Source organism: Pseudoalteromonas agarivorans, from assembly GCF_024518735.1.
In the GTDB taxonomy this organism is placed as follows: Bacteria; Pseudomonadota; Gammaproteobacteria; order Enterobacterales; family Alteromonadaceae; genus Pseudoalteromonas; species Pseudoalteromonas atlantica.
In genome coordinates, this window is the sequence record NZ_JANIGJ010000010.1 from 1 (window position 1) to 57,671 (window position 57,671).

At 42.1% G+C, this 57,671-nt stretch carries 40 protein-coding genes; 19 read left to right on the forward strand and 21 right to left on the reverse strand.

All coding sequences use genetic code 11. The features are described from left to right. Positions 1-289: 289 nt before the first annotated feature. Entirely contained in the window at positions 290-817 is a 528-nt protein-coding gene (locus NQT65_RS16260; protein WP_126008676.1) for a sugar O-acetyltransferase, read from the reverse strand. Positions 818-1,010: 193 nt separating this feature from the next. Between NQT65_RS16260 and NQT65_RS16265 the strand changes: the two genes are divergently transcribed. From NQT65_RS16265 to NQT65_RS16285, 5 genes are all read left to right on the forward strand, one after another. Continuing rightward, a complete protein-coding gene (locus NQT65_RS16265; RefSeq protein WP_256851554.1) occupies positions 1,011-4,451 on the forward strand; it encodes a PKD domain-containing protein in 3,441 nt (1,146 codons plus the stop codon). 184 nt (positions 4,452-4,635) lie between these two features. Then, positions 4,636-5,400 carry a DeoR/GlpR family DNA-binding transcription regulator gene (locus NQT65_RS16270; RefSeq protein ID WP_256851555.1) on the forward strand — a complete coding sequence of 255 codons (765 nt, stop codon included), beginning with the start codon at positions 4,636-4,638 and terminating at the stop codon, positions 5,398-5,400. A 46-nt stretch (positions 5,401-5,446) separates the two neighbouring features. Next, positions 5,447-7,267 carry a glutamine--fructose-6-phosphate transaminase (isomerizing) gene (gene glmS, locus NQT65_RS16275; RefSeq protein ID WP_256851556.1) on the forward strand — a complete coding sequence of 607 codons (1,821 nt, stop codon included), beginning with the start codon at positions 5,447-5,449 and terminating at the stop codon, positions 7,265-7,267. A gap of 112 nt (positions 7,268-7,379) precedes the next feature. After that, a complete protein-coding gene (locus tag NQT65_RS16280) occupies positions 7,380-8,567 on the forward strand; it encodes an alpha/beta hydrolase-fold protein (RefSeq protein WP_256851557.1) in 1,188 nt (395 codons plus the stop codon). A gap of 206 nt (positions 8,568-8,773) precedes the next feature. Further along, on the forward strand, positions 8,774-10,072 hold the full coding sequence (locus tag NQT65_RS16285; RefSeq protein WP_256851558.1) for a DEAD/DEAH box helicase: 1,299 nt from the start codon (positions 8,774-8,776) through the stop codon (positions 10,070-10,072). 100 nt (positions 10,073-10,172) lie between these two features. Here NQT65_RS16285 and NQT65_RS16290 read toward each other — a convergent pair whose 3' ends face one another. The 3 genes from NQT65_RS16290 to NQT65_RS16300 form a co-directional block, all read right to left on the reverse strand. Continuing rightward, positions 10,173-13,394 carry a S41 family peptidase gene (locus tag NQT65_RS16290; RefSeq protein WP_256851559.1) on the reverse strand — a complete coding sequence of 1,074 codons (3,222 nt, stop codon included), beginning with the start codon at positions 13,392-13,394 and terminating at the stop codon, positions 10,173-10,175. Between the two features lie 154 nt (positions 13,395-13,548). Beyond that, positions 13,549-14,949 (reverse strand): 5-methyltetrahydrofolate--homocysteine methyltransferase, encoded by a 1,401-nt coding sequence (locus NQT65_RS16295; protein WP_256851560.1) that lies wholly within the window; start codon positions 14,947-14,949, stop codon positions 13,549-13,551. Positions 14,950-14,981: 32 nt separating this feature from the next. After that, the gene (locus NQT65_RS16300; RefSeq protein ID WP_256851561.1) at positions 14,982-17,393 is read right to left on the reverse strand and encodes a TonB-dependent receptor; all 2,412 of its coding nucleotides are present in this window, start codon (positions 17,391-17,393) and stop codon (positions 14,982-14,984) included. A gap of 141 nt (positions 17,394-17,534) precedes the next feature. Between NQT65_RS16300 and NQT65_RS16305 the strand changes: the two genes are divergently transcribed. Together NQT65_RS16305 and NQT65_RS16310 are read left to right on the forward strand one after the other, a co-directional pair. Continuing rightward, a complete protein-coding gene (locus NQT65_RS16305) occupies positions 17,535-17,951 on the forward strand; it encodes a MerC domain-containing protein (protein WP_256851562.1) in 417 nt (138 codons plus the stop codon). A gap of 132 nt (positions 17,952-18,083) precedes the next feature. Then, the gene (locus NQT65_RS16310) at positions 18,084-18,920 is read left to right on the forward strand and encodes an alpha/beta hydrolase (RefSeq protein WP_256851563.1); all 837 of its coding nucleotides are present in this window, start codon (positions 18,084-18,086) and stop codon (positions 18,918-18,920) included. Positions 18,921-18,942: 22 nt separating this feature from the next. On the opposite strand, the gene NQT65_RS16315 is transcribed toward NQT65_RS16310, so the two are convergent. From NQT65_RS16315 to NQT65_RS16340, 6 genes are all read right to left on the reverse strand, one after another. Next, on the reverse strand, positions 18,943-19,845 hold the full coding sequence (locus NQT65_RS16315) for a homocysteine S-methyltransferase family protein (protein ID WP_256851564.1): 903 nt from the start codon (positions 19,843-19,845) through the stop codon (positions 18,943-18,945). 166 nt (positions 19,846-20,011) lie between these two features. Further along, positions 20,012-20,257 carry a DUF3297 family protein gene (locus NQT65_RS16320; protein ID WP_024034014.1) on the reverse strand — a complete coding sequence of 82 codons (246 nt, stop codon included), beginning with the start codon at positions 20,255-20,257 and terminating at the stop codon, positions 20,012-20,014. An 83-nt stretch (positions 20,258-20,340) separates the two neighbouring features. Beyond that, on the reverse strand, positions 20,341-21,345 hold the full coding sequence (locus NQT65_RS16325) for a YeiH family protein (RefSeq protein ID WP_024034013.1): 1,005 nt from the start codon (positions 21,343-21,345) through the stop codon (positions 20,341-20,343). Continuing rightward, entirely contained in the window at positions 21,345-22,340 is a 996-nt protein-coding gene (locus NQT65_RS16330; RefSeq protein WP_256851565.1) for a TauD/TfdA family dioxygenase, read from the reverse strand. Before NQT65_RS16330 ends, NQT65_RS16325 begins: the two co-directional genes overlap by 1 nt. 9 nt (positions 22,341-22,349) lie before the next feature. Next, positions 22,350-23,312, reverse strand: coding sequence for an aldo/keto reductase (locus NQT65_RS16335; RefSeq protein ID WP_256851566.1), 963 nt, complete (start codon positions 23,310-23,312; stop codon positions 22,350-22,352). 216 nt (positions 23,313-23,528) lie between these two features. Beyond that, entirely contained in the window at positions 23,529-24,278 is a 750-nt protein-coding gene (locus tag NQT65_RS16340) for a GntR family transcriptional regulator (protein ID WP_004586029.1), read from the reverse strand. Between the two features lie 170 nt (positions 24,279-24,448). Between NQT65_RS16340 and NQT65_RS16345 the strand changes: the two genes are divergently transcribed. The 8 genes from NQT65_RS16345 to NQT65_RS16380 all read left to right on the forward strand — a co-directional run bounded on the left by NQT65_RS16345 (position 24,449) and on the right by NQT65_RS16380 (position 37,718). Further along, positions 24,449-25,216: a sulfite exporter TauE/SafE family protein gene (locus tag NQT65_RS16345; RefSeq protein WP_256851567.1), complete on the forward strand. Its 768-nt coding sequence runs from the start codon at positions 24,449-24,451 to the stop codon at positions 25,214-25,216. 107 nt (positions 25,217-25,323) lie between these two features. Next, entirely contained in the window at positions 25,324-27,384 is a 2,061-nt protein-coding gene (locus NQT65_RS16350; protein WP_256851568.1) for a glycoside hydrolase family 31 protein, read from the forward strand. A 101-nt stretch (positions 27,385-27,485) separates the two neighbouring features. Beyond that, positions 27,486-29,240, forward strand: a complete 1,755-nt coding sequence (locus NQT65_RS16355) for a solute:sodium symporter family transporter (RefSeq protein WP_256851569.1) — start codon at positions 27,486-27,488, stop codon at positions 29,238-29,240. A 361-nt stretch (positions 29,241-29,601) separates the two neighbouring features. Then, on the forward strand, positions 29,602-32,028 hold the full coding sequence (locus NQT65_RS16360; RefSeq protein ID WP_256851570.1) for a TonB-dependent receptor: 2,427 nt from the start codon (positions 29,602-29,604) through the stop codon (positions 32,026-32,028). 210 nt (positions 32,029-32,238) lie between these two features. Further along, a complete protein-coding gene (locus tag NQT65_RS16365) occupies positions 32,239-33,822 on the forward strand; it encodes an alkaline phosphatase (protein ID WP_055255433.1) in 1,584 nt (527 codons plus the stop codon). A gap of 11 nt (positions 33,823-33,833) precedes the next feature. Then, positions 33,834-35,621 carry an alkaline phosphatase gene (locus tag NQT65_RS16370; RefSeq protein ID WP_024034005.1) on the forward strand — a complete coding sequence of 596 codons (1,788 nt, stop codon included), beginning with the start codon at positions 33,834-33,836 and terminating at the stop codon, positions 35,619-35,621. 161 nt (positions 35,622-35,782) lie between these two features. Then, the gene (locus NQT65_RS16375; protein ID WP_256851571.1) at positions 35,783-36,496 is read left to right on the forward strand and encodes a hypothetical protein; all 714 of its coding nucleotides are present in this window, start codon (positions 35,783-35,785) and stop codon (positions 36,494-36,496) included. A gap of 289 nt (positions 36,497-36,785) precedes the next feature. After that, a complete protein-coding gene (locus NQT65_RS16380; RefSeq protein ID WP_256851572.1) occupies positions 36,786-37,718 on the forward strand; it encodes an abortive infection family protein in 933 nt (310 codons plus the stop codon). A gap of 97 nt (positions 37,719-37,815) precedes the next feature. On the opposite strand, the gene NQT65_RS16385 is transcribed toward NQT65_RS16380, so the two are convergent. The 9 genes from NQT65_RS16385 to NQT65_RS16425 all read right to left on the reverse strand — a co-directional run bounded on the left by NQT65_RS16385 (position 37,816) and on the right by NQT65_RS16425 (position 48,600). Continuing rightward, positions 37,816-39,705, reverse strand: a complete 1,890-nt coding sequence (locus NQT65_RS16385; protein ID WP_256851573.1) for a monovalent cation:proton antiporter-2 (CPA2) family protein — start codon at positions 39,703-39,705, stop codon at positions 37,816-37,818. Between the two features lie 95 nt (positions 39,706-39,800). Next, the gene (locus NQT65_RS16390) at positions 39,801-40,694 is read right to left on the reverse strand and encodes a DUF4097 family beta strand repeat-containing protein (protein ID WP_256851574.1); all 894 of its coding nucleotides are present in this window, start codon (positions 40,692-40,694) and stop codon (positions 39,801-39,803) included. 206 nt (positions 40,695-40,900) lie between these two features. Further along, positions 40,901-43,429 (reverse strand): TonB-dependent receptor plug domain-containing protein, encoded by a 2,529-nt coding sequence (locus NQT65_RS16395; RefSeq protein ID WP_276537890.1) that lies wholly within the window; start codon positions 43,427-43,429, stop codon positions 40,901-40,903. Positions 43,430-44,024: 595 nt separating this feature from the next. After that, complete coding sequence (locus NQT65_RS16400) at positions 44,025-44,870, reverse strand: DUF4198 domain-containing protein (RefSeq protein ID WP_126008637.1); 846 nt, start codon at positions 44,868-44,870, stop codon at positions 44,025-44,027. Positions 44,871-44,904: 34 nt separating this feature from the next. Continuing rightward, positions 44,905-45,414 carry a DUF2271 domain-containing protein gene (locus NQT65_RS16405; RefSeq protein ID WP_256851575.1) on the reverse strand — a complete coding sequence of 170 codons (510 nt, stop codon included), beginning with the start codon at positions 45,412-45,414 and terminating at the stop codon, positions 44,905-44,907. After that, entirely contained in the window at positions 45,414-46,046 is a 633-nt protein-coding gene (locus tag NQT65_RS16410; RefSeq protein WP_138685066.1) for a PepSY-associated TM helix domain-containing protein, read from the reverse strand. The genes NQT65_RS16405 and NQT65_RS16410 overlap by 1 nt, the downstream gene beginning before the upstream one ends. 122 nt (positions 46,047-46,168) lie before the next feature. Then, complete coding sequence (locus tag NQT65_RS16415; protein ID WP_256846377.1) at positions 46,169-46,567, reverse strand: YbaN family protein; 399 nt, start codon at positions 46,565-46,567, stop codon at positions 46,169-46,171. Positions 46,568-46,695: 128 nt separating this feature from the next. Then, positions 46,696-48,015, reverse strand: coding sequence for a porin family protein (locus tag NQT65_RS16420; RefSeq protein ID WP_256851576.1), 1,320 nt, complete (start codon positions 48,013-48,015; stop codon positions 46,696-46,698). A gap of 102 nt (positions 48,016-48,117) precedes the next feature. Beyond that, positions 48,118-48,600 (reverse strand): MarR family winged helix-turn-helix transcriptional regulator, encoded by a 483-nt coding sequence (locus NQT65_RS16425; RefSeq protein ID WP_138685064.1) that lies wholly within the window; start codon positions 48,598-48,600, stop codon positions 48,118-48,120. Between the two features lie 532 nt (positions 48,601-49,132). On the opposite strand from NQT65_RS16425, the gene NQT65_RS16430 reads away from it, so the two are divergent. From NQT65_RS16430 to NQT65_RS16445, 4 genes are all read left to right on the forward strand, one after another. Next, entirely contained in the window at positions 49,133-49,993 is an 861-nt protein-coding gene (locus tag NQT65_RS16430; RefSeq protein WP_256851577.1) for a D-hexose-6-phosphate mutarotase, read from the forward strand. 21 nt (positions 49,994-50,014) lie between these two features. Then, positions 50,015-50,548, forward strand: coding sequence for a PH domain-containing protein (locus NQT65_RS16435; RefSeq protein ID WP_095206679.1), 534 nt, complete (start codon positions 50,015-50,017; stop codon positions 50,546-50,548). Continuing rightward, the gene (locus tag NQT65_RS16440; protein WP_256846376.1) at positions 50,541-52,085 is read left to right on the forward strand and encodes a PH domain-containing protein; all 1,545 of its coding nucleotides are present in this window, start codon (positions 50,541-50,543) and stop codon (positions 52,083-52,085) included. Before NQT65_RS16435 ends, NQT65_RS16440 begins: the two co-directional genes overlap by 8 nt. A 206-nt stretch (positions 52,086-52,291) precedes the next feature. Beyond that, positions 52,292-55,111, forward strand: a complete 2,820-nt coding sequence (locus NQT65_RS16445) for a hypothetical protein (protein WP_256851578.1) — start codon at positions 52,292-52,294, stop codon at positions 55,109-55,111. 84 nt (positions 55,112-55,195) lie between these two features. Here NQT65_RS16445 and NQT65_RS16450 read toward each other — a convergent pair whose 3' ends face one another. Beyond that, positions 55,196-56,341: a tetratricopeptide repeat protein gene (locus NQT65_RS16450; RefSeq protein WP_126008625.1), complete on the reverse strand. Its 1,146-nt coding sequence runs from the start codon at positions 56,339-56,341 to the stop codon at positions 55,196-55,198. Positions 56,342-56,389: 48 nt separating this feature from the next. Beyond that, positions 56,390-57,523, reverse strand: a complete 1,134-nt coding sequence (locus tag NQT65_RS16455; RefSeq protein WP_055255441.1) for a PepSY-associated TM helix domain-containing protein — start codon at positions 57,521-57,523, stop codon at positions 56,390-56,392. Positions 57,524-57,671 lie beyond the last annotated feature (148 nt).

Sequence of the window (57,671 nt, forward strand, 5' to 3'; positions counted from 1 at the left end):
GGGATTTAATAAATAGCCAGACCCATGGCTAACTCATCAGAGAAGTAAAACAGCTCGAAGGCGAGCCGGGGCAACGATAGTGTAGCATTTGCTATGTGACTCTCTACCGCTGTGGGCACTACGACATCGCCAGGCTCCAAATACAAGAAAGCCCGACTCGAAAGAGCCGGGCTTTTTTACGTCCACAGGAAAGTGAAAAAAGCACTCGTAATGAATTCACTTTTAAACCTATCACGTAGGTTGGGCGAGTAAAGCAGCGACTCCCGACGCAAAAAAACATCGATTAGAATTATAGGGTTCTTATCTCACGAGCTGGATTACCAGCAACAACAGTATCCGCCTCTACATTTTTAGTAACTACAGATCCCGCACCAATAACACTGTTATCCCCAATGCATACGCCCGCTAAAATAATTGCACCTGCGCCAATCCACACGTTGTTGTCTATTGTAATAGGAGCAGCAAAGTTTTCTTTATTCAGTCGCTGTGTAGGGTTAACAGCATGGGATACAGTCAATAGCTGAACATTAGGGCCAATTAAGCAGTCATCACCAATGCTGATAGCTCCTTCACTAATTGGGGCATCTAATACCGTACAGTTAATGTTTATGAAGCTACGATCACCAATAGCTATTTGATTACCATAATCGCAATGAAAACCAGATTCTATAATTACGCCTTCACCACATTGAGCGAATAGCTCTTTAATGCGTTTTAAATTACCTTTACTCGGGCTTTTATTGAAGAGTCGGCATATTTCGCCTGTTTGTTTACGTAGGGCTAAAAGCTCTTTGTTTAAGCTATTAAATGGCTGCATTAATTTCGCTCTTTATTGGGTGTCCAATTACTGTTCTAGGTATTATCGCATGGTTATATATGTTTACTGAGATGATGTTGTAACTTTTATACTAAGGCCGAGGTGAAGAAGCTCCATGATCAATACTAGATTTTATTTTAAAGCTTTTAAAAAAAAGATAATGATGTAAAATTAATGTAACAGGGAGCAAGTGATGAAAATTAATAAATCAATCCAAGTACTATGTTTAATAACTCTTTTAAGTGGTTGTGGGGGAGGGGGTGGTGATACGAGTAAACCAGTTAATAATGATTCTGGCTCTTCAGGAAAAGCTGAATTTGTTAAGCCTGACTATCAAAATACGCCTATTTATAACGGTGAAACATCTTTATTCGAAATAACAGCAAGTAATGTAACTCAACTAACTACTCAGTACTCATATTTACTAGATAGTCTTAATTCCATTGTATTTGGTGAGGATTATCAAAATCTATTTCTCCACGACCCAGTGCTAAGTAATCAATCTGATCATTTCGGTTGTGTTACAGGCTCTACTGTAATGAAAGAGGAAGAGGCTAATCAGCACTATATAATTACTTATAACAATTGCTCTGCTGCTGGGTGGGTTTTTAATGGGCAATCTGATATTTATATCGAAAGCTCTAACGCTGAATTTGTTCTTGAATATGGAATAGTACCCAATTTAACAATTAGTAACGAAGTGCTCGGTGTTGTCTACTCAACAGAAGGTTTTGCTATTGCTAGTAGCGAAGAGGAAAATAGTGACAGTAGCGCTATTGTAAATATCCTATTCAAAGGTTCAGACGAAAGCTCGCATGATATTCTATTTTCGGATGTAAGGCTTGATGCAGTTTTAGATGCAACTAATATTGGATATGGAATTGGTTTTAATGGTGATATTTATTTTAGTGATTTAGGAAAGTTAACAGTAAAAACGGACAAATTCTATCCCAATAATGATATAGCGTTGCCTCCGATTGTTGGTGCGCAATACAGCTTTGTATCACAAAATACTGCTTTAGCTGAGCTTAAGGGCAATGACATTTCGAGCATACGTTTAACTAATGAGTTTATACCACTAGAGTTTTATTTAGCAGATCTAGACGATGTTTATAACAATGAAGTCAACTCTGTTCCTAGGGCTGATATTTTAGCCCCTGACTCAATTAGAAGAAACTCTATAATTACACTTGATGCATCGCAGTCCAAAGACCCTGATTTAGAACCATTAGGTTATGAGTGGAAATTAACAGCTTTTCCTGAAAATGCTAGCTGGCAGATTAGCACAGGGAGTAAAATAGAATTTCTTGGAGATCTACCTGGTCTTTATCGTATTTCGTTAACAGTTGTAGACCCAAGTGGCGCAGAAAATACTGCAGAGCATGAGTTCAAATTAGAAAAACTCCCTGCAATTGTTTCTTATATTACTGCATATGATGAAATAGAATTAGGTGAACACTATACAGCCATTATTAATTTGTCTAATGATGAAGTCGATGGTCCTTTTGAGTACAAAATAGCTTATGGGCCTAGTAATATCTCGATTTCAGAGCAAGGAGAGGTTAATTGGTTAAGCAACGCGCCTGACTTTGGTAGTAATTTAAAGGTAAATTTTGCTGTTGATATATCAAACTCTGATACTCAAACAAGAGCTAAGCATCAAATCAACCTTCACTCACGTGGTGGCGTAGATAATCACTCAGTTGGTTATTTGAACAACTCAACATCCGGTGTAGCTTCAATTAAGCTTTCGAACAATAAAAGGGGTGTATTACGCAGTAATGATGATTATGTCTTAAATCTCAGTGAGACAGGGTTTCTAGAATACAATAAATGGATACCTCCCTTACCTTTAAATGCTGAGCATGTAGGTGCATTTCTTAATCAGTCAGGGACGCAACTAAATTGGCTCAGTATTACTTACAACCAAGAGGCAGCTAAACATCAAATATTTTTAAGTAATGAGGACTCGAGTAGTTTGCTCATAGATGATGTTTCGGCTGAGAATTATAACTCTATGGTATTTGATTACAACGGCGATGATATTGAAGATATCCTCCTTTCGGCGGGTCATTCATATGATAGTTATCTTATTAATGGGAATGATCTTTCTATCACTAAGCTTATTGTTGCGCCGGACCTTTCACTTAATTATTCAAATAGCTTGATTCAAGTTTGTGATTTGAATAATGACGGCTTTAAAGAGTTAATTGATAGGGGAAATATATTTGATGTCAAACAGAACAAATACCTGATAGAGCCATACTCTGAATATGAATTTAAGGCGTTTACCAGTGGTGGTAATTGTCGTGTAACTAGGTATAAAGCCTCCGATCACTATAGTGAACTAATTTGGTGGGAAGATGGTGAACTGCAGGTTAGTATTGAAAAGTTTGAGACTAATTTCCATGATGGAATTTCAATCGGCCTTGAGGTAGATAGTCCCTATAGTCATGTTTACTTTTCTAATTCAAAAGAGCTTCATTACTTTGATCAGCAGTGGCAACTGTTCTCTGTATCTATTGATGAAAACCCCTTTGGGAGAGTAATAGGAGCTGTTGATTTTGATAATGATGGAGTACAGTCTTTATTAGTAAGCAAAACAGATAGTTTAGAAGGAAGTTATTTATACGAAGAATATACGATGCAAAGCTTTAGCTATGAGAATGGGCGATGGCAGCTTGAATATTCATCAGTGCCTCAAGGTCAACTTCCTAATCTTCATATAGTTGGTGCTGTTAATGATACGGTTAGCGTTTCAGATTTTGGCCGTTCGGCTCAGATAACGCACAATAATGCACCTGTTACTTTCACTGGAGAGATGCTGTTAACGCAAGATAATGAAAATCAAATTGAGTATTCATTAACTCAAATCAATAACGAGACATTTATTGTTAAACGCAATATAGGTTCAACCAGTGTAATTTGGCAAACTAGCGTTTTAGAAGTGACTTTTTCTAATTCGTATGATTTTTCTTTTACAGAGTCCGAAACACACTTGAGTTTTAAAAGTGGTACTAGATATTTCACAATTGTAAAACAAACAGGTGAAGTCGTATCAAGAGTCTTCTTTCCTTACTTGCCGTCTGAAGAGATGTCAAAAATAATAATAGGTTATTACGATTTAGGTATAGCTTTTTACGAAAACCCTAGCTTATCACCCATTTCAATTGACAGTAGCAATTGGCCTGTTCCTTTAGATTTCTTACAAGAATCAACAAGCCATGTAGCGCATGTACACGCTATCCAGCTAGATTCAGATCCTCAACTAGAGCTAATAATTGATTATCGTACTTTTGGTAGTTTCGATGAGGAAGGTGGTTTAATAGTATTAGATACGAAAACGAAAGCATTAGAAATTTTGGATGGGCAACAAACTAAGGGCTTTACAATTTACCACAAAGAGAAAATCCTCGATGAGGCTATAGGTGGCGTTTATGGCCGTAACTATTTGGCGCAGTACTCTATAGAAAAAACAATTAGCCTAGTGGATAAGTTATCAAATCAAGTTATTTGGGAGAGTCCACAAATCTCGAATAATTACCACGATGTACTAATTCAAAAAGATGAGCGTGATTCTTGGAGTTTATATATTTTAGGTAGTGAGTTTTTAACATACCCATATTTGAACTAAAAAATAATAGCGTGCTCAGTAATCTAGTTTCTAGCTCATTGAGCAAGCTAGAATGTTTCACCACATCTACATACTGTTAAATTAAAAAGCGCACATTGCGCTTTTTTTACTCGTTCACTTGCCATTTAACTTGTTTCGTTTAAACTTGCACATCTTTCGAAACGAAACTTAATATACGAGCTTTATGACCAAACGAAACACCCAGCAACGCCGTCATTTAATACTCACTCAGGTAAATGAGCTTGGTGAAGTAGCTGTTGAAAAGCTTGCGGAGCAGTTTCAAACATCTGAAGTAACCATTCGTAAAGATTTAACCGCGCTTGAAAAAAGTGGCTTATTACTGCGCCGTTACGGTGGTGCTATTGCACTGCCTAAAGAAATTGTTAGCGACGAAATAGACTCTAAGCGCAAAGTAGCAATAGCAAAAGCGGCAGCCTCACTTATAAAAGATCATAACCGCATTATTATTGATAGCGGGCGCACTACGGCCGCCATGATTCCAGAGCTTGCAAATAAGCGCGGGTTAGTTGTAATGACCAACGCGATTAAAGTGGCGAGCCGTTTACTATCACTTGAAAACGAGCCAACACTTTTAATGACTGGCGGAACATGGGATCCGCATTCTGAGTCGTTTCAGGGGCAAGTTGCCGAAAACGTATTATGCTCTTATGACTTTGATCAGCTATTTATTGGTGCTGACGGCATAGATGTAAAACGCGGCACTACTACCTTTAATGAGTTAGTCGGTTTAAGCCAAGTTATGGCAAAGGCCGCCCGTGAAGTAATCGTTATGGTTGAATCAGATAAGATTGGCCGAAAAATACCAAATTTAGAATTACCGTGGAAAGTAGTAACCACATTAATAACCGATACTGGCTTAGCAGAGGATAAACGCAAAGCGATTGAGGCGTGTGGTGTAAAACTAATTTGTGCAGAGGTTATTGATTAGTAACTACAAAGTGAGTTACTAGAATTAAAAAATTAATGGAGACACTATGTGTGGAATAGTTGGGGCAGTTGCAGAACGTCCAGTAAACAGAATATTAGTTGAAGGTCTTAAACGTCTTGAATACCGTGGCTACGACTCTGCAGGTGTAGCGCTATTAGAAGGCTCTACGCTAAATACTGTAAAAGCAGTCGGTAAAGTAGTAAACGTAGAAGCCGCACTTGAGAAAGCCGGCGTTAGCGGTCATACAGGTATTGCACACACACGCTGGGCAACACACGGTAGCGTTACTGAAGAAAACGCTCACCCGCATGTATCAAATAACCAGCTAGCACTTGTGCATAACGGTATTATTGAAAACCACGCAAGCCTACGCGCATCGCTTAAAGAAGAAGGCTACGAGTTCTTATCTGAAACCGATACCGAAGTAATGGTGCACTTAATTCATAAGCTTCGTAAGCAACACACTACGTTACTTGCATCTGTTCAAGCAGCGGTTAAGCAATTTGAAGGTGCATTTGGTACAGTTGTATTTGATAAAGCAAACGACAACGAAATCATTGTAGCGCGCTCAGGTAGCCCACTTGTTATAGGTTTAGGCCTTGGCGAAAACTTTATTGCCTCTGATCAGTTAGCACTACTACCAGTTACCCGTAGCTTTATCTTTTTAGAAGAAGGCGACGTAGCCCGCATTACGCGTGATACAGTAGAAATTTTTGATGAAAATGGCGACGCTGTAGAGCGTGAAGTGATTGAATCAAACATTACGCAAGACGCATCAGGCAAAGGTGATTACCGCCACTACATGCTAAAAGAAATTTACGAGCAACCACTTGCTGTACGTAATACTCTTGAAGGGCGTTTAAACGACGACCGTGTAGCAATTGATGCCTTTGGCGACAGCGCTCAGCAAATATTTAAAGATGTAAAACACGTACAAATTATTGCCTGTGGTACGTCATACCATTCAGGTATGGTTGCACGTTACTGGCTTGAGCAATTTGCTGGCGTTAGCTGTAATGTTGAGATTGCCTCTGAGTTTAGATACCGCCAATCGTATGTACACGAAAACAGCCTACTTGTTACTATTTCACAATCGGGTGAAACTGCCGATACGCTAGCGGCATTACGCCTAGCTAAAGAGCAAGGTTACATGGCCTCAATGACCATTTGTAACGTACCCGGTTCATCGCTTGTGCGCGAATCAGATCTAGCCTTTATGACCAAAGCCGGTGCTGAAATTGGTGTAGCTTCTACTAAAGCATTTACAACACAATTAGTTGGTTTGTTAATGCTTACTGCGTCTATAGCGCAAGAAAAGCAGCTTGATCAAAGTGCTATTGTAGATGCTATAAAAGTACTACCTGCTAAGCTTGAAGAAACATTACTGCTTGCTGATGGTATTGCAGACCTTGCAGAAGAGTTTGCCGATAAACATCACTCACTATTTTTAGGTCGTGGCTCGCAATACCCAATCGCAATGGAAGGTGCGCTTAAACTTAAAGAGATTTCGTACATTCACGCAGAAGCCTACGCAGCGGGCGAACTAAAACATGGGCCACTTGCGCTTATAGATGCCGACATGCCAATTATTGTTGTAGCACCAAACAATGAGCTATTAGAAAAGCTTAAATCAAACGTAGAAGAAGTACGCGCACGTGGCGGCATTATTTACGTATTCGCAGATAAAGATTCACACTTTGAGTCAGACGACACAATGCGTGTAATCAACGTAAACCACACTGACGACATTATTGCGCCAATTGTTTACACATTGCCATTACAGTTACTGTCGTACTACGTAGCGGTAATTAAAGGCACTGACGTTGACCAACCACGTAACTTAGCTAAATCGGTTACTGTTGAGTAAAATCAAAAGGTTGGTAATTACCTGTTAAAGATAAAAAGGCGCTTAATGCGCCTTTTTTTGTACCTTAAAGCCTGTTAGATTAAATAACACACTATTTTCAAAAGGATTAGTCATGCGTATATTTACCGCTGTTTTTATATGTAGTTTATTTATATTTTATTCTAGTAGCACACTTGCAGAGCCTGATTTAAAACAGCAAACCATTAGCTATACGCAACAAACACATACTATTAATTCAGCCGTTTTAAACGAAGAGCGCACAGTTGTAGTCCAGCTTCCAAAGAGTTATCAAGCTAATCCAAACAAAGTTTATCCGGTCATTTATCGCCTTGATGGCGCGGGTAACATACCACTTATAAGTGCAGTGATGGAGCGTTTACAAAATGATAATCGTGCGCCTGAGGTTATTATTGTCGCTATTGAAAACACTAATCGACTCAGAGATTTTTACCCTACAGTGAATAAAGAACCACAAGGCCCGGTAGGTGAAGGCGGTGGTGCAGCAAAGTTTTTAGCATTTATTGAGCAAGAGCTTATGCCCTTGATTAATAAAAGTTATCGTACGCATAATTATAATGTGATCGCAGGGGCCTCTGCAGCAGGCGTGTTTGCACTTTATACAATGCAAGCTAACCCTGAGCTTTTCCAAGCACACATTGCTTACAGCCCTGCGGTTTGGTGGAACTATGGCGCACCGGTAAAAGCAACTAAGACCTTTATTAATAAATCAAAAAACCTAAATAACTATGTTTACATTAATATAGGCGAAGAAGCAGGCATAATGCGTGAGCGATACAATGAACTTCAGCAAGCTTTGCAATCTAATAGCTTGCCAAATTTACGCTTCTTAAGTGACGCGTTTGATAGTGTCTCGCATAACCTGACTTCGGTTGCTGGTTCATTTAATGCCTATCACAACTTATTTTTGCCTAAACAAATGCCTATGAGTGCTTTAAGCGATGATATAGAGTCTATTGATGTTTATTATAAAAAGTTATCTCAGCAATGGGGGGAGCAGATTGCGCCACCGGATCGCGCTGTTAGATCACTTGGTTATGACCTAACGGGCAGCAAGCAATTTTCCCGTGCTATTGAGGTGTTTAAGTACAATATAAAAAACCACCCAAAATCAGTCGATGCGTTTTCAGCCTTATCTTATGGCTATGAAATGCAAGGTGATACTCGTCAAGCGCTTGAACAGATGGAGTCTGCTTTAGCCATTACAAATGACTCATATCCTTATATAAATTATTTAAGAGAAACAAAAGCTAGGTTACAAGCAGAACTTAGCAAGAACTAATAATATTGCTAACTTAGTTGTTGGCTTTTTATGAAAGCCTCTTTAAGTTTGGAGTGCTCACGGTGACAGTCAAATTTCCTCGAAGCTTGTAGCTCGACGCTTGCAGCCATTACTTAAACCACATTTAAATCACTAAGTCCTACTTAATAAGCGCTAAATACGGTAAAATTACAGGCTACTTTTTTAGCAATGAGCCCGTAATATTCATGACCTCAGCAACAAGCCCTAGTGCCTTTAACGATCTTGGCCTTATTCCAGAGCTACAAGCTCGTTTAACCGATTTGGAATACAGCCAACCTACGCCAATTCAAGCTAAGGCGATTCCAAGTGTACTGGCTGGTAGCGATTTAATTGCAGGGGCAAATACTGGCTCAGGTAAAACAGCGACGTTTGCTTTACCAATGCTACAAAAGTTATTTTTAGAGCAAGGCGCTAAAAAAGCAGCGAGCAAAGGTAATTTTGTCACTGGGCTTATTTTGGTACCTACGCGCGAGCTTGCAACGCAGGTGGCCGATAGTGTTAAATCGTACTCTGCAAACTTTAATGGCGCCATTAAAACGGTGGCGGTATTTGGTGGTGTGTCGGTTAATACACAAATGCAGGCTCTACGCGGCGGCGCCGATATTATTGTAGCAACGCCAGGGCGCTTGCTCGATTTAATCTCAAGCAATGCTATTAAGCTCGATAAACTAAATACACTTGTGCTTGATGAAGCCGACCGCATGTTAAGCCTTGGCTTTACCGAAGAGCTTGCTGAGTTATTAGCGCTTATGCCTGCTAAAAAACAAACTATGTTGTTTTCAGCAACCTTCCCAGAGCAAGTCACACAATTAACGCAAGAGCTGTTAACCAACCCTGTTGAAATACAAGTTCAAAGTAAAGACGAAAGTACCTTAGTACAGCGCGTATTTACGGTTAATAAAGGCGAAAAAACCACGGTTTTAGCGCATTTAATTAAAGCGCATAAATGGCGCCAAGCGCTTATTTTTGTAAACGCTAAAAAAGACTGTGAGCACTTAGCAGGTAAGCTTGAAAAGCGTGGTATTAACGCACAGGTATTTCATGGTGATAAAGGCCAAAGTGAGCGTACTCGCGTAATAGAAAAATTTAAAGCGGGCGAAATAGAAGTACTTATAGCCACCGATATAGCAGCCCGAGGTTTAGATATTGCCAAACTGCCTGTTGTTATTAACTTTAACTTACCGCGCAGCCCCGCTGATTACATGCACCGTATTGGCCGAAGCGGGCGTGCCGGTGAAGTTGGCCTAGCGTTATCGTTAATTGATTATGAAGACTTTCATCACTTTAAAATAATCGAGAAAAAAAACAAACTTCGTTTAGAGCGTGAAGAAGTAACGGGTTTTGCGGTAAACCAAGCAAACCTTGATGCAGCACAAGCACTTAAAAACGAAAAGCCAATGGCAAAGCCTGAAGGCACAGGTAAGAAAAAGAAGAAAAAATCCAACCAAGAAGATGACGTATGGAGCGGCTGGAGAAAAAGATAAGCCTTAATACATATAAGTTATTAAACTCGAATTAATAAAAACCCTGCAAATTATGCAGGGTTTTTTTTATTGGTATTAGATTGTTTAGCTATGCAGCAAATTAAAACTTAGACGGTGCTGGTGGCACTACTAAAGGTTGCTTAGGGTTTTCTTTAAGCTCCTTTAATAACTCTTGTACAGCACGTTCTATTGATGGATCTTGGCCTTTATAAATAAGCTCTGGGCGATCAACCACTTTAATATCAGGTGCAACGCCTTCGTTTTCTATAATCCAGTTACCTTGAGTATCTAAAATACGGAATGTAGCAGCAATTACTTGCCCGCCATCTACAAGAGCAGGGTTGCCAGAAATACCAATTAAGCCACCCCATGTACGCGTACCAATTAGCTTACCTAAACCCGCTTGGCGGAAGTAGTATGGAATTGCGTCACCGCCTGAGCTTGAATAGCCGTTTATTAGCATTGCTTTAGGACCGTCGTGCGCAAACTGTGGCGTTTTGGTCGGCTCTGTGCCTCGGCGTTTCCAATAGTTAAGTGGTTTACGTGCAAGCCAGGTGATCATGTGCTCAGGAATATAGCCACCGCCATTGTAACGGTCATCAATAATCATGGCGTCTTTGGTTGTTTGCGGCATGTAATTTTTAAACATGGCGCGGTTACCTTCATACGCTGTATTTGGCAGGTGCACGTAGCCAATACGCCCGTTTGATAGCTTATTAACGTAGGCTGCACGCGAGTTAACCCAGTCTAAATAACGTAGGCCTTGCTCACTGGCTACCGGTTTTACAGTTACTTGCCACGCGCCTTTACTACGCGGTTTACTGTTTAGCACCAGCTCTACTTGCTCGCCTTGGGTGTTTTCAAGGAGTTCGTAAAAGTTAGCCACGTCTTTAACCGAGCGGCCATTTACCGCAATTATGTAATCGCCGTTATTTGCTTTTACGCCTGTGGTGCCCAGCGGTGAGCGGAAATCGTCATGCCAGTTTTCACCTTTAAAGATTTGCTCTATTTTTACATAACCCGATGGATCGCTTGCAAGCTTAGCGCCTAATAAACCGTGGTTTTTACGCTCGGCTTTTGGCATATCACCCGATTGCACGTAAATATGGCCTGAGTTAATTTCGCCAGCAATTTCACTCAGTATATAATCAAGGTCGCTACGATGGCTAATGGCATCAGCCATAGGCTGGTATTTAGCTAAAATAGCATCCCAATCTTGACCGTGATGGTTTTCGTCGTAGAACCAGTCACGCAGTGTGCGCCAGCCTTCTACGTACATTTGTTGCCACTCAGCTTGCGGGTTAATTTTAAGTGTCATTTTACTTAAATCGAGCTTGTTGGCGTCTAAGTCTTGCTTGGGTTTAGGCTCAATTAAGCTGTAACCGCCGCTTGTATGTACAAGCAGGTGCTCGCTATTGCTCGATATAGTGTAATGGCTAACGCCTTTAGCCACGGTTTCTAGCTCGCTATCGTGTTCGGTGCCTATAAGTTGTAATCCGCCATTGGCAAGTGTAAGCACGCCGTCTTTTACTGCGGTTAAGCCACGGTAATCGCCCGCAGGCGCGTTAAGTGCGGTAACACGCTGCATAAAGTCGCTGCTTTGCAGTGCGTTTTTAACTTTTTTGTCGTCTTCTTTTTCGTCTTCTTTATCTTTTACAATCGTGGTTTCGTCACTTTGTAAGGCAATAAGCGGTTTAACACTGTCGTTTACTGCAGCCGCATAAATACGGGTGGCGCGGTTAAACATGTAGTCAAACTCGTAACTGCTAAACGCAAGGTTAAAGTCGCGCTCAGAGCTAAAGTAAAGGTATTGGCCATCTGGCGAAAAGGTTGGGTTTTGCTCGTTACTCATTTCGTCTGTTAGGCGCGTCACCTTTTCTTTTTTAAGGTTATAGTGCCACAGTGAGGCATAACGGTTTTCGTTATTTTTAACATACACAATGTCTTGGCTGTTAGGCGACCACGTATATTGAGTAATGCCGTCTTCGTCGTAAATGCCGGTATCAATTTTGTGTTGCTTGCCCGATTTTGCATCTAACCACCAAAGTGTGTGGTTTTTATCTGCAAACAACAGCTTAGTGCTATCGGGTGACCAAATAGGCGTAAAGCGCCAAATAGTGCCATTACTAGTGAGTTGTTTAATGGCATTATTTTTACTGCGATCTTTTAAGTAAATTTCGTACTCGCCGCTTTCATCGCTCATGTAAGCAATGTAACGGCCATTTGGCGACCAGCTTGCGTCTATTTCACGGCTCTTATCTGTATACGATAAGTTACGCGTAGGGCCTTGTTTAACAGGTACACTAAATAGCTCGCCACGGGCTGTAAATACAGCACGTTTGCCATCGTGAGAAATCGACATAGAATCAATAAAGTCGCTTACATTTTTGCTGTAAGGCATAGCGTATTGGCGCACACCTGCAATGTTAATGCTCAGCTTAGTGCTTTTTTGTGTTTTTGCGTCAAAGCGATATAAGTAACCGCCGTTTTCGAACACAATCGCATTAGGCCCTGCTGAGGGCCAAAGTACGTCAAAGTTTTTATAATTAGTGAGCTTTTTAGGCTCACTGCCTTTGCGATATTGGTAAAGGTTTAGTGTGTAATCACGATCAGATACAAAATAAATATTGTCGCCAACCCAGGTAGGTTGCTGGTCGGTTGCACGGTTAGTGGTAAGTTGCTCTGAAGTGTTATTTTCTAAATCGTAAATCCATACGTCTTGCGCACGGCCGCCACGGGTGCGTTTCCAGGTACGAAACTCACGGTCAATGGGTGTGTAAACATACTTGCTACCATCAGGTGAGAGCATACCGCCGCCAGTTTCTGGAATGGCTAAAGGCTGCTCAAGGCCACCGTCGGCAGGGACCATATAAGGGCGACCCATACGTTTGCCCCATGGTGTGCGGTTTGCTCTAAACACCACATTTTTACCATCGGCGGTCCAATCTAAAACGCGGTAATCAAAACCACCACGCGGCGGCATTGGGCCAACATCGTTGTAGTATGTAAGCTGCTTTAGGCCTGAACCATCGCTGTTGATCACATATACTTGGCGGCTGCCGTTATACTCAGCCGAAAACGCAATGCGCTTACCATCAGGAGAAAACTTAGGAAATGTTTCAAAACCAATATGGTCGGTTAAGCGTTTGCTTTCGCCGGTTTGTGTATTAGCAATATAAATATCGCCGCTGTAAACAAAGGTCACGTTTTGGTTATGAATATCAGGAAAGCGTAGTAAGCGAGTGTCTTTAGTTTCATAGGCCGATACGCTCGGTGCAATAACCGCAGCCAAGGCAAGCGCCAATGTTGTTAATTTTTTCATGGGATTACATCCTATATTAATAGCTGTTACATCATAACAATAAGGTTATAAATAGCGATGCACTTGCGATAAAAGGTCTGTTACAAAATGTGAATAAAAAAAGGCTGGCATTAAAACGCCAACCTTCAGGGAGTACTCTTTTTAAAGAGTGAAATTAGTGGTCGTGATCGTCTTCTTCTTCCTCTTGCGCAATACCAAGCCAAGTAATTGCACTAGGAGCAAAAGTAAGCTCAACCTCACTTTCAATTTCTAAGTCTTCAAGGTGTACTTGCACAACGTGCTGAGCAATAGGGTCGGCTACATAAGCAAACTGACCATTTTGCGCCACTGTCATGCTAAAGCTCATGCCCTCTGGCATGGTTGATACATCTTGCTCGGTAATATCAACTTGGCCTTCAAGCTCCCAATGCATTTCGCCATCATGGTCGTGTGCACTAAATACATTTAAAAAGCCTAAGCTGTCTAATATTAAAAAGTGCTCGCCATGGGCAGAAAAAGAGTACGACACAGCACTTGCGCCATCGGCTAGTTGCCATTCTAGTTCTTCCATTTGTGCTGTTGCTGGGTTAATAGTTACAATTACGGCTTCGCCGCCACCATGGCCAGATGCTACGCCAATAAAGCTCTCGCTATTTTCGTGGCCATAAATACTACCAATGCGTAAATCGCCAACGGCTGCAATGTTCGCTATTTTTTCAGCTTCGTATTCATCATCGTGCTGGTGGGCTAATAACACACCATCGCTACAACCAAATGCCACGTAGTCGTGGTTTTGTGCCGCGCCGTGTAAATCAGGGCACGTAAGGTCTAAGGTTTGTTCTAGCTCATATTCACCATCATGAAAATGATAAACACCTACTTGGTCTGGCAGTACTTTAGCAACCGATGTGCTTTCGCTGTCATCACGGCGAAGTGTTGATAATAAATGCTCACCGCGAGGCTCTGCTACGCCATGCATATTAATATCGTAGCTAATACCCGGTAGCGTTGCTGTTGCGCTGGTTATGTCGTTATCTGTTAATACTTCAACAGAGGCAACCGTGCCTGAGTCTGCATCACCATCATAAAAAACAGCTAATTGGCCGTCATGTTTTACAAGATGAGTAGGGCGGCTGCCACTTGTTAGCTCATAACTGCTAGCTGCTGGGCTTTGCTCATAGTCGTGTAAATGCTCGCCATGGTCTTCACGCCATAAACCACCATCAATAAAGCCTAAGTAATCTTGTGCGCGGCTTGCAATAACGGCATAACGAAAATCAGGTGATGACGATAGCGTGTTTGAATCGTTCGTCAGGGTAAATGTTTCAAGTAAAGCGTTGTCATCTAGGTCATAAAAGCTGGCTTCGTTGCTATCGCCTGCCAGTACAGCTAATCTGCCTAATGAATCAATTGTGTAGCCATCATCATGGTCGTGATCATCATCGTCATGATCGTGCTCATCTTCTACAACAATAGGATCTTTTTCTACAATATTGGTCTGGGCATCGCCACAGGCCGTAATAAATGTAGTGCTAATAGCCAGTGCAATAAGCTTTAATTTGTATAGTTTTTTCATGTTTATTTCCTTTAATTATAATTTTTTAACGCTTAAAAATAACCGCGAATGCCTAGCGCAAAGCTACGTCCTGGACGTGGTGCTATATCTTTTACAAACGAGCTGTGCACGCGTGCTTCTGTGTCTGTTAAGTTGGTGCCTCGCAGGTACACAGACATATCTTGGTTTAATACTGAAAGGTCGTAAGAGATGCTTGCATCAACCAATGTGTAGCCGTCAGTTGATGTTTCTTGTGGGGCTGTGCGGTCTTGCTTTTGATAGCGAGTAACGTGAATATGTGCACTGAGTTTATCTGTTTGATAGCTTAACTCGCTGCCAAAACGAAGCGGTGGAGTACGGGGTAAATCGCCGCCGTCTTTAAGGCGTGCACGAACGTAATCTGAGAATAAATCTACTTTAAATTCATCGGTTAACTGCCACGCAATTTGCGCTTCAAACCCGTGTAAAATTACGTCGTCTGTTTTAAATAAATAAACCGGCAGTTCTGATGAATGGTCGTGTTCGTCAGCGCCTTCTTCTTCATCGCCATGGTCGTGGCCACTTTCGGCGAATAAACCAGTGTCTATTTGGTAATAGTAATTATCTACTTGGTTGTAAAAGGCATTTAAAATAAAGCCAACATCACCTTGGGTTTTACGCAGGGTTAAATCGATATTATTGGCTGTTTCCAAATCAATTATTTGACTAGATAAACCTAAATGGCCGTCTTCATCTAAATCAAATAGTGCACCTACTTCGTAAGTGCCAGTACCAATGTGTGGCCCAAACGATAACAATTCAGAGGCAGAAGGCGCACGTTCAGAGCGCGATACAGAAAGTCCTAAATTATAGTTAGGTGTAAAATCCCACACTACGCCTGCAGATAAACTGATTGGCGTAAATTCATGCTCTACGTCAAATACACGAGTGGTCTCTGCGCTTTCTTCGTGGTCGTGATCATGCTCGTCGATTTCTTCTACTTCATCATGTGCATGAGCGTCGATATTGGGCAGTAATACGTCGCCTGCTTCAATTTTTACACGCTCAATACGCCCACCTAACTGCACTAAAAAATCACCAAAGTGTCTTTCTTCCATTAGCGCTACAGCAAAGCTTTCGGTTTCTGATGGAGGGGTAAAGGCCTCTTCACCTTGAGCTTCAACATCGCTTTGTTTGTAATGAAAGCTAATGCCGCCATTCCACTCGTTAAATTGGTTATGTAGTAGGTCTATACGTAATTCGTTTGTTTCGTTTTTAAATGTGGTGCCTACAGCGCCACTTTCAATTTCAGCGTGTTCGTAGTTGGTATGGCCAGCGCGCAGGTTAACTTTGTTTAGCCATTTATTATCTAGGTTGTACTCACCTAATAATTGCACTTTAGTTTGCTCTAAATCAGCAAATACGCTTTCTTCTTCGTCGTTGTGTTCTTCCTCTTCTTCCTCGCCGTGCGTATGACCCGGAATACCGTATTGACGATTAAATTGCTCTACTGCTAAGCCAATAAAGCCGTTATCCATTAAATAGCTAGCGCCAACAGTAAAACCGTCAGACTCTTCATTACTGTTTTCAACTTTGTAATCGCCACTATGCTCTTCACCGTCGCTATCTATATCGGCAGCTACAGGTACCTCGTAGTCATCGGCTTCACGCCAAAATGCATCGGCGTAAAAAGCCACCGAGTCTGTGCCTGTGGTGGCATTAAACGAGGCCACTTTTTGGTTATCAGCAGAGTTATGTTCTAGGTTCCACTCGCCGCGTGTTGTGCTGTCGGTTGGTACGCGGTTATCTACTACATTTACTACGCCACCAATGGCGCCACTGCCATAAAACAGTGTTGCAGGGCCGCGTAATACTTCAATTTGTTGTGCGGTAGACGCCTCTGATGCAACAGAGTGATCAGGGCCAACGCGCGACACATCACTTACATCAAGGCCATTTTGAGTAATAAGTACACGCGGGCCGCTTAAACCACGAATAATAGGTGTGCTGGCTACCTTCCCGTGAAAGTTAGTATTAACGCCTGGAAGTTTTTCAAGGCTGTCGCCAAGGGTTGCAGCTTGTTGTCGTCTTAGTTGTTCGCCAGATAAAACACTAACAGGCGACGCAGATTCCATTGCCGACATATGAATAGGGGTTGCTTCAATATCAATAACTTCAATAGGCGAGCGCTTTAAATTAAAAGTAACCGATTGGTTTTCATCATTCGTTATTGTTATATCGCGATGAAGGTGGGCATAACCTGGCGCCACAACATGTAGCTCTTTTAAGCCATTGTTTAGCTCGGTTATTACAAATTTACCGTTTTCATTGGTGGTGACTTTAAGGTCTGAACCTTCAACCTCTACTGTTGCATTGGTAACTACTTTACCTTTGTTGTTTAGAACAACGCCTTCAATTGTGGATGCAAGCACACTTGCAGGTAATAAAGCTGCAATGAGCACAGCTAATTGTGATCTACGTTTCATTTGACTACCTTGTTAGATGTTATGTTATATCAATTATGCGAGAAATGTTATAATGTATCAATAGTGATTAACTGTTGTTACTAAAATGTCTCCTTAAAAGTAACGCTTTTGAGTAGAGGCACTAATTTAGTAGAGGAAGTAATGAAGTCGAGTCAAAGTGTTATGGATCGTATGGCGATTGGATTATCGTTAATGTGCACTGTACATTGTTTTGCAACCCCGGTTATTTTAGCGTTATTGCCAAGCTTTGCTGTACTGCAAATAGATAGTGGACAATTTCATTTATGGATTCTTGCGGCGGTATTGCCCACCAGTTTATTGGCATTAAGCTTAGGCTGTAAAAAGCATAAACGTTTACGTTATATGGCCTGTGGCGTTATTGGGCTAGCCTTTATGATATGTGCTGTATTACTAGGGCATGAGGTGGCCGAAAAAGCGCTTACTTTAATTGGATCGGCTTTTATTGCTATAGCTCATTGGTTTAATTACCAACAATGCCTTAAACATAATGACGAAAAGTGCCCGTGTTCAGGCACCGAATCTGATCAGGTAGCTTAGTGTTGTTAGTGCTACAAACAGCTAACATGTAGCACTGTCTTTCAATATTTAACTTTGTTTTTTAATAGCCTAAAGCTAAAAGTGAGTTAAAGTAACCATCCAATATTGGTTTATTATGCTTGGCTTAGGTTAATGAATACTGCTTTAAAATCCCTGCTGTTACTTTGCGCTTTAATGTGTTTTAAATTAAGCGCAAATACCCCGTACCAAATCCCTAGAAGCAGCGTTATAGAGCTCACTGAGCCCGTGACCAATCGGGTATATCCTGTTTTTATTCAGCTCCCTAAGTCATATAAAAAGCATCCTGAAAAAATATATCCAGTTATTTATTTAACCGATGCACCGTATACGTTCCCTATTGTGGCGGGTGCTACACGGTTTCCTATGAATAGCGGAAAAATACAGCAGGCTATTATTGTGGCCATTAGTTACGAAAAAGGCTCTAGAGGGTCTAACAGCCGAATTAGAGACTACACACCAAATAAGGCGCAAAGCTGGAAAAAACAAACAGGTAACGCGCAAAACCATGCGCTGTTTTTAAAAAATACTGTACTGCCATATATAGAAAATAACTACCGAGCAAGTAGCACACAAAAAACTTATATAGGTAACTCTTTAGGCGGTTTATTTGGCGTGACTATTTTATTTACGATGCCCGATTTATTTAACAATTATATAATTGGCAGCCCATCAGTTTGGTTTAATAACAATGCGATTTTAGCGCTACAAGCACATAAGCCTAAAGTGCCTACAAAGGTTTATATATCGGTAGGGGGAAAGGAAACGCCACGCTTTGGTGAAGGACAAAATATGGTGGCAGGGGCAAAGCAATTAACGCAAAAAATTAATGCACTTAGCAGTGACAATATTGAACTAAAAAGCGTTGTTATCGAAGGGGCGAACCATGCAACTGCATTTCCTACTACAGCAATACAAGGGCTTGATTGGGTAACAGCAAATAAGCCCTAATATTTATAAAAGCACTAAAAGCTTAAGCGCTTTCAAGTTCCTGTTTCCAGTTTACTAATACTTCAATAAATTCTGGGCCTATACCACAGCAGCCGCCAATAACACTTGCGCCTTGGCTGTACCACGTTTTTGCAAAATCTAGGTATTCTGCAGGTGAAATATCACGATACGCCTGCGAGCCTTCGTTAGCTTTGTAATCGCTTGCGATAGGTGTAAAGCCATTAGCAAATGCGCCTAACACAACGCTTTTATTTTGTTTAGCTAATACTGCGTTGGTATCGCTAAAGGCTTGCTCTATAACCTCAGGGATTGAGCAGTTAAAGAAAATACCAGTAACATTTTGTTCAAGCAAAGCCGCTACAGCGTCACTTACCAGCTCACCAGAGCGAAGTGTCGCTTGCTCGCTTACCACATCATTTAAGGTAAATGCGTAATAACATGGCTTGTTTGAGCCTTTAAGTACATTTGCCATAACGTGCGCTTCTTCAATACTCGATATGGTTTCGCAAATCCATACATCTACGTGCTCGTCTTGCGCCTTGTATAGCGTATCTAAAATAGTAAAAGCGCGTTCGCTCTCAAATAGCTCTGGGCGGTAAGAGCCAAATGCGGGTGGTAATGAACCTGCTACTAATACATTTTGTGTAGCCTTTTGAGCTACATCTTTTGCAATAACGGCTGCTTGCTGCGCAAGGGCTGCGCCTTGAGCTTGGTATAGTGCTTCACCTAAATGAAAGGGCACACAGGCATAACTATTAACGGTAATTATTTCAGCACCGGCATCTATAAAACCTTGGTGAGCCTGCGTTACAAAATGTGGGGCTTCTATTAGTGCTTGTGCACTCCACAGTGGCTGTGTAAATGGTGCGCCAATGCGTTTAAGCTCGCGCCCCATGCCGCCATCTAAAATAGTTACTTTATTCATAAAGGATTTCTATACAACTAAACAATATGGCGCTATTCAACCATAATTTTTTTAGATTCATAATGAAACTTCGTCACCTTTAACATGAAAAAAGCTCAATGCTTTTTTACAGTCATAAAAAAAGCGACATCTCGCAGGAGAGTCGCTTATTTAAGTAGGCTAAACCTTACTTATAAAATACGTCTACCGTGCCTTTTACTTTCATAAGTAAAGGTTGGCCGCGGCGGTCTAGCGCTTTAGGCGCGGCAATTTTAATCCAACCTTCGCTAATGCAGTACTCTTCTACGTCAAAGCGTTCTTTGCCATTTAAGCTTACGCCAATTTCGTGTTCAAACACTTCTTCTACGTAATGCTTGCTACGTGGGTTAATAGAAAGCTGATCAGGTAATGCTGGTTTTGTTGAATCGGTCATGGTTTTAATCTTTATTAAAAAGTGATGCGCTATTGTAGGCAATCCACTCAATACGCTCAAGGTTTAATGCTTAGCTACTCAACTTAGCTACACAATACAAAGCCAAGTATTAACAGTGCTATCCAAATGGTTTCGGCAACAATCATAATTATTGGTTTTAGGCCCACCTCGGTGAGTTTGCCTAGGTTTGTTTTCATACCAATGGCGGCTATGGCGGCAATTAAAAAGAACCGAGAAAGCTCATTTGTGGTTTCAAGCACAATAGCGGGTAGGTTAAAGGTGCTGTTTATAATCATTAAAATTACAAAGCCAATTAAAAACCCCGGTACTTTTGGCAGCTCGCCATGGTTACCTTTATTTGAGCGATTAATAACCACCATCATAATAAGTACTACAGGCAACAGCATAGCCACGCGTACTAGTTTGGTAAGTGTTGCTATATCGCCAGTTTCGGGTGATACCGAATAACCGGCACCCACTACTTGGGCTACATCGTGTATGGTGCCACCTAAAAATACCCCGGCGTTATGTGCATCAAATTCAAGGTAGTTAACCACAATAGGGTATAAAATCATTGCAATGGTCGACATGGCCGTTACGCCAATTACGGTAAGTAAGGTATCGCGCTCTTTATGCTCGCTGTTTGGCATAATAGATGAAATAGCTAGTGCTGCCGATGCACCACAAATAGCAACTGAGCCACCGGTGAGTGCGCCAAAGCGTTTTTGTAACCCAAATACTCGGGCAAGTACAACCCCTAAAATAATGGTGGTAAATATAGCGCCAGCTAACATTAGCGCTGTTTGCCAGCCCAGTGTAATTAAATCGCCCAGCGCTATACGGGTGCCAAGTAAAACAATGCCTACACGTAAAACCGTGGTACCGGTAAAGTCTATGCCTTTAGCGCACGGGCTGTCGCTTTGATATAAAAACGACACCGCCATCCCCAATAATAAAGCAAACAACATAGCGGGCGCGCCATAGTGTTCACTTAAAAATAAGGCAGCAAGACCAGTCATTGCAGCAATGCTGGCCCCTTGCCATAACGGGGAAACTTTTACCTTTAGTGCACCGGTTAAGCTTTGCATTAGGCGTTAGCTGCTGTCAGTGCAACAAGCACTTGGCGTTTACGCTCGCCAGTAAATGGGCGGCGGCCATGCATAGCCATTTCGTTATCCACTAAGGCTACATCGCCATCTTGCCACGCTAAATCAAAAGTAAATTCTTTTGATAGCTCAACAATTTTTTCAAGCCCTTGTTTAGGAATGGCACTACCATCGCCAAAGGTAATAGCAACCGATGGGTTTTCGCGAACGCCTTTCCAGCCCATGTAAGCGGCAATAAGTTGGTTATAAAAAACCTGTACGCCGTTTTCAAGGGTAACTACCGCAGGTAAAACCGGAGTAATTGCTTTTAAAGAGCCATCTTCTAGCCACTCCCACTCGTAACCTAGCTCGGTAAGTTTGCTGTGTGCTTCTTCTTTGGTTTCAACGCTTAGGGTGCTTTTCCAGCTGCGACCTTGACCCGATGTCGCATCGTCGGCTGCGGGCATGTAAGTGGTGTACTTTAAGCCTTTTTGCTCAAAGTCATCGGCTAATTGGCTATCAAACTGCTTTAAAGCGCTAAATAATTTATCTGAGCGGCAAAGCGGTGTCGCGCCGCCTTCCTCAGCTGCCGATTTACAAAAAAAGAACAGCTTACTTGGCGAAATAGGTGTTTGTGCCATTTCGTGATGAAGGTAAATTTCAACATCTTTTGGTGCTTCGTTAGCGGTAAATACACGCTCGGTAAAGTTAATACGTACCGCGTTAGATAGCGACTCTTGGTACGTAAAGTTGTCGTAATCAAACCCTGCTGAAAATGTATCAAAGGTTTCGGCGCTATCAATAGGAAAGCCTCTAAACAATACAGCGCCTGAGCTGCGTAGTTTTTTAGCCAACTCGCTTTTGTTAGCGCGAATAAAAGCTACCGCTTCTTCAACGGTGCTGGCGTTATTGTTATTAACTACAATGCACGGAAAAACCGAGTCATCAAACGTTAATTGAGTAGGCACTTGGGCATAGTTAAGTTCGGTAGCTGACATTTTATTATCCTAATCGTAAATAGGGTGAAAACGGTTAAAGGCAGCTTCACAAAAGTGCCCAGGGTCGTTAAAACGGCGGTTGCTATTAAGCGCAGAGATTTGCGCCATTTCTTGCTCTGTTAATTCAAAGTCGAACAGCGCGAGGTTTTCTTTCATGCGTTCAAATTTAGAGGTTTTAGGAATAATGGCGGTGCCGCGTTGCACGCCCCAGCGCAGTACAACTTGTGCTGGTGTTTTGCCATGATTTTGCGCTGCAGCTTTTACTACGCTTTGCTCAAGCACCGACTCAGTTTGATCGGCCATTTCAAGCTCAAGGTACGAAAGTGCACCGAGCGGCGAAAACGCCGTAACCGGAATATCGTACTGTTTGGCAAGCCTTACTAGTCGCTCTTGCGTTAAATAAGGGTGCGACTCAATTTGCAGCATGGCGGGTTTAATTGTGGCGTAGGTCATTAAATCGTGAATAAGTGCGCTTGAGTAGTTACACACACCAATGCGTTTTGCTTTGTTGTTATGTACTTGCTCTTCCATTGCTTGCCACGTTAAGTGTAGCGGCACTTTTGCCAGCTCCATTTGTGGGTTTTGTGCATCTGGGTCTACAAACCACTCTGGTGGGTAGCGTGTTTCGATTGGTACAAACGTTTGCGCAATCGGAAAGTGAATTAAGTATAAGTCGAGGTAGTCGAGCTTTAAATCGCTCAAGGTTTTATCAATGGCAAGCTCTACATGCTCTGGCGCATGAAAGGTGTTCCATAGTTTTGATGTTACCCATAATTCTTCGCGGGTACATAGGCCGTCTTTTATTGCTAGAGCAATGCCATCGCCTACTTGTTCTTCGTTACCGTAGTCTGATGCGCAATCAAGATGGCGGTAACCTGCTTTAATAGCTTGGTACACCGTTTGCGCGCAATCTTCTTGTGCTACTTTCCATAAACCGAACCCGACTGGCGGGATGTTATTTAATGAACTCATTGGGAATTCCTGTTAAAATTGCATAATGACTTTGGTCTTGTATAAGATATAAGTTATTATACGAATCTAACAGTGTCAACACTGTGTTAACCGCAAGGCAATAAATGAAAGGTGTTAAAAAACCTACAGGCAGCAAAAAGGCAGCGTTTGCTGCCTTTAAAAAATATTTAATAAGTATGCGCTAATATAACTTACTCGCGGCTAAAGCGCGGTTAATTAATCAAGTTCTATTTGGTAGTGGTAATGATCGCTACGGCATTTGCTTAAACGGTATTCAATGCGTTTACCTTCGATTGATTCGGTAATGCGCGATACCAACAATAAAGGGTCACCGGCTTTAATAGCGAGCATTTTAGCGTCGGTTTCATCTGCTAAAACGGCTTTAATGCTGTCTTGGGTTTTATGCACGGTTTGGTTAAATTTGGTTTGGTAGTAATGATACAATGTGTGCGGAATATCACTACTTTGATGTATATCAGGAAAGAAACTTTGTGGTAGATATATAGTTTCGCTCATACAAAATTCGTTATCGAGAATGCGTCTGCGTACAAGCTTAGTAACTTTGTCTTTTTTATTAAGTTGCAGCGCATCAATAACATCTTGTGGTGCAGGGCAAAGCTCAACCGACAATAGCTCGGCTTTAGGTAGGTCGGCGCCTTTACCGTCGGCCTGTAGCGGAAAAAATCTAAACAGGGCATCTTGCGCGGTATGCTCAGATACAAACGTACCAACACCTTGGCGGCGAGTAACTATTTTATCGTCGGTTAATAAATTAAGCGCTTTACGCACAGTGCCTTGGCTTACGTTAAACTCTTCAGCAAGGCGAAACTCGCTCGGTAATACTTCGCCAGGTACCCAGCGTCTTTCAACAATGAGCTGTTTAATATAATCAGCCACTTGTAAGTAAAGTGGTTGAAAAGCCAAGCTTGGGCCACTTAATTTGTGATCAAACATAGAGTTACTCATTGTTATTTACCATTAAATTTAATCCACCTGTATTTATATCATAGGTGAAACTTTTTGCGCAGTTTTGCGCAAGCTCAATTAATTGTGAACTATTGCCATGTAGTTTGTTTTTACATTATGCCTAAAAACAAATCGTTACACTACAATAGCGCACACGTAGGATATTTAAAGTGCTCAGTATTTCGTTAGAACTCATCTTGCTTATGGCGTTATGCCTAAGCCTTGCCACCATAATGCAAACGCTTAGCGGGTTTGGCTTTGGGTTGCTGGTGGTTGCAAGCTTTACGTTGCTAGATGTTTTACCGCTCACTGCCACCACCTTTTTAGTGAGTTTATTGGGTTTAGTTAACTCAACCACTGTGGTGGTTAAAAATCGCAGTACAGTAAAAGTGCCCGAGCTTAAACTTATGTTGTATACCGGTATTCCGCTAATGCTGTTAGGTTTTATATTGCTTGAATATATGTCGGCGCATTTAACGCAGTTCTTAAACTTTATTTTAGGTATTAGTATTTTGCTATATTGTGGCTTAATGCTAATTGGCCGTGATAGAGCAAATAAACAAAGCGGGCATGGCTCGTTTTTAATTGCCGGCGGCGTAAGTGGCTTGCTGGGCGGGCTGTTTTCAACGTCGGGGCCGCCGCTGGTGTTTCAGTGCTATAAACAAGCTTGGTCTATTGAGGCCATACGTAGCACCTTACTTGCGGTATTTACCATTGGTGGCTTAGTCCGTGTTGGTATTGCCTTATTTGGCACCTTACCCGAGCTCGACATTATGTTTTTAATTGCAGCGGCCATACCGCTGGTATTATTAGTAACGCAATTTGCTCGTAAATTAACGCCTTACGTTGATGCAAAATGGATTCGTATAATAGCAATTGCATTGCTTGGCCTAAGCGGCGTTTCGCTGGTGGCAACATCGGCACCGGGCATATTTTAAAAGTAACGATGTAAATAATTCATCTTAGGGTTATTTACATTGACATGGGGATTACAATTATTTAACTTGTGTCTTATACAAGACTAATAATTGGTTAAGGAACTCCCATGAATGCATTTGAATTACGTGAGCCAGACTGGAACGCAATAGAGCCAGCACGCTTAACTGCAGAGCCTAAATTACAAGGCCATGTGCTAGTTTTACCAACTCAATTTGGCGAGGTCAGCGTTACCATAAGCCAGTTTGGTTTACGTTTAAATGCAGGCTCCACGCATGACGAGACGTTTAAAATATTAACCACCACCCCTTCAAACTTACCGCTATCACTTAATAAATTAGACCAAGGCTTTGCAGCCACCGCCGGTGAGTACCGCTTAGAATTTTACAGCGACCCGTTTTACTTTAAGCTTTATAAAAACGATAAATTAGTACAGCAATCAGCAACTGATGGCCACTTTGTGCGCCAGCATCGTTTACCGCCACTGGCTAAAACCGATAACGGTTGGATTTTAAGCCTAGAGCTTAATTATGACGAAGCCGTATACGGGCTTGGCGAAAAATGGGGCAAGCTTGATAAACGTGGCCAGCTTATTCGCTCATACAACCACGATGCGCTGGGCGTAAACGCCGAAAAGTCTTATAAAAATACGCCATACGCGTGGAGCCCAGAGGGCTGGAATTTATTTGTACACACGCCGGCGCCCGTTACACATGGCGTAGGCTACGCACTTTGGTCGCAACGTGCTTATGTGTGTTTAGTAGAAGACGACGCATTAGATGTATTTTTATACCAAGAGCAAACGCCTGCACAAAGTATTAATCGCTACTGCGAGCTAACTGGTTTTGCGCCGGTGCCACCGCAGTGGAGCTTGGGTGTTATTTTATCAAAAGCGTACTACAAAGATGCCGACGAGCTATTAAGTGTCGCCCGCGAAGTACGCGCTAAAAACATGCCGTGCGATGTAATTACCCTTGATGGCCGCGCATGGCAAGACACCGACACCCGCTTTGCCTTTGAATGGGACCCAACACGTTACGCCGACCCAAAACCTGTGCTTGATGAATTAAAAGCCATGGATTTTAAAATTTGTGTGTGGGAATACCCGATGATCTCGGTAAACAACCCATTATTTGCAAAAGCGGCCGAAAACGGCTGGCTAATAAAAGACAAACGCACAGGTAAAGCGTATCAATACGAGTGGGATTTAAGCCCCTTTGGCGAAGTACTTACGCCATTACCTGAGTCGGGTATTTTAGATTTTACTCATCCCGATGCTTACGAATACTGGCTGGAGTCGCACAAGCCATTGTTTGAGCTTGGCATAGATATGATAAAAGCAGACTTTGGCGAACAGTTAGAAGACGAAAACATGGTATCGCACAGTGGCGACAGCGGTATTAGACTGCATAATGTTTATAGCATGCTGTACAACCGCTGCGTTTATGAAGCCGCCGAAAAATACTGTAAGACAGGTCCCTTTTTGTTTAGCCGTTCAGCATGGACTGGCAGCCAACGCTTCCCAGCACAATGGGGCGGCGACCCACAAGCCGATTGGCAAGGCTTAGCGGCGAGTATTCGCGGCAGCTTAGCGTGGGGCATGTCGGGCGGACCATTTTTTGCAACCGACATTGGTGGTTTTTATAAAGATACGCGTGATGCAGAGCTTTATGTACGCTGGGCGCAAGCGTCGGTATTTAGTGCGCACATGCGTTTACATGGCATTGGCCCACGCGAACCGTGGTCATACACCGAGCAAGCAAGTGACGCAGTATTTGCAGCGCTTAAATTACGCTATCAGTTAATTCCGTACTTACAAGAATGTGCAGAGCAAGCGCAGCAAACAGGGCTGCCTATTCAGCGTGCTATGGCACTGGCGTTTCCTGATGACGTACTGGCACATAGTTTTGATCAGCAATTTATGTGCGGCGAAAAACTCCTTGTTGTGCCATGTGTTGTACCAAACGGTAAAGTTAAATTTTATTTACCACAAGGCGAGTGGGTGCGATTCCCTGATGGGCAGGCGTACCAAGGCGGCAAGTATTACGAAGAAACACTTGAGCTTACACAAATGGCCGTATTTGTTCGTAAAGGCGATACGCTCATGCTAGGCCCTGAGGTTCAACACACAGAGCAAGACATGAGCCAGCTAACAGCATGGCCAAAATAAAACTCGGTTAATAGCAAACACACACAACACACGTAACACACACAATAATAAAGATATTAGCTTACTTTTTACCGAGTAAAGTAAGCTAAAAGGGGCGCAAGATGGAAGGTATGAACATTACCATGACACTGCTATCGTGCTTGGCGTTTATGGCGCTGGTAGGATATATCTCGTACCAAAAAACCAAAGGGGAAGTTAACACCCAAGACGGCTATTTTTTAGCGGGGCGTGGTTTAACAGGTACATTTATAGCGGGGTCGATGATCCTCACTAACTTATCGGCCGAGCAACTTATTGGCCTAAATGGCTCAGCGTATGGTTATAACCTAAGTTCAATGGCGTGGGAAGTAACGGCTGGGATATCAACCATTATAATGGCGCTGATCTTTTTACCACGGTATTTAGCCGGCGCGTTTTCTACCTTGCCTGAATTTTTACGGGATCGTTTTGACGATACCGTACGCCGCATGACGGTGATCTTATTTATGGTAGGGTATTGTTTTATAACGATCCCTTCTGTTTTGTACTCAGGATCAATCGCCGTTCTTAGGCTGTTTGATGTGCCCACCTTATTAAACTTAAGCTATCAAGCAAGCTTAATTGTCACCATTATTATTGTGGGCTCTGTGGGCGCTATTTACGCGGTATTCGGCGGTTTAAAGGCAGTTGCAGTATCAGATACCATTAACGGTGTTGGGTTATTAATTATTGGTATTTTAGTGCCTACCCTTGGCCTTATTGCCCTTGGCGATGGCAACTTTGCCGATGGCCTAAGCACACTGGTAAACACCGATACCGAAAAGCTCAACGCCATTGGTAGCAGTGATGATCCCGTGCCTTTTGGCACCATTTTTACCGGTATGATCCTCGCTAATTTATTTTATTGGGGCACCAATCAGTACGTGATCCAGCGTACACTGGGCGCTAAAAACTTAGTAGAAGGCCAAAAGGGCGTGTTGTTTTCAGGGTACTTTAAAGTGCTAGTACCCTTTATGATGATGATCCCAGGCGTAATTGCGTATCACCTTTATAAGCACGAAAGCTTACAAACCATAGATTTAGCTTACCCACATTTAGTTAAAGATGTACTGCCTCAGTACTTATCTGGGTTCTTTTTAGCGGTGCTACTAGGTGCGGTATTTAGCTCGTTTAACTCACTGTTAAATAGTGCCGCCACGTTGTTTTGTTTAGATGTATACAAACCCATGAAAAAAGACAAAGTAAGCGATGAAAAGCTGATTAAAGTGGCCAAAATTACCAGTATTGTAATTGCTGTTTTATCGTTTATTACCGCGCCATTACTGATGTTTGCGCCAGAAGGTTTATGGCACATCATTCGTGTATTTACCGGATTTTACAACATTCCGGTCATCACAATTGTGCTCGTGGGGTTATTTACTCGCAAAGTGCCTGCACTGGGCGCTAAAGTGGCTATTGTTTTTCATGTTATTGCCTACACTTTGCTTAAATTTGTGTGGGATGTAGATATTAACTTTATCCATATTTACGCCATATTATTCTTTATTGAGCTGGCCATTATGTTAGGTATTGGCTACTACAAACCTCTTGCCACACCATGGAACTTTACCCGCAAAGCCGAGGTAAACCTAAGCCCGTGGAAATACGCACTGCCTTGCGCGATTGTATTAGTGAGCTTAATTATAAGCTTGTACATATTGTTTTCTCCGCTTGGATTGGTGGGTGGCACCAGCGTGTACTTTGTACCAAGCTTAATTGCTGTTTGGACTAGCGCCTTTGTGCTTAGCTGGTGGAGCGTACGCCGATGGCATAAGCGTTACCAAAGCAGCTTGGCGCATATCGGCGTTGCTAAGGTACATAATACCAATTCGCAATAATACTTAATCATTTTGCGGGGCTAAACGTGTCGCTACCTGCGTTAAAAAATTCTCATTTAGAATAACTAAATAGCGAATTTTTTGCCTAGCTATCAACACGTTTTTCCAGCCTCAAAATAGATTACTTAATTAAGCGAGTTGGTATATAACGCGGCGTTATATTCTTTATACAAATTTTAAATCACATTTTATTCACATAATGTTTGCAATAGAACATAAGTTTGTTTAAGTTTATATCTCTTATATAAGACATAAGAGATATAAGGAAAATAACTACAAAACTCTGGCACCGCTTTTTAGCAACCCACACACTTGCTAGCGCGGTAATTTAACAGCACACACGCACAATTTGGAGAATGACATGAGAGCTAAAAAGTCCGTCTTAAGCTTGGCAGTCACGTTAGCAATGACAACGGGTTTAGCACTAAGCACGCAAGCACATGCGCAGCAAGAGCAAACTGAACAACAAGCAGAGCAAAACAATAACGACCAGTTTGAAAAAATTGTTGTTACCTCACAAAAACGAACACAAAGCCTAAACGAAGTACCACTTGCGGTGTCTGTACTTAATAGCGACCAGATTGATTCGGCGTTTGCTAATAATATGGAAGGCCTGCAGTCACTTGTACCTTCGGTGAGTTTTAGAAAAGGCACCACAACCCGTAACTCAGCGCTAACAGTGCGTGGTATTGGTACTATTTCGTTTAGTATTGCTGCTGAGCCAAGTGTGGCAACCGTAGTTGATGGCGTGGTACTTGGCCGCTCTGGTCAAGCCTTTGCCGATTTATACGATGTATCTCGCATTGAAGTACTACGCGGCCCACAAGGTACACTATTTGGTAAAAATGCTTCGGCGGGTGTGGTAAACATTACAACCAAAGATCCTTCGTACGATACTACCGGCAGCGTAGAAACCTCGTTTTATCAAGACAACGAATACCGCTTTAAAGGCGTGGTAAGCGGCGGCTTAACCGACGACTTAGCAGCAAGCTTAACCGTGTTTAAAGGTAAGTTTGATGGCTACATTGATAACGTTTACAACAACGAAAAAGTAAACGGTTACGACCGTGAAGGCGCACGTGCTGTATTTAAATACGAGCCAAGCGATGATTTAAACGTAAAATTTATTGCCGAATTTTATAACGCCGACGACGACTGTTGTGCCGATTTAGAAGCCCTGCCAAGTGGCCGCAATCCAGATTCAGACGCAGCCCCTAACAGCAACGGTATTGTTGATGGTGTTGCCGATATTGACCTAGACCAGCGCAAAGTTGATCACGACTATGAGTCGCGCACCATTGACGAACATAGCGCGTTTTCGGTACAGGTTGATAAAACTATTGGCGACTACACATACACCTCTATTACTGCGCAGCGCTCGTGGGATAACACCGAATACCGCGAAGGCGACTTTACCTCAATTGCTGGCGACAGTAACGAACCTGTATTTGGCGCGCCCTTTCAATTACACGATTTAGGTGCTCAGCAGTGGGATCAGTTTTCGCAAGAATTTAGAGTCACCTCAAACCTAGCGGGTCCGTTTAACTATGTGGCTGGCTTATTTTACTGGAACATGGACTCGCAACGTAACTTTACCCGTGACGCAAGTTGTCAAAATAACGGTGGCCAACTAGACGCTGCAATGGCGTATTACGCACAAAATAACTTAACCGGTGCAGAGCTTGATGCCGCATTGGCCGACTTAGACGGCTACACACAAAGCTTAGGTGTAAGCTGTAATGCTAACGATATTGTATCGGCAACCGCGTACATGAGCACCGAGTTTAACAACTGGGCAGCCTTTGCCGATGGTACTTACGATTTATCTGAAGACTTACGTGTACTGTTTGGTATTCGTTATACCGACGATGAAGTGTCGTACACACACCGCCGCGTAAGCAATGACGAATTTGGCCGCACCGGTGTAGGTGTACGCTCAGCAGCACTAAATACTGACGAATCAGGCAGTGCAGAAGAAACCAACGTGTCGGGTCGTTTAGGTATGCAATACGACCTAGGCGATGGCCAAATGGTTTATGGTACTTACTCGCAAGGCTATAAAGGCCCTGGTTTTAACGTGTACTACAACTTTAATCCAGATAACGATAGCCGCGAAATATCGCCAGAAGAGTCAGACGCATACGAGTTAGGCTACAAATACGCAAGCCGCGACTTTGTATTTAACTTTGCTGTATTTAGAACCGAAATTGAAGGCTTTCAAGCCAATAACTTTGACTGTTCAGACGGCACCTGTATTACCCGTTTAACCAATGCCGGTGATGTAAGTACACAAGGTGCTGAGGTTGACTTTATGTGGGCAGCTACCGACTCACTTACTTTAACTGGTGGTATTGCGTACATTCAGGCCGAAATTGACGAGTTTAATTGTCCGGCAGAAGTAGAAGCAGGCTCATGTACTGACCGCTCTGGCTTAGATGTCCCGTTTTCGCCAGATTTAAAATACTCACTAAGTGCTGATTACTTTATTGAAACCGAGCACGACTTTAATATTCATATAAACGGCTCTTACATTTACACCGACGAGCAATACTCAGACCTACCAAACAATGTAGGCGAGTTTAACCCAGCAGCGTTACTGCCAGATTACGGTATTTTAAACGCAAGTGTGGGTTTATCGTTTAAAGATGATGCATTTAGAGTATCGCTTATTGCTAAAAACTTAACCGATGAAAGCTACGTAACCACCTACAGTGGCGACAACTTCCGTTACCAAATTCCGCGTGATGCAGAGCGCTACTTTGGCTTATCGTTTAAGGCGCGTTTTTAATTATATAAATACATCCCTGTGAAAATTGTGCTAAGCGCAGCGTTTAACCGCTGCGCTTTTTTGTGTCTTAATTTTGTCATGGTTTAGTCATTGTTTTTTAATTAAAAGTACTCTTAGAGGTCACATCTATTTTCTATAGTGCAGCGGTTACTTATTTGAGGTTTACGCTTCAAGCAAAAAATAACCACTACACAATGGGAATAATAAAGGATGAAAATTAAAAAAGTTGCTGCGGCAGTTGGCTTAACGTTTATGTTAAGTGCTGCAAGTCATGCCGATGTATTACCACAAAGCCAAACAGACAATGACTGGTATACAAATGCCCAAACCACACTCGCCACAAAAACTGCGCTTGCACAAAGCCAGCAAACAACAAAAGCTAAAAACGTTATTTTGTTTGTAGGCGACGGCATGGGTGTATCTACCCTTACCGCAGCACGTATCTTAAAAGGACAAAGAGCGGGCGATTTAGGTGAAGAAGGTTATTTAAGCTTTGAAGAGTTCCCGTACTCAGCACAAGTAAAAACATACAACGTAGATGCTCAAACACCAGACTCTGCAGGCACAATGACCGCGATGATCTCAGGGGTTAAAACCGATGTAGGCGTTATTGGTGTAGACGAAGACATAGAGCGCGGTGTGTGTTCAACTGTATCGGGTAATGAGCTTTTAACAGCAACAGAACTTGCTGAAATTAAAGGCCTAGCAACCGGTGTTATTTCAACAGCGCGTATTACCCATGCAACGCCAGCGGCAACCTATGCAAAATCGGCAGACCGTAACTGGGAAGATATCTCCGACATGCCAGAAACCGAAACTGCATGTGAAGACATTGCATCGCAATTAGTTAATTTTGAGAAAAACCTAGAAGCACGTTTTGTAGGTACCGACGTAGACGGCCTTGATTTTGTAATGGGTGGCGGACGTCGTCACTTTTTACCAAAAGATGAAGCAGCTAACTCAGCAGATGCACTTAGTGCTGTAGAGGGCGATCGTACTGATGAGCGTAACTTAGTTACTGAGTGGCAAACACAATACCCACAAGGAACTTATGTTATGGACCAAGCAGGCTTTGATGCTATTGCTGATGATGCCACTAAAGTATTTGGCTTATTTAACGAATCGCACATGCAATACGAAGCAGACCGCGCAAACGATATTGCCGGTGAGCCATCGCTTAGCGAAATGACTAGCAAAGCAATTGATGTATTAGGTAAAAACGAAAACGGCTTTTTCTTAACCGTTGAGTCGGGCCGTATTGACCACGCACACCACGCGGGTAATGCCTACAACGCTCTTAACGACACCATTGAATTTGCTAAAGCCGTGCAAGCTGCGGTAGATAATACCAACCCAGAAGAAACCCTTATTTTAGTAACCGCCGATCACAGCCACGTATTTACTATTGCTGGCTACCCTAAACGCGGTAACCCAATTTTAGGCCAAGTAGTTGCCGTAGGTGAAACCACACCAAGCCTTGCTGCCGACGATATGCCTTACACCACAGTAGGCTATGCAAATGGTTTAGGGTTTAGAAACTTAGTTGATGAAACAGATGCCGATGCAGCGTATACAACTGGCCCAGTTGCTGGACGTGTAGAGCTTACAGGCGTTGATACTACCAATGTTGGCTTTCACCAAGAAACCACTGTCCCTCTTGGCTCAGAAACTCATGCCGGTGAAGATATTTCGCTGCATGCAAAAGGCCCTGGCGCACAGCTAGCTCAAGGCGTAATTGAGCAAAACGTAGTATTTCATTTAATTAATCAAGCTCTTGAACTAACTCAGCAATAATGGCGGCTAACATGAACAAATTAACAGTACTTTCTTTAGCAGTAATGGTCGCGCTAGCAGGTTGTAGTGACGACGACAAAGACGAAAATAATATTCTCGCGGTAGATAACACCATTGCAGTAGGCTCTGAGCAATGTGTTAATGGCGGCGTAGAAACCCAAACTGGCGTAGATACAAACGGCAACGGCGTGCTAGATAGCGACGAAGTTACCTCTTCAAACTTAGTGTGTAACGCACCAGCTACGTCACTTACCAGCGAGCAACTTGCCACCTTAACGACTAACGCATGGTATGGCGATGCACAAACAAAGCTTGCGGCAACTCAGCAAGCTAATAGCGAAGTGGTTACTGAATCTGGCAAAGCGAAAAACGTTATATTATTTGTCGGCGACGGCATGGGTATTTCTACCGTAACAGCTGCACGTATTTTAGCAGGCCAGCTTGAAGGCGGTTTAGGTGAAGACTACCAGTTAAGCTTTGAAAAAATGCCGTACTCAGGTTTTGTTAAAACTTACAACGTAGATGCACAAACGCCGGATTCAGCAGGCACAATGACGGCAATGGTATCAGGTGTTAAAACCGATGTGGGCGTAATTGGTGTAGATGAAGACATTGAACGCGGCGACTGTGCCACGGTAACAGGCAACGAACTAGTTACCTCGTTAGAGCTTGCTGAAATTGCCGGTAAAGCAACTGGCCTTATTTCAACCGCACGTATTACCCATGCAACACCTGCAGCAACGTATGCTAAATCGGCTGACCGTAACTGGGAAGATAACTCAGATATGCCAGAGGGCACTGAAGCCTGTGAAGATATTGCATCGCAGCTTGTTAACTTTGAAGCCAACTTAGAGTCGCGTTATGCAGGTATTGATGTAGATGGCATTGATGTTGTAATGGGCGGCGGACGTCGTCACTTTTTACCAAAAGATGAAGCAGCAAACTCAGCCGATGCAGTAAGCGCCGTAGAAGGCGACCGTACTGATGGCCGCAACCTAGTAACCGAGTGGCAAACAACTTACCCAAGCGGCACTTACGTTATGGACCAAACTGGTTTTGATGCAATTAGCGACGATGCCACTAAAGTATTTGGTTTATTTAACGAATCTCACATGCAATACGAAGCCGACCGTGCAAACGATGTAGCGGGCGAGCCTTCGCTTAGCGAAATGACCGAAAAAGCAATTAACGTACTAGATAACAACGACAATGGCTTTTTCTTATCGGTAGAAGCAGGGCGTATTGACCACGCGCACCATGCGGGTAATGCCTACAATGCCCTAAACGACACGGTAGAATTTGCAAAAGCTGTGCAAGTGGCAATGGAAAACACTAACCCAGAAGAAACGCTAATAGTAGTAACTGCCGATCACAGCCACGTATTTACTATTGCAGGCTACCCTAAACGTGGTAACCCAATATTAGGTAAAGTTGTTGCCGTAGGTGAAACTGAGCCAAGCCTAGCTGCCGACGATATGCCATATACCACAGTTGGCTACACCAACGGTGGCGGCTTTAGAGATTTAGGCGATGAAACCGATGCCGATGCAGGCTATGCATTTGCACCTGTTACAGGGCGTGTAGATTTAACCGATGTTGATACAACTTCAGCGGGCTTTCACCAAGAGGCACTTGTACCACTTGGCTCAGAAACTCACGCAGGTGAAGATGTTGGCGTATACGCAATGGGCCCAGGCGCTCACTTAGTTACAGGCACTAACGAGCAAAGCTTTTTATTCCATGTAATGGACTTTGCAGCAGACTTAGTAACTACCGCTGATGAAAAAGTAACGCCATAAGCAATTTAATACGTACGCTCAGCACATAAAGTACGTATAAAAATGGGGTATTTAAAAACAACTCGTACGCTGTGCGAGTTGTTTTTTTATGTCATAAAAATGCCACTGTAAATGGGTATGGTAATGCCTATTACAGTGACGTTTAAATAAGAGATAATTTAATGAAACTAGCATTATTTTTAATGGCAACACTTGCCAGTACCAGCACCCTAGCACAGCAATGTAATATTGATAGCGCGCATTTAAAAGCCGTCTATAAAATTACCAATACTCATAAAAACGAGCAAAGCACGCAATCACTTACGCTTTGGCGAAACAACTCACAAGTTGCGCATCAGCGTGAGGTAATTACTGAGCTTTGGCAGCACTTAGCTAACAAACAAATTCGCCCAATTCGTTATTTTAATGCTCAGCAACGTGGTATTGAGTATCAGCCATCTGAGGTACGCGGTGTACAAAGTTGGAGCGCTAAAAATCAGCTGGTGGATACGCATTTAATCGAAAAAATGACCCTAGTTAACACCCAAGGCAACGGCTGCGATGAAGTAAAAAACTACACACTTTCTGAGGGCGACAACCAATTTAAGCTCGCTTTATTTACCAAATCAAACTTGGTTAAAAGCTTTAGCGTAACCAATAAAAAAAGCCACACTCACACTGAGCTTAACCTAAATGATGTAAGTAGCAATAAAGCAGAAATAACCGCACAGTTTGCCAAGTGGGATCGCTTTCAAACCACCGACTACGCCGACATAGGCGATAACGAAAACGACCCGTTTTTAGCAAAAATGATCAATCTAGGCTTTATAGAACACGGCGCAACGGGGTTTTATAACCAGCAAGGTAAAGCGATTCAAGGTGGGCACCATCATTAGGTTTTAGCGTTTTTAAATGTAGTAGCTCATAGCTGAAAGGATGACACGCGGCTATGAGCTACAAGTAGGTATTTAAAAGTAGATTAATTTAAGCCATTCCCGCCCAAGTAATACCGCAAACACTTTCCCATTTTTATAAAACACACACCATCAGCCGCATAATATTTATAGTTGGCAATAATTTACTCTATTTGATATTAATAGAAGTTCACACAATAGGGACGTTTTGTGAAGGTATGGAAATACCCTCTAATAAAGCGGTTAGCAGTAAATCAATAGTGGGGTTTAAATGTCTGTATTTGAATTATTCTCGAAAAGACAGAAAAAGATTAGAGGTGAAGTTCCTGATGTATATCAATATGAAGAGTTACCTGATAATTTTCGCGTACAAGTAATCCATATAATTAGAGATACTATTGGTATTGAGTATAGCTGTAGCCAATATACAGACTGGGTTTATAAAGAAATCCATAGAGTATTGTGTAAAGAATATGGAGTTTTTGCGCTTAAAAGTAATAAAACGACAAATTTTGAATCTATTTTTGAGTTTTTTCTGGAAGAAAAGGACTTCGAAAAATGTTTAGATGTAATTGAGCTTAGCTTTAGTAAAATCGACACTTATGTGAGGCAAAATAAGCGGCGTTTTTTAGGCGTATGCCAAGCTCCAGATAATGCTATCGATGAGTTGAATTCAAGATTTAAAGAGTGGGGAATAGGCTATCAATTTCTATCTGGAGAACTCATCCGTGTTGACTCTCAATACCTTCATTCTGAAGCTGTAAAACCAGTACTAAAGCTTTTGGGCTCTAATAAGAGCTTTGCCGGTTCAAATGATGAATTTTTATCTGCGCACGAGCATTATAGACATAAGAGATACAAAGAGTGTTTAAACGATTGCTTAAAGTCATTTGAAAGCCTTATGAAGGCTATTCATGATAAACATTCATGGGAATATAAACCAAATGATACGGCGAAAAAACTTATAAATAGTTGCCTTACTAACAACCTTGTACCTGAGTATTTACAAAATCAATTCTCATCAGTAAGAATCTTATTAGAGAGTGGTATACCTACTGTAAGAAATAAAGAAGGTGGTCATGGCCAAGGTTTAAATATTACGAATGTGCCAGAATATTTAGCAAGTTATACGTTACATTTAACCGCTACTAATTTATTGTTTTTGATAAACTGTGAAGAAAACTATCGATCACAAGCGCTCTAAAAATAAAGAAGCAGTTTAGTCAGCGATTTTAACTAGCTATTTTTTTCTTATTTATGCTACTAACTTAGGTTAGCAGCATAAATATAACTACCTAATACTATTCCAAATGAGAATCATCAGGCTTTTTAGGTCTATCAGCTAGCTCTGTTAGACCATCTTCACAGTCGCCGCTATCGCAGGTATTTAAATCGCTTTGTGCTTGCTTGTCTTGTTGCAGTACTTGTTTTAAATCTTCCATACGTTGGCGCACGGCTACGCCGTAGCTGGCGTCGTCGCCCCACAGTTCGGCTAGTTGCAATACAGCAGCGCGGTCGTGGTCTCTAAATAGTTTTCCGGCGCGCTGGGCATCTTCTTTATTGTTACCTAATAGCTCTAATGCATCTACCGCTAGGTTAATGGCCGAGTCGACCGTTTCGCGGTTAAAGGCATCTACTTTTAAATTAAGTAATTGATAGGCGTGGCGGCGGTCGATTGCGCGGGCAACAATTTTAAGCTGCGGGTAGTTTTTATGTGCAAGCTTAATAATTTCGAGGGTTTTGTCTGCATCGTCTATTGCCACAATTAGCATTTGTGCGGTGTGCGCGCCTGCGGCTTCTAGCAGCTCTTGGCGGGCAGCATCACCATAAAATACGGTATTGCCAAAGCGGCGTAGGAGTTCTATTTGGCTTGGGCTGTGATCAAGTACAGTAATGTCGTAGCCTTGGGCGTGTAATAAGCGACCCATAATTTGCCCAAAGCGCCCGTAGCCTGCAATTATAACGTGTTTAGCACTGCTAATTTGCTCGGGCTTGTCGAATTCGGGCGCGCTGTTACTGGTGCGTTTTTGTAGCTGCTCGTAAGCCATTAATAGCAGTGGCGCAACCAACATTGAAACAGCCACCACTAACGTCACTAGGCTTGTTTGCTCTGGCGTTAATATGCTTAATGTAGTGGTTACACTTAAAAGTACAAAGGCAAATTCGCCGCCTTGTGCCAGCGCTAGTGCAAACAGCAAACGCTGCTTTTTACTAATATTAAAGGTGATGGCAAGGGCAAACAAAATACAGGCTTTTACTACAATAAGCAGCGCAACGAGTGCAATAACGGTTGTAAATTCATCCGCTAATAATTCAAAGTTGATTGATGCACCAACAGTGATAAAAAACAGCCCTAACAGTAGGCCTTTAAAGGGTTCTATATCGGCTTCTAGCTCGTGTCTAAATTCGCTTTCGGCAAGGACTACACCGGCTAAAAATGTACCGAGTGCTGGTGATAAACCAATACTTTGCATTACAAGGGCAATAGCCACCACTAAAAATAGCGCAAAAATAGTAAATATTTCACGCATGTGGGTTTGCGCTATGTATCTAAATAACGGGGCCGACACATATTTTCCACCGGCAATAATAGCGGCGATAACCGCTACCGATACGCCAACTTGTTGCCATACCGGCCAGCTTGCAATAATGGAGTCGCTAATGTCTTTTGAGCTACTTTGCGGTGCAAAAGCCAGTAGTGGCAGGAGCGCTAAAATAGGAATAATGGCGATGTCTTGAAACAGCAAAATCGAGAATGCGTTTTGCCCGGCTTCTTGCTTTAGCCAGCCTTTTTCTTCAAGGCTTTGCAGTACAATAGCGGTTGATGACAGCGCCAGCATTAAGCCAATGGCGAGGGCGGTTTGCCAATGCATGGTAAAAACCCAATAACAAAACGCAAAAATAGCCGCGGCGGTAAGTACGACCTGTAAGCCGCCAAGCCCTAATATTGAATGGCGAAGCTTCCATAAACGGGCTGGTTGTAGCTCAAGGCCAACTAAAAACAGCATCATTACTACGCCAAATTCGGCGAAGTGCATTACATCTGTTTGATCGCCCACAATACCCAGGGCGTAAGGGCCAATTAGTATGCCCGCAATTAAATAACCAAGTACCGAGCCAAGTCCCACTCGCTTGGCAATAGGTACAGCCACTATGGCCGCCGCTAAGTAAATTAAAGCTATTTCTAACACGCGTATATCCTAATAGTATCAAGGCTTTTAGCATGGCTTAGTGGCTTTAAAAATACAATGGGTCATGTGGCTGAAAATGGATCATTTAGTCATAATTAATCGGCTACTTTTACAGGGCCGTTAATGTTATCAATGCTTACATCACCAGAGCCCGATTCGGTAATGGTAAGCCCCTTAGCATGGTTTACACGAATATTGCCTGAGCCATCTTCAATGGTTACGCTTGCTTGCACGTGCTCAATGACTAAATCGCCAGAGTTATCGTCTACATCTACTGCGCCATTAATATTATTAATAGCAATGCTGCCGGAGCCGTCTTCAACAGTTAAGGTGCCGCGCACATTGCTAATGCGCATATCGCCCGAGCCATCATCAACTACGGCGTTGCCGCTAACATTATTAATATTTACGCTGCCAGAGCCATCGGTAAGTGCTAAGTTACCGGTGATGTTTTCAAGGGTTATATCGCCTGAGCCATCTTCAATAGTAAGGTTTTTAGCACTGTTTATAGATAAGCTGCCAGAGCCGTCTTCTACGTTAATGTTATTTTGCATGGCGCTTATTGCAATGTCGCCAGAGCCATCATCAATATCGAGCATTAAATTACTTGGCACAGTAACCACTAAATCAATGTGTGGCGATTGGCCGCTGTAAAAACGCATACCGCTGGCAGTATTGTTGTTTGCAACTAAGGTAGCTTGTTTGCCATTTTGCTCAAGGGTGAGTGTGTATTCGTCTTCAATGTCGGCGGTAAAAATTGTGGCATCTACAGTGATGCTGGTGGCATTGGGCGAGCCTTTTATTTCAAGAGAGCCTGCACCGCTTAATACGTTTAAGTATTCTAGGTTATTACTTGGCAGTGATAACTGCTGAGTTTGTTTTACTGAGGCAACGCTTGGCGATATATGAAACACACAGCCGCTTAATAATAAAATGCCGCCAATAAGTGAAAGTGGTTTTGTAATGTTAGATACAGTTGATGAGCTCATGTTTAGTCCTTTGTGTTTGTTATTTATGCTTGTTTTGTATAAGCATAGTAGAGCAAAAACGAGACCAATTGTAAGTAATTGATTTTATTGGGGTGAGATGTGTTTATGAAAAGTGGATTTACTAATAAGTGGTTAAATACACTAAGAAGTAATTAAAAAAGGATGCACATGGCATCCTTTTTAAGTGTTTGCTTTTAGGTTATTTATTAAAAGCTGTAAGTAATATTACCGTATAGGAAACGTCCGTCTAATCCGTACGGTGCATAAGGCGTGTACGGGAATATTTGGCCAAAGTCAGAGTAACCAATGTTATCTACCGTTGCTTGCGGGTACTGATCGAACAAGTTATTTGCACCTACTGCAAATTTCCAGTATTCGTCTGGGCGGTAGGCTACTTCTAGGTCGGTGATCCATTTAGGGTCTATGTACTCATCGCGATCGGCGGTAGTTGAAATATCAGCCACTTCACCGTAGCGCGTTGCACGAAGGGTGGTTTGCCATTCGTTAAAGTTCCACACTGCTGATAGGTTCCATTTGCTATCTGGCGTGCCTTCTTCAAAGCGGCCTACTTCGCGGCGTGCAAATACAACGTAGTCATCGCCTAGTGAATTTAGCTCGCTTGGGTTGTCATCTACGTGCGTTACTTCGGTATCGTTAAAGTTAGCCGCTACGTTTAAGCGTAAGTCACCTAAATCGCTTAAATCTAAGTTGTAGGTAGCAACAATATCAACACCTTGCGTGCGCGAGTCGATAGCGTTAGTAAAGTAACGTACGCTTTCTGTGTTTAGCTCGCCGGCATTTTGCAGTATTTCTACTACAGCATCGCCCTCTAGGTTTTCAGACAATACAATACGGTCATCAATATCAATGCGGTAGGCGTCTACAGTTAGGCTAAAGCTGCCTTGCGTGTACATAAATCCTGCTGTTACGTTTACAGACTCTTCGGCATCTAGTTGTTCAGCACCTAGCGCTTGCGCTGCCGCTGAATCAGTAGGGAATAAACCTACTTCAAACGGTTGGTTGTTCTCAAGTACGGTAGATATTTGGCGGTACGAGCTTTGCGCAAGTGATGGAGCACGGAAACCTGTGCTAATTGCACCACGTAGTGATAGGTTTTCGTTAATGCTGTAACGCGACGCAAGCTTTGATGTAAATGTATCGCCAAAGTCGGTGTAATCTTCGTAGCGACCCGCTAAAACAAGGTTCCAGTCTTCTGTTAGGTAAGTATCAAACTCAACAAATACAGCTACGTTATGGCGGCTTTCATCGGTTACGCTTTCTGGGCCAAAACCAGCTAATACTTGAGCGCCACCGGCAGCAATTGGATTGCCATCGCTATCTAAAGCGGTAATGTAAGAGGCTTCTTCGCCTTGCTCAATTTTGTAGCTTTCGTGGCGGTACTCTGCACCTACAGTAAAAAATACGTCATCTGGCAAGCCAAAATCTAGCACTGTATTTGCTGTAGCGTTTACTAAAAACTGATCGTAAACCAATGCACCGTTGTCAAATTCGGTTGGGCTGTCGGCACCTAGTGATGTATTTATACTATTTACAACGCCGAAACCAAAGTCGTTACGGCCGTAGTTGGTACTTACATCCCATGTCCATTCGCCAGTTTCGCCTTGCAGGCCTAGGGCAAATGAGTAATCTTGTACGTCGGTTTCAATTTGCGGTAAAAAGCCGTCTGGGTACACTTCTAACACGTTGCGGCTGTCGTTTGCACGGCGGTAAAAACCACCTGAGTTACCTTCGCGTTTTGAGTAGCTACCAAACGAGTACAGGTTATAGCCGTTATCAAAGTCGTAACCCATGTTGTAAAACAGTGCGTAGTCTTCAAGCTCTGCTTTACCAAAACGGTGGTTGTAACGGTCGATGGTAAATTCGCGTGGGTCTAGGCTGCCATCTTCTAAGCGGTCGTATTGCTCGCGCGGGTCAAAGCCTGAGCGCTGAGTAGAGTCGTTATCGCGATACTCAATTGATACGTTTACAAAGCCGTTATCTAAAAGCTCAAAACCAGAGTTTGCGCTAATTGTACGACTTGCGCCGTCGTTTACTTCGCGGTCGGCACCGGTATTAAAGGCAAGGTTGCCATCGGCATCTGCGTAAGTGTTTTCTAGCTGAGGCACGCCAGCCATTTGGGTGTCGTACTCGCCGTAGGTTACGCTTACGCTGCCGCCTTCTGAGGCATCTTTAAGTACAATGTTAATTACACCGGCAATGGCGTCTGAGCCGTATTGCGCTGCTGCGCCATCACGTAGTACTTCTACGCGTTTAATGGCTGAAGTTGGGATCATGTTTAAGTCAACAGCGGTAGAACCACGGCCAACAACACCCGCTAAGTTTAATAGCGCGCCAGCATGGCGGCGTTTGCCATTAATAAGCACTAGGGTGTGATCGGGTGCTAAACCACGTAATACAGCTGGTTTAGCGTGGTCTGTACCATCACCCATGGTGGCGCTTGGGTAGTTAAAGCTAGGTACTTGGTTGGCCAGTATTTGGCTAATTTCTAGCTGACCCGTGCTTTGCATATCACCACTGGTAATAATATCTACAGGTACGGTACTTTCGGCAATACTGCGCAGGCTTCTGCGGGTACCGGTAACCGAAATCACTTCAATACTTTCTTGTGCTTGAGTGTCTTGTTCTGCAGCAAATGCAGGAGAATAAGACGCGCCAAGCGCAGAGGTAACGGCCAGGCTAAGTGCTACTTTTTTGGCTGATAATTGCTTTAACATGATGTTGATTCCCTTAAGGGCTGCTGACTATTGATTTTTCAAAGGAGCGCATAATATAGAAGGCACTACCTGTGTGCAAAGATAAAAACTGTCTAAGTTATTCTAAGTTGTTAACAACTAAAATGACAGTTTACGCCCGCTATAGACGTTTAGATCGCTCGAGTTGCAATCTTGTGTCGAATGGCTGCAAATTCAAGGTAAGTTGTCGGTTTTTTTGAAAAAACAAAAAAGGCCAAGTTAGGGCGTGTTGCACTTTGCGGATTGAAATTTGTTCAATCTAGGGGCGATTAAATCGCGGCGCGAGGTTTGTAACCTAGTGGGCTAAGTAAAAATCGAGTAAAGCTTCCGCGTCCTGCTCACGCCCCTTACCTACATACATGTAGGCAACAAAGAGTTTATCGCCCCTAGGCAGAACCCGAAGGGCAGCACATGTTTGGCATTTATGCTGCGTTATCGCCTATTTATGGGGAATAACCACACTTCATAGGCTCTGCCTTGCCTAAAAACCAAACACACTGCTGCAAATTCAACCATCAAAGCTCAACACGCCCTGAAAACTTGGCCTTAATTTATTGTGTAAATTGCGTGAAAAAAATTATTCAGGCGCTACTTCTAACGTCGTGAATAAAGCATAACGACCGGCATCTACGCCTTCTTCGTTTACTTTAACTTTGTTAGAGGTTTCGATTAGGTATAGGCCTGGCTCTTTCCAGGTTGTGCTAAACATGCCGTTTTTATCGGTTGTTACTTTTATTTCGCCACGTTCGTTACGGTAGCGTGTATCGCCTTTTAAAATGCTTACTTCAATGCCTTCGCCCGCTGGCTTGCCATCTTGTAGTAACTGAAAACGCGCTTGCTCGCCAACAAATAAATCGTTTGGATGCGTTGGGCCGCTAAGCTCAAGGCCTAAACCAAGTTGTGCAGGCTTAGAAGTACCGTTACGGCTTACAAATGTATCTACTGTAGATATAACTTTAGTTGTGGTTACATCTTTTGCATTGCTTGGTAATTTAGCTTCTGACTTTTTACCAAATACGCGCTGGCGCTTACCTTCTTCGTTTTTGTAGAATGTCATGTACATTGGCTTTTGCGTCATGGCAATGTGGTAAGTACCTTCTTCTTTTAGGCTTACCGCCGCTGAGCTTTTACGCTTTAGGTAATAAGCACGAATGGTCTCAGATACTTCTTCACCGTTTGGTGCAAGGGCCATAAGTAGTGTGTCGTCGTACTCTGCGCCTTTTTCTTTTGGCTTAAAGGCTTTGTCGGGTGCAAACATTTCATTAGAAATACTCGCATCAATCATTACGTAGTGCGCTTTGTCACCAGATAATGACGTGTGCGAAGGTAATAACCAGCGCCCATGTGCACTTGCCGATGTAGATACCAGCGCCGATAAGCTAAGTGCGCCAATTAAAGCCGTTTTTAATAAATTAATTTTCATTGTATTTCCTTAAATTCAAATGATTAAGTAGCAGCTACTTAGTGCTTACGGTTACAAAACTTGTCGAAAATTCTTTTTTACCTTCAATGGTCACTTTGCCAGCTTGTGATAAATCAAGCTCTATGCGGCTGTAATCACGGCCGCCTTCTTCGCGCACAACCTCAATGTTTAAAAGGTATTTGCCAGGCTTTACGGCATTGCCGTCTAAATCTTTACCTTGCCAGTCAATGGTGTAAGTACCTGCGCGCTTAGTTGCGCCGCTTATGCCGTCAAAGTTAATGTCGGTTTTACCTGCTTTACGCCACCATTGGCGCAAATCTTTAAACCATTCTGCTTTTTGAACCCATAGCGCAAGCGTCGTTACGTGTTTACGCTTTGGCGTTTCTAGCCAAACAGCTACGTATGGGCGGTGGTAAGGTTGTACATCAAGATCGGGTAGAGTTAATTCAATCTCTAGCTGCGGCGTTTGTGCCTGCGCAGTTGTTTGAAATAATGCGGCAACTATTAATAGTGCTGCACTTAGTACCGTACTTACTTTTAACATTAAGACACTCCTTTAATTTGTGGCACCCAACATAAATAAATAACCAAAGGCGTTGCTATGCCTAAAACGGTTATCCATATTCCTGCTAAGCGTTTTTTTCTGTTTTGAAATAAAATAATCATCCCGGTGATTGAAAAAATAATCATCAATACCGCTGAAATATCAATAACCCAGCTCCACACGGCGCCACTGTGGCGGCCTTTGTGTAAATCGCCAATCAGGCTTAAAAAGCCACCGGTTTGGTAATCTAGGTTTAGCTCACCGGTTGTAAAATCAAGCTCTGCGTAAGCAAAACCTGCCGGTAGTGGGTAGTCGAGCATAACCAGCGCGTCTTCTTTTTCCCACTCAATGCTTTTAACATTAGTGAGCGCGTATTGCTCGGCAAAAAACGCTTCTATGTCTGGGTAGAGGGTGGGTAATGTATCTAGTTGAGTATTCGCTTTAGCCATTAACGCTTGAGGAATAGCGGTACTTACTTGGCCGTTGTTTTTGTCGTTTTTAAGCCAATCAACATGGTTAAGTACAATGCCGCTAACGCAAAATAAAATAAGCAAAAAAAACAAAGCTGTAGAAATATAAATATGGAGCGCACGGCTTGTGCTGTACAAAGCCCGCTTATTAATAAACGCCATAAAAACAGTAATTAAATTAAATTTAGAACATGATAATCATTTGCATTAACTATTACAAATTTACTTACTTAACTTTACATTAAATTTTTGGCAAAACGGTGTGTGCATGCAAAAAAGAGCGGTTATTTAGCGCTAGGTGGGTGCGAGGGCCTTAAAATTAGGTAAATCATAACGGCTATTTCAATTACGCCAACAAGGTAAATAACCCAAACAGGGGCGTTTGAGTAAAGCAAAAATATAAAACCAATTAGCATACCAATCGCGGCGTAGCATTTTGCTTTTACAGGCACTACTTTATGCGCTTGCCATTGTTGTAAGGTAACGCCGTAACGAGGGTGGTTAAGTAGCCAGTGTTCAAGCGCTGGTGATGAGCGAGTAAAGCAGGTAAGCGCAAGAATAAAAAAAATGGTGGTAGGCATAACCGGCAGCACAATACCAATAATGCCAAGAGCCACTAACAATAACCCAAGTGCTTTAAGCCATAAGTTTTTATAACAAATAAATACTGCTTTTATATTCACTTAGGCTCTTTTAAGTAATGGCTGTTAGTTAGGATTGTAGGCCAAATAGTTATAAAATCGAACCCTATAAACGCAAAAAAGGGCAAACTAAGTTTGCCCTTTTAAAATACTAAATATGTTTTACTTATTTAGAAGTAGTAACCTACGTTGATGTTAAAGCGACGTTCTGTATCGCCATCACCTGCAACAGAGCCACCAATAAATGGCTGGTTACGTGCTTGAATAAAGTCAAAGTAAGTAAATAATGCACCGGCCGATACGCTCATGCCTGTTACGTTCATCCACGTATCTGGGCTGTCGTCAGACTTGTCGTAAATAATGCCGTAATCGTTGTAAAATTGAACGCCTGTTACTGGGCCCCAATCAAGCGATAGATCGTAAGCTACGTTAAAGTTGGTCATGGTTGCTTCGCTTGATACGGTATCGTAGTAATCAAACGCGCCAACTACAAAACGGTTGCTGTTGTCGTCTAGGTCGTAGTCGTACTCGCCGTGCTGAAATTGAATATTCCAGTTATTAATTTGGCTATTTACATGAAACGCCCATGCACCGTAGTTACCCGCACGGTCGTTACCGTCGTGCAAACCACCGCTTAGAAGTGATACGCCAATATCGGTTTTAGCGTTTTCACTGTGCTCTATTTGATACACTGTACGACCAGCAAAAGTATTGTACTCACCAAGGCGCGAACCTGGTGCGTCGTAGGTGCCTTCGGTTGTTGCACGGCTACCAACAATATCGTAAGAGTAACGTTCGTTAACTTCTGAGCTGCCATCAACGCCGCCTACTTCATCATTTTTGAAAAAGCCGAGGTCTAGTTTCCAGTTGTCTTTAAGTTTACGGTTTACTGTTACACCTAAATCAAAGTCATCTTCTAGGCCAACGTAGTAGTTGGTGCTAAAAAAGTAGCTGTGTGAGTTGTATGGGCCGTTACCAAACGGTACAGGTGCAATACCGGCTTGCGCTTCCCAGCCATCTGTAAATTCGTAACCTAAGTATGCATACTTAACAATGGTCATGTAATCGTAAAAACGAAAATCACCATTTACAGAAATATCGCTAATTTCACCCGATAAGTTAATGCGAAATACTTCAAAGTCTAAATCGCCGCCACGGTCTTGCGTGTCTTCATCGTAGGTGTTTGTGCTGTAGTTAAAACGTACGGCACCGCCAATTTTAATGCCTTCATCTTCTTGTTCAGGCGCAGCGGCAGCAACAACAACTTCTTTGTTGTCGGCCTTTTTACTGATCTCGGCAACTTGTTGTTCGTGTTGCTTGTTGATTTGGCTTTGCTTTGATTTTTCATCAGCAAGCTGCTGTTCAAGCAACTGCATTTGTTGCTTAAGCTGCTTTAACTGGCTTTGCAGTGTGTCGAGATCGGCTGCATGAGCAGTGCTTGCAGCACCGCCAAGCATTAGTGCTAGCGTTAATTTTGAGAGTTTAGTCATTGTTGATGCTCAGGTTTTGATTAAAAAATAAAAAAATTCAAGGTGCCCAAAAGCCCCTTACGAATGATGTAAGAACTAATTTAAATTTATTTTTTATTTTTTTTATTTATTTGGTGTTTGAGTTAACGCGCCTACCTCTAACAGAGGTGCTGCGTCTAACTTATCAGCATCCATCATTGCTGCAACGCGTTGCATTGATGAAAGCAATAAACTTTGCTCCCACTCTGCAAGTGCAGAAAACTTTTCAATAAAGTGTTCTTGCAGTGGCTGAGGTGCTTTTTCTAGTAACTCTTTCCCTTGCTCGGTGAGGTATAAGCTCACTCGGCGTTTATCCATTTGACTACGAACGCGTGTTACAAGGTTTCTGCTTTCTATTCTATCAAGAATATTAGTTACAGTAGCCGGGCTTAAGTTAACATTCTGAGCGATACGGCTTGCTGTTATTCCATCGGTGTGCGCTACTTCTTGCATTATAAGCAATTGTGGGCCTGTTAAACCTGATGTTTTATTTAGCTGCTTAGAATGTAAGTCAATCGCGCGGATTACTTTACGTAAAGAAACTAATAATTCGTCATATTTTTGCATTTGCTTATCTCGTCGATGGGCCAAAGGTGTGCCGTAATCGCGAAATGTTACACATCAAATAAATTGAATTCAAATAATAAATTAAGCTTGAGCCCATTTTTATTGGTTTTTATTAGTTTGAGAAGAAACTAAAATAGTATAACTTTGTTTAAAACTTATTAAATGTTATTAGCATATTGTTTGCATTGTGGTGCGCACACTACGTATGTTGTGAATAATTGGCAAGTCTTATGGTTTAGACTTTAGTATTATACCCACCTGCATTAATACCTTAATAAATTTAACATGCGTTTGCCTAAGCTTAGCCGCGGTTTTACTGCCCTAAAGCATGGCCATTATTTATACGCATTAGTGTTATTTATAACAGCTGTTATTAATTGGTAATTGTTTGTAAGTTAGCTGTGTATGTATTAATCGCCAATGAACAAATTATGCACGCAATGTTTAGTGAGTATAGCGTATACTTTGCGCATGCATTATTGTTTATATACACATGTTAAAAATCTTTAATATCAGCATTGTAGGGAAAAACATGAAATTATCGCCATCAGTTAGCATTGAACAAAGCGAAACCGGCCTAGAGTTTATAAAAGTTGCGAGCTCAAAGTGTGATGCAAAAATATTTTTGCAAGGCGGGCAAATTACCGAGTTCATCCCAAAAAATAACAAGCCACTTATTTGGGTCTCTAAAAATGAGACGTTTCAAGAAGGGGTGAGCATTCGCGGTGGTATTCCTATTTGTTGGCCTTGGTTTGGTAATCATGAAAACCAAGATTGGCCAGCACATGGCTTTGCACGTACCAGTTTATGGCAAGCTGATGCTGTGCATGAAGATGATGAGCACATTACAATTAGCTTAAACTTACCCATGAAGTTAGTTAACCCAACGTATTGGCCGCACCACTCGGCGTTAAAGGTTGAGTTTGTATTGAGCGAGCAATTACAGGTGCGTTTAACAACCACTAATTTAAGTAATAGCCCTTTTAGCTATACACAGGCTTTGCACAGCTATTTTCCTACCTCAGATATAAAACACACCCATGTAGAAGGTTTACAAGGCGCGCAATATATTGAATTTGGTGAAGGGCCGTTTGCGCAAAATGCGCCAGTGGAGTTTACCCGCGAAACCGATATGGTTTATACCCAGGCCGCTAAGCAGCAACACATTCACACCCCTGATGGGATTATTAATGTAATCCGCGAGAACTCAAGCTCGTGTGTGCTGTGGAACCCATGGATAGAAAAATCTAAGCGTTTATCTAATTTTGCTGACGATGAATACCTGAGCATGGTGTGTTTAGAAGCCGCCAATGTGTTAGAAGATAACGTGACACTTGAGCCTAAACAAAGCCATACGTTAGTTACTACAATCAGCTGGGCTAACAGTCAGTAAATAGGAAAGGTACTTAAAATCGTGTTTGATAATCAGCAAGTAATGGATTTACCAAAGCATAGCGAAATACAGCTCAACCCCTTGGCCGATAAAGCGTTACTACACGTGCAACTTAATTGGCTGGCGTTTTACATTCCTTTTTGCGCGGTACTGTTTGCTGTTTGTTACTTTAACGAAGCGTTTGCTAACAAAGCACAAACCTACTTGCTGATAGGCGTGCCTATTTTAATATTGCTTTCAATGCTTTATAACGCCCTGAGTATTAAGCTGCAGGGCTTTGCGCTGCGCAATCACGATATTGCGTTTAAAAAAGGGGTTATTTGGCAGCAAATAACTATTTTGCCCCTCGCGCGTGTACAGCATATGGAAATTCACCAAGGCCCCATTGAGCGAAAACTAAAGTTAGCCAGTTTAAAGTTATTTAGTGCCGGCGGGGTCAGTGCTGATTTACAAATAAGTGGCTTAACCCACGAGCAGTGCAAAAACATACGCCAATTTGTACAAAATTATCGCCAAGACGGCACACCCGCGCAGGTTGAATTAGCAAATGAGTAATACCATTAGCCAGGAGCAAAGTAGCTCACTACATTGGCAAAAAGTATCTCCCTGGGCGGTGTTGTATTTTGTGGTGTATTTTAGTGTGCGCTTTGTAAAAGACGGGCTTTTAAACCTGCTGCCTATGCTTGTGGTGTTTGTAACACAAGTAGAAAACAAGCTGTTTTGGGCGCAAGTTGCAGGTGCTATTGCGATAGTGACACTGCTAATATATTCAATTTTATACTACATAAATTTTAAGTTTTGCATTAGCGACGATCACGAAATTTTGCTTAACAAAGGGGTGTTTAAAAAAGAGCGCCTAACGTTAAAATTTTCGCGCGTGCAAAACGTTAATATTGCTGAGCCCTTTTATTTTACGCCCGTTAATTTGGTTAATTGTATTTTTGATGCCGCAGGCAGCGTAACCCAAGAGGCGGTATTGCCAGGTGTTACCAAAGCCTATGCACAGCAAATGCGTAAACAAATTTTTGCCTTTAAGGCGCAGCAGCAACCCGACGAGCAAACACCCTCCAGCGAGTATTTTGAAGCAGAAAATAGCTTACGTATCAGTAATAAAGAAATCGCTAAATTTGGCTTAATGTCTAATATGGCTATATTAGCAATGGCCGCTATTGCGCCTTTTATAAATGTGTTGGTAGATTTTTTAGAGCAGCAAATTATTGCTAAGGTAGAAGGGTTTTATCAGCAAGAGCTTGGTTTACTGGCAAGTGCTGCAACCTTTGCCATGATAACGCTTATTGCTTTGCTTGTTTTAACGGCTGTGATGTTGTCGGTAGGTATGTCGCTTATTCGTTTTTATAACTTTGAGCTTTACTTTAAAGGCCAAAAATTTAAACGTATTGCCGGCTTATTAGAGCGCCATCAGTTGTCTATGAGCATGGATAAAGTGCAATCTATAGTTATAAAACAAAACCTAATGGGGCGGTTACTAAAGCGTTTTACCGTTGAGTGCTTACAAGCAAGTAGCGGCGGTATAGCGGCGGGCGTGGCTGCTAAAAAAAATAAACAAACCTTAGTGTTACCCGTTTTAAATAACGAGCAAGTAGATAGCGTTTGCCAATGGATTTACCCGTGGTTTAATAGCAAAAAATTGCAGTTTAACGGCGCAGAACGTGCCTTACTTTATAAAAATTTGAGCTTTTATGCCTTAATTCCAAGCGCTATTGTGCTGTTAGGCTGTTACTTAGGCGACTTCAATGCCTGGCTTAGCTTGGGAGTATTACTTATTTTAGCGGGATTAGTAACGCTTGCTTATCAGCGTTATGGCTATTATTTGCATGAAGACAACGGCCGTTTTTACATGGTGGTACGCAAAGGTATGATAGGTGTGCATTACCGGGTGTTTGAACTGTATAAAGCACAAAGTGCACGCAGTATTAGTACCTATTTTATGCGCCGCGCAGGGCTTAAAAGCCTGTATATACAACTTGCATCAGGGTTTGCCTTTATGCCCTATATAAAGCAGCAAGATGCTGATTATATAATTGATTTTACTCTTTATCAGGCGGAGTCAACGCAGCGTAACTGGATGTAATTATACCAATCGACTTACATATTTAGCCTTTTTAGGTTGCCAAATAAAGCGTTAACGGCGTTATTAATCTTTCATGTAAAACAAGGCATTGCTTAATTTAAAAGCTTATAAATTATACACTTTTATAAGCTTTGTTACATTTTTTTACTGCAACATTAGTTGGTTTAATAATACTCTAAGTGGTATCAATCATTTAAAGGATTATTATGAAAAAATCACTCATCGCTGCCTCTTTGTTATTAGCCACACCTACCTTAGCTGCTGATTGGCAAACTATTCATACCGAGCACTTTAATGTGCATTACAGCACCGAAAACGCCGATTATGCTAAATCGACAGCGGTCGAACTTGAAATAGTGCGCAGTAAAGTGCTTGAGCAGCAAAACCGAGCGCTCGGTAAAGTAGTTGATGTGGTGGTGTTTGATCCCCTAAATGCGCCCAACGGTTTTGCTTTACCTACTTCTAATAATCCTTTAATGGCCCTTTTTACCACGCCCCCGCAATCAGATACGGTGGTTTCTAACATTAGTGGCTGGCAGCAATTACTTATATTGCACGAATATATTCACTTAGTGCATTTAGCGCAGCCAACACGCAACACGTGGCAGCAAAAAATACGGGGGGTGTGGGATATTTACGACTTAACTTACAGTGATATGCCGCGCTGGGTAGCCGAAGGTTATGCAACCTTACTTGAGTCAAAAATGACGGGCCGAGGGCGGTTATTTGATAACTACACTGAGTCAATGCTCATTGAGTTTGCTCAGCAGGGGGCATTGCCTAGCTATAGCCAGCTAAGCGATACAGAGGGCGGTTTTATGGCTGGCTCTATGGCGTATTTAATGGGCAGCCGGTTTTTAAATTGGCTAGAGCAAACTTATTCAGCGCAAATGCTCGATGCTGTTTGGACACGTATGCAGGCAGTTAAAAAGCGCGATTTTAACGAGGCCTTTACTGGGATATTTGGCCAAAGTGCGGCTAAGTTATATGGCCGCTTTATTGCACAATATACCTATAAAGCGATGGCGAAAGAGCAGTCAGAGCCTGCGCTTAACAGCGAGCTGTGGTTAAAGCTAAACTTATATGCAAGCAACCCTGCGCTTTCAAAAGATGGCAGTAAACTTGCGATTGTTGAGCGCGATAAAGATAAAAAAACCAAGCTTTTTATTTATAGCACGCAGGATAATACTAAAGCTGAAGATGAATTTACAAAAGCACAAAAAGCGCTATTAGAAAACGATGCATTGGATATACCCGATAACGCCCCGAGTGTATTTAAACGTGAGAAAAAGCACGTATTAAATCAAATAAACAGAGCGGGAATTGCTAATCCACAATGGGTAAATAACAGCACACTCTACTTTAATGCTTATACACGTGAAGAGACGGGTATTTATAACAAAGTGTCTGATATTTTTAGTTATAACACCGAAACCGGAAAAGTTGAGCAGTTAACTAAACTTGCTGGCTTACGCCGCTTTAGTGTTACAAACAATGGAGAAACCCTTTACGCCGAGCAAGTACGTGGTGGCTACTCAGAATTAGTAAAAGTAGACTTAGCAACGCAAACCATTACCCCTTTATTTACTAAAAGCTTAAAAACAGCTTACGACTACCCAACTTTTAGCCCTGATGAAACCCAATTAGCTTATGTATCAGCCAATTTAAATGAGAATTGGCAATTGTATATACAAGATGTTGCCAATAATACTCGCCAAGCCGTGCCTATGCCAAACGGGTATCAATACCTAAGCCAACCCAGCTTTAGTAAAAACGGAGAAAAAATTTACTTTGTAGCCGGATTAAAAGGCTCAACTGATATTTATAGCTACCATATTGCAAGTAGCACATTAACTAAACTTACCCAGGGCCAAGAAGCCGTTGCCCACCCACTGGAAACAAACGAAGGGGCATTACTTTATTTATCTATTACTGCTGATGGGCCTAATGTAAAGCAATTACCGAGTACGCTAGAGGGTGAAGTAATCACCGATTTAGCACTTGATAATAGCGCGCCACTGCTTTTAGTTGATCAGTACACTTTGCCTAAAGCAAAAATATATAGCGAAACCGTAGGTAAACAAAGCAGCTACGATGTGCTTGATCAGCATGCGAGTTTAGCGCTTGGCGCACAGTATTACTCGGCCGCTACAAGTGCTTTAAATATAAATATTAAAAGTAGTGACTTACTTAAACAGTTAGACCTTCAAGCGGGCTATAGTGTTGATTTAAATGATGATGCTTTGCACGGTGGGTACGCCCAAGCAAAATATAATGCACTGCCAGTTAAGCTTAAATTGAGTGTATTTGATTATGATTTAAATACCGCAAAACAATACCAAGTGAGCGAAAATGCAGATGTATCTGCACGAGGTGGTTTTGCAGCCTTAAGTTACCCGATTAAATACGCGGCGTTTAGCATAACGCCAGAGCTGGCTTATAACTATACCGATTATAAACAAGACTATAATAAATGGGCACGCATAGGCATTACACAAAGCTGGCAGTACGACCGCCAAGCATTTGCTATAGGGCAAAGTGTTAATGCCCAGTATTACGATGGCAGCAGTAAAAACAATAATTGGGATGGCTACGATTTAGCGGCCAAAGTATTTGGTAAAGCGTTTGATGTGCCGCTTTATATTAATTTTACTCAAAAGCAGCGCGATGATAGCAGCTTAGCGCTAGGCGGATTTAGCTCAAACCTAATTAGCGAGCACCAAAATAGTGAGTTTGTGCTTTCACCAGAGCTGCCATTTTATAGCACAACTGCTGAGCGCTACGTGGGTTATGGCGGTGGTTTTAGCTTTAAAGAAGGCATGCCGTGGCTTTATTACAAACAGCATCAGGTAGATGATGCGGTATACGCACAAAGTTATGGTTTAAAGTATCAAGGCAATTTTAGCTTTGGATTAGGCCCCGTCGGTGTGAACGATTTAACCTTTAATATGGGATTATCGCGCGTAGAGGGCGATCGCTTTGAGGATGAAATGCGCGGCTGGTTTAGCTTTTACTACTCGCTTTAAATAAATTGCGATAACACGCTAATGCACTTGTGTAATAAGTGCATTAGCAAAAGCCGCGTTTAAACTAATTTAAAATAAAGATGATTAATTGTGCTTGTTTAGCGACGCAAGCTTAGCTTGATATACGTTTAGCCTTTCTTTATTGCGCTCATATTGGATGGCTTTTTCAAGCAAGCTTTGTGTTTGCGCTGTGTTACCTTGTTGGTAGCGAATTTTAGCCAGCTCTAAATAGAGCTCCGATATATAAGGGGCTTTTGCAATGGCAAGTTCGAGTTGTTTTTTAGCTTGAGTGACCTTGCCCTGATGTAAGTTATTTTTAGCAATAACGAGTAGCTCGTAGGGATCTTTTTCTTTATCAACAAGCTGGCTTGTTAGGCGTTTTTCTAGTGTTTTATCTCCCAGCTCTTTTGCTAATATTCGATAGTTATTAATTAAATTTATACTTATATCGTTTCTATCAAGCGCGGTTTGGTAAATCATGTGAGCGCTTTTTAAATCGCCTGCACGGCGGTGCAGCACGCCGGCTATATTAAACAGTTCTGCATCGTTTGGGGTAAAGCGGTTGGCTTGCATAATTAAAGAGTAAGCCTTATTAAGGTTGTTTTCGGCTAGTGCCGTAGCGGCTAAGTTGCTATAAAAATTAGAGAGTAAATCGTTATACGTAGCGCTGCCTGAGTAAAAGCTGCCACGGGTGGGGAAGTAATCAATTAACGTGCCTGCGCGAATTATTACAATAATATCTTCATCTGTTTCTTTTTTTGGGGCGTAAATTTTCGTTCTAAAGTGGTTAGCAACATAAATTACATTGCCTTCTTTGGCATACACAGGTTCGCTCGTCATTTCTTGAAAGCTGGTTTCGAGGTTTAAAAGCTGCGCATAGCTTTGCGTAAGTATGGCTAAACTAATGCAGTTACCTTCTGAGCGTTCAATCGCTTGTTGGGCTGTGAGGGTGGCGCCATCATACTTAAAGTTGGTGAGCTGGTTTTGCAGGTAATTAAAAATAATTTCATCAGCGCGTACATTGTTTAAACGCGAGTGTGCGTAGGTTAAAAATGCGCTTTTTTCAGGCTCCGACAGCTCAAAAATACTGTGCTCGCTAGGTGTTTTAACCTGCTCGAAAAGCGAGTGATTTATTATATGGGTAAGTTGTACTTTTTTAATTGGCGCTTCGGGCGGGGTGCTACTGCAAGCAGTTAGCAATAAACTAAGTGTAAAAACTAAATATTTCATATATCACCTCACTGTGATTTTTAACATTACAGTGAGGTGATTTTTTAATCAAGCACTTACAGTGCGGTGTTTACTTAAGCGGTTTTTTTGAGACTGTTTTTTACGCTTACGGCGAGTAAACCATAAATAAAAGCCAGTACCGCCAAGCCAAACAGGGCTTAAACCAATAACACACCAAATTATTTTACTAATGAGCCCTGCAAAATAACCAAAGTGTAGTTTTCTAAAGCTATCAATTACTTGCCAACCTACACCCACTTCGCGAATGTCCCAGTTAGCCATATGCTCGCCCGTTAGCTTATTGTAAGTCACGGTATTGGCATATTCACTGGCAAGCGGGTTGCTGGTATCAACCTCACCAAATAACGTTATGTTTTCGTCTGGCTCAAGCGGCATTACTAAAAACGTACCATTAAAGGTGGGTATTTGCTTTTGGCTGTCATCAAGTACGTGCTGAAAAGAAATCTCTTCATTGTATAAATCTTTAGTTAATACAAAGTGCTCTTCTTCTGCGTGTTCAATTACTTCGTGATACCACACCGCGCCGTTAAAGTAGCCGCCGGTGATGGCTAAAATTATAATAATTGGCGAGCCAATTACGCCGGTCATTTTATGAATGTCGCTAAGCACTATTTGCAGAGTTGCACGCCAGCGTACGCTAAATAAACGCTGCCAAAACTTACGATAAATAATAAGACCCGTAATACCCAGTACTAAAAAAAACACCGCAAAAAAGAACCCTAAAACAGTGCCAGTTTGCCCTGGTAAGCTTTTTAAATCGTTAAGTAAAAAGGTGTAATGTAAGTCTAAAAACCAGTCGGTAAAGTAATGGCTAGTACCTACTGGCTCCGATAAAATATTGCCCGTGTATTGATCTAAATGAAATTTATACCAGTCCTCTGTACCGCGTTTAATTAAATAAACCCGATCAGCAGTATTATCGTTAAATATTTCCCAGCTACCTACGACATACTCAGGGTAGGTTTTTTGAGTTTTTGTTATAAGTGTATCAATAGGTAAGCGGTTGGCTTGTTGTTGTACAACAAAGTGACTGTCTGGCATTAGTAAGCCGTCAATCTCGCTTTTAAATACCAAAACGCTACCAGTTATACTGATAACAAGCAGCGGAATAAGCGCTATAAGGGCTACCCAGCTGTGAATTTTAAAAAGTGTTTTTCTCATAGTTTATTTTTTGTGTAATTGCCACGGACCTGCGTATGATAACAATTATCAGTTCTATTTCATAGTTGTGCGATGAATGCACAATAATTGTTTTAGAGCGAGCCGATCTCTAGAGTAAAATGTGTTTAAGCTGTGGTGTAAGGTTGGT

Bases quoted from the DNA above. Each gene is read 5' to 3' on its own strand.
- NQT65_RS16260 (WP_126008676.1), bottom strand. From the start codon at position 817: ATGCAGCCATTTAATAGCTTAAACAAAGAGCTTTTAGCCCTACGTAAA.
- NQT65_RS16265 (WP_256851554.1), top strand. From the start codon at position 1,011: ATGAAAATTAATAAATCAATCCAAGTACTATGTTTAATAACTCTTTTA.
- NQT65_RS16270 (WP_256851555.1), top strand. From the start codon at position 4,636: ATGACCAAACGAAACACCCAGCAACGCCGTCATTTAATACTCACTCAG.
- glmS (WP_256851556.1), top strand. From the start codon at position 5,447: ATGTGTGGAATAGTTGGGGCAGTTGCAGAACGTCCAGTAAACAGAATA.
- NQT65_RS16280 (WP_256851557.1), top strand. From the start codon at position 7,380: ATGCGTATATTTACCGCTGTTTTTATATGTAGTTTATTTATATTTTAT.
- NQT65_RS16285 (WP_256851558.1), top strand. From the start codon at position 8,774: ATGACCTCAGCAACAAGCCCTAGTGCCTTTAACGATCTTGGCCTTATT.
- NQT65_RS16290 (WP_256851559.1), bottom strand. From the start codon at position 13,394: ATGAAAAAATTAACAACATTGGCGCTTGCCTTGGCTGCGGTTATTGCA.
- NQT65_RS16295 (WP_256851560.1), bottom strand. From the start codon at position 14,949: ATGAAAAAACTATACAAATTAAAGCTTATTGCACTGGCTATTAGCACT.
- NQT65_RS16300 (WP_256851561.1), bottom strand. From the start codon at position 17,393: ATGAAACGTAGATCACAATTAGCTGTGCTCATTGCAGCTTTATTACCT.
- NQT65_RS16305 (WP_256851562.1), top strand. From the start codon at position 17,535: ATGAAGTCGAGTCAAAGTGTTATGGATCGTATGGCGATTGGATTATCG.
- NQT65_RS16310 (WP_256851563.1), top strand. From the start codon at position 18,084: ATGAATACTGCTTTAAAATCCCTGCTGTTACTTTGCGCTTTAATGTGT.
- NQT65_RS16315 (WP_256851564.1), bottom strand. From the start codon at position 19,845: ATGAATAAAGTAACTATTTTAGATGGCGGCATGGGGCGCGAGCTTAAA.
- NQT65_RS16320 (WP_024034014.1), bottom strand. From the start codon at position 20,257: ATGACCGATTCAACAAAACCAGCATTACCTGATCAGCTTTCTATTAAC.
- NQT65_RS16325 (WP_024034013.1), bottom strand. From the start codon at position 21,345: ATGCAAAGCTTAACCGGTGCACTAAAGGTAAAAGTTTCCCCGTTATGG.
- NQT65_RS16330 (WP_256851565.1), bottom strand. From the start codon at position 22,340: ATGTCAGCTACCGAACTTAACTATGCCCAAGTGCCTACTCAATTAACG.
- NQT65_RS16335 (WP_256851566.1), bottom strand. From the start codon at position 23,312: ATGAGTTCATTAAATAACATCCCGCCAGTCGGGTTCGGTTTATGGAAA.
- NQT65_RS16340 (WP_004586029.1), bottom strand. From the start codon at position 24,278: ATGAGTAACTCTATGTTTGATCACAAATTAAGTGGCCCAAGCTTGGCT.
- NQT65_RS16350 (WP_256851568.1), top strand. From the start codon at position 25,324: ATGAATGCATTTGAATTACGTGAGCCAGACTGGAACGCAATAGAGCCA.
- NQT65_RS16355 (WP_256851569.1), top strand. From the start codon at position 27,486: ATGGAAGGTATGAACATTACCATGACACTGCTATCGTGCTTGGCGTTT.
- NQT65_RS16360 (WP_256851570.1), top strand. From the start codon at position 29,602: ATGAGAGCTAAAAAGTCCGTCTTAAGCTTGGCAGTCACGTTAGCAATG.
- NQT65_RS16365 (WP_055255433.1), top strand. From the start codon at position 32,239: ATGAAAATTAAAAAAGTTGCTGCGGCAGTTGGCTTAACGTTTATGTTA.
- NQT65_RS16370 (WP_024034005.1), top strand. From the start codon at position 33,834: ATGAACAAATTAACAGTACTTTCTTTAGCAGTAATGGTCGCGCTAGCA.
- NQT65_RS16375 (WP_256851571.1), top strand. From the start codon at position 35,783: ATGAAACTAGCATTATTTTTAATGGCAACACTTGCCAGTACCAGCACC.
- NQT65_RS16380 (WP_256851572.1), top strand. From the start codon at position 36,786: ATGTCTGTATTTGAATTATTCTCGAAAAGACAGAAAAAGATTAGAGGT.
- NQT65_RS16390 (WP_256851574.1), bottom strand. From the start codon at position 40,694: ATGAGCTCATCAACTGTATCTAACATTACAAAACCACTTTCACTTATT.
- NQT65_RS16395 (WP_276537890.1), bottom strand. From the start codon at position 43,429: ATGTTAAAGCAATTATCAGCCAAAAAAGTAGCACTTAGCCTGGCCGTT.
- NQT65_RS16400 (WP_126008637.1), bottom strand. From the start codon at position 44,870: ATGAAAATTAATTTATTAAAAACGGCTTTAATTGGCGCACTTAGCTTA.
- NQT65_RS16405 (WP_256851575.1), bottom strand. From the start codon at position 45,414: ATGTTAAAAGTAAGTACGGTACTAAGTGCAGCACTATTAATAGTTGCC.
- NQT65_RS16410 (WP_138685066.1), bottom strand. From the start codon at position 46,046: ATGGCGTTTATTAATAAGCGGGCTTTGTACAGCACAAGCCGTGCGCTC.
- NQT65_RS16420 (WP_256851576.1), bottom strand. From the start codon at position 48,015: ATGACTAAACTCTCAAAATTAACGCTAGCACTAATGCTTGGCGGTGCT.
- NQT65_RS16425 (WP_138685064.1), bottom strand. From the start codon at position 48,600: ATGCAAAAATATGACGAATTATTAGTTTCTTTACGTAAAGTAATCCGC.
- NQT65_RS16430 (WP_256851577.1), top strand. From the start codon at position 49,133: ATGAAATTATCGCCATCAGTTAGCATTGAACAAAGCGAAACCGGCCTA.
- NQT65_RS16440 (WP_256846376.1), top strand. From the start codon at position 50,541: ATGAGTAATACCATTAGCCAGGAGCAAAGTAGCTCACTACATTGGCAA.
- NQT65_RS16445 (WP_256851578.1), top strand. From the start codon at position 52,292: ATGAAAAAATCACTCATCGCTGCCTCTTTGTTATTAGCCACACCTACC.
- NQT65_RS16450 (WP_126008625.1), bottom strand. From the start codon at position 56,341: ATGAAATATTTAGTTTTTACACTTAGTTTATTGCTAACTGCTTGCAGT.
- NQT65_RS16455 (WP_055255441.1), bottom strand. From the start codon at position 57,523: ATGAGAAAAACACTTTTTAAAATTCACAGCTGGGTAGCCCTTATAGCG.